Source organism: Mesorhizobium sp. M8A.F.Ca.ET.218.01.1.1 (assembly GCF_004791165.1).
Lineage (GTDB): Bacteria > Pseudomonadota > Alphaproteobacteria > Rhizobiales > Rhizobiaceae > Mesorhizobium.
In genome coordinates, this window is record NZ_SRUZ01000002.1 from 395,680 (window position 1) to 453,350 (window position 57,671).

The 57,671-nt window shown below is 58.4% G+C and carries 43 protein-coding genes and 9 pseudogenes (1 of these 52 running past the window's edge); 37 read left to right on the forward strand and 15 right to left on the reverse strand.

Going from position 1 to position 57,671, the window contains the following annotated elements:
• Positions 1 to 25: 25 nt before the first annotated feature.
• Together EN861_RS08345 and EN861_RS08350 are read right to left on the reverse strand one after the other, a co-directional pair.
• Complete coding sequence (locus EN861_RS08345) at positions 26 to 1,963, reverse strand: HrpF/NolX family T3SS translocon protein (protein WP_135928187.1); 1,938 nt, start codon at positions 1,961 to 1,963, stop codon at positions 26 to 28.
• Positions 1,964 to 2,264: 301 nt separating this feature from the next.
• Positions 2,265 to 2,963 (reverse strand): secretin N-terminal domain-containing protein, encoded by a 699-nt coding sequence (locus EN861_RS08350; protein ID WP_095486058.1) that lies wholly within the window; start codon positions 2,961 to 2,963, stop codon positions 2,265 to 2,267.
• A gap of 187 nt (positions 2,964 to 3,150) precedes the next feature.
• Between EN861_RS08350 and EN861_RS08355 the strand changes: the two genes are divergently transcribed.
• Complete coding sequence (locus EN861_RS08355; protein ID WP_095486057.1) at positions 3,151 to 3,660, forward strand: nodulation protein NolB; 510 nt, start codon at positions 3,151 to 3,153, stop codon at positions 3,658 to 3,660.
• 36 nt (positions 3,661 to 3,696) lie between these two features.
• Positions 3,697 to 4,533, forward strand: a complete 837-nt coding sequence (gene sctJ / locus EN861_RS08360; RefSeq protein ID WP_280953371.1) for a type III secretion inner membrane ring lipoprotein SctJ — start codon at positions 3,697 to 3,699, stop codon at positions 4,531 to 4,533.
• A gap of 244 nt (positions 4,534 to 4,777) precedes the next feature.
• Here sctJ and EN861_RS36620 read toward each other — a convergent pair whose 3' ends face one another.
• Positions 4,778 to 4,999 (reverse strand): hypothetical protein, encoded by a 222-nt coding sequence (locus tag EN861_RS36620; RefSeq protein ID WP_029354860.1) that lies wholly within the window; start codon positions 4,997 to 4,999, stop codon positions 4,778 to 4,780.
• Positions 5,000 to 5,169: 170 nt separating this feature from the next.
• On the opposite strand from EN861_RS36620, the gene sctL reads away from it, so the two are divergent.
• The 9 genes from sctL (at position 5,170) to EN861_RS08410 (ending at position 12,711) form a co-directional block, all read left to right on the forward strand.
• A complete protein-coding gene (sctL, locus tag EN861_RS08370) occupies positions 5,170 to 5,793 on the forward strand; it encodes a type III secretion system stator protein SctL (protein WP_091595841.1) in 624 nt (207 codons plus the stop codon).
• Positions 5,790 to 7,148, forward strand: coding sequence for a type III secretion system ATPase SctN (sctN, locus tag EN861_RS08375; protein ID WP_024505372.1), 1,359 nt, complete (start codon positions 5,790 to 5,792; stop codon positions 7,146 to 7,148). The genes sctL and sctN overlap by 4 nt, the downstream gene beginning before the upstream one ends.
• The gene (locus EN861_RS08380) at positions 7,124 to 7,636 is read left to right on the forward strand and encodes a hypothetical protein (protein WP_095486055.1); all 513 of its coding nucleotides are present in this window, start codon (positions 7,124 to 7,126) and stop codon (positions 7,634 to 7,636) included. The genes sctN and EN861_RS08380 overlap by 25 nt, the downstream gene beginning before the upstream one ends.
• Before the next feature lie 89 nt (positions 7,637 to 7,725).
• Positions 7,726 to 8,754, forward strand: a complete 1,029-nt coding sequence (sctQ, locus tag EN861_RS08385) for a type III secretion system cytoplasmic ring protein SctQ (RefSeq protein ID WP_126105039.1) — start codon at positions 7,726 to 7,728, stop codon at positions 8,752 to 8,754.
• Positions 8,747 to 9,412 (forward strand): type III secretion system export apparatus subunit SctR, encoded by a 666-nt coding sequence (gene sctR / locus EN861_RS08390; protein WP_095486053.1) that lies wholly within the window; start codon positions 8,747 to 8,749, stop codon positions 9,410 to 9,412. Before sctQ ends, sctR begins: the two co-directional genes overlap by 8 nt.
• Before the next feature lie 2 nt (positions 9,413 to 9,414).
• A complete protein-coding gene (locus EN861_RS08395) occupies positions 9,415 to 9,690 on the forward strand; it encodes an EscS/YscS/HrcS family type III secretion system export apparatus protein (protein ID WP_024505375.1) in 276 nt (91 codons plus the stop codon).
• An 8-nt stretch (positions 9,691 to 9,698) separates the two neighbouring features.
• On the forward strand, positions 9,699 to 10,517 hold the full coding sequence (gene sctT / locus EN861_RS08400; protein ID WP_126105038.1) for a type III secretion system export apparatus subunit SctT: 819 nt from the start codon (positions 9,699 to 9,701) through the stop codon (positions 10,515 to 10,517).
• On the forward strand, positions 10,514 to 11,551 hold the full coding sequence (locus EN861_RS08405) for an EscU/YscU/HrcU family type III secretion system export apparatus switch protein (protein WP_029354843.1): 1,038 nt from the start codon (positions 10,514 to 10,516) through the stop codon (positions 11,549 to 11,551). Before sctT ends, EN861_RS08405 begins: the two co-directional genes overlap by 4 nt.
• Positions 11,552 to 11,907: 356 nt before the next feature.
• The gene (locus tag EN861_RS08410) at positions 11,908 to 12,711 is read left to right on the forward strand and encodes a hypothetical protein (RefSeq protein WP_024505378.1); all 804 of its coding nucleotides are present in this window, start codon (positions 11,908 to 11,910) and stop codon (positions 12,709 to 12,711) included.
• Positions 12,712 to 13,253: 542 nt separating this feature from the next.
• Here the strand turns inward: EN861_RS08410 and EN861_RS08415 are convergent.
• Entirely contained in the window at positions 13,254 to 15,368 is a 2,115-nt protein-coding gene (locus tag EN861_RS08415) for a hypothetical protein (RefSeq protein ID WP_245512010.1), read from the reverse strand.
• A 1,351-nt stretch (positions 15,369 to 16,719) separates the two neighbouring features.
• On the opposite strand from EN861_RS08415, the gene EN861_RS35330 reads away from it, so the two are divergent.
• The 6 genes from EN861_RS35330 (at position 16,720) to EN861_RS08445 (ending at position 22,628) form a co-directional block, all read left to right on the forward strand.
• Positions 16,720 to 17,049 carry a hypothetical protein gene (locus EN861_RS35330; protein ID WP_091595908.1) on the forward strand — a complete coding sequence of 110 codons (330 nt, stop codon included), beginning with the start codon at positions 16,720 to 16,722 and terminating at the stop codon, positions 17,047 to 17,049.
• A 72-nt stretch (positions 17,050 to 17,121) separates the two neighbouring features.
• Complete coding sequence (locus EN861_RS36110) at positions 17,122 to 17,364, forward strand: nodulation protein NopA (protein WP_224570034.1); 243 nt, start codon at positions 17,122 to 17,124, stop codon at positions 17,362 to 17,364.
• 116 nt (positions 17,365 to 17,480) lie between these two features.
• Entirely contained in the window at positions 17,481 to 18,371 is an 891-nt protein-coding gene (locus tag EN861_RS08430) for a hypothetical protein (RefSeq protein WP_127249595.1), read from the forward strand.
• Between the two features lie 232 nt (positions 18,372 to 18,603).
• Positions 18,604 to 20,667: a type III secretion system export apparatus subunit SctV gene (gene sctV, locus EN861_RS08435; protein ID WP_063169272.1), complete on the forward strand. Its 2,064-nt coding sequence runs from the start codon at positions 18,604 to 18,606 to the stop codon at positions 20,665 to 20,667.
• 53 nt (positions 20,668 to 20,720) lie between these two features.
• On the forward strand, positions 20,721 to 21,263 hold the full coding sequence (locus tag EN861_RS08440; protein ID WP_245458616.1) for a tetratricopeptide repeat protein: 543 nt from the start codon (positions 20,721 to 20,723) through the stop codon (positions 21,261 to 21,263).
• Between the two features lie 894 nt (positions 21,264 to 22,157).
• Positions 22,158 to 22,628 (forward strand): MucR family transcriptional regulator, encoded by a 471-nt coding sequence (locus tag EN861_RS08445; RefSeq protein WP_127249594.1) that lies wholly within the window; start codon positions 22,158 to 22,160, stop codon positions 22,626 to 22,628.
• Between the two features lie 228 nt (positions 22,629 to 22,856).
• On the opposite strand, the gene EN861_RS08450 is transcribed toward EN861_RS08445, so the two are convergent.
• Together EN861_RS08450 and EN861_RS08455 are read right to left on the reverse strand one after the other, a co-directional pair.
• Positions 22,857 to 23,069 (reverse strand): cold-shock protein, encoded by a 213-nt coding sequence (locus EN861_RS08450; protein WP_127249593.1) that lies wholly within the window; start codon positions 23,067 to 23,069, stop codon positions 22,857 to 22,859.
• A gap of 1,542 nt (positions 23,070 to 24,611) precedes the next feature.
• Positions 24,612 to 25,733: a DUF418 domain-containing protein gene (locus EN861_RS08455; RefSeq protein ID WP_126097377.1), complete on the reverse strand. Its 1,122-nt coding sequence runs from the start codon at positions 25,731 to 25,733 to the stop codon at positions 24,612 to 24,614.
• A gap of 754 nt (positions 25,734 to 26,487) precedes the next feature.
• On the opposite strand from EN861_RS08455, the gene EN861_RS08460 reads away from it, so the two are divergent.
• From EN861_RS08460 to EN861_RS08490, 7 genes and pseudogenes are all read left to right on the forward strand, one after another.
• A complete protein-coding gene (locus tag EN861_RS08460; RefSeq protein WP_245458615.1) occupies positions 26,488 to 26,946 on the forward strand; it encodes a response regulator transcription factor in 459 nt (152 codons plus the stop codon).
• Positions 26,947 to 27,190: 244 nt separating this feature from the next.
• A pseudogene (locus EN861_RS08465) lies at positions 27,191 to 27,625 on the forward strand (helix-turn-helix domain-containing protein); the annotation flags it as partial.
• A 619-nt stretch (positions 27,626 to 28,244) separates the two neighbouring features.
• Positions 28,245 to 28,904 (forward strand): response regulator transcription factor, encoded by a 660-nt coding sequence (locus EN861_RS08470; RefSeq protein ID WP_126097376.1) that lies wholly within the window; start codon positions 28,245 to 28,247, stop codon positions 28,902 to 28,904.
• Positions 28,901 to 30,229 carry a HAMP domain-containing sensor histidine kinase gene (locus EN861_RS08475; protein ID WP_024505390.1) on the forward strand — a complete coding sequence of 443 codons (1,329 nt, stop codon included), beginning with the start codon at positions 28,901 to 28,903 and terminating at the stop codon, positions 30,227 to 30,229. Before EN861_RS08470 ends, EN861_RS08475 begins: the two co-directional genes overlap by 4 nt.
• A 1,950-nt stretch (positions 30,230 to 32,179) precedes the next feature.
• Positions 32,180 to 33,484: pseudogene (locus tag EN861_RS08480) on the forward strand (pitrilysin family protein); the annotation flags it as partial.
• 549 nt (positions 33,485 to 34,033) lie between these two features.
• Positions 34,034 to 34,759 (forward strand): annotated as a pseudogene (locus EN861_RS36730) (pitrilysin family protein); the annotation flags it as partial.
• Between the two features lie 405 nt (positions 34,760 to 35,164).
• Positions 35,165 to 36,640 (forward strand): NAD-dependent succinate-semialdehyde dehydrogenase, encoded by a 1,476-nt coding sequence (locus tag EN861_RS08490; RefSeq protein WP_135863523.1) that lies wholly within the window; start codon positions 35,165 to 35,167, stop codon positions 36,638 to 36,640.
• Between the two features lie 786 nt (positions 36,641 to 37,426).
• On the opposite strand, the gene EN861_RS08495 is transcribed toward EN861_RS08490, so the two are convergent.
• Positions 37,427 to 37,942: a DUF2285 domain-containing protein gene (locus EN861_RS08495; protein WP_224570032.1), complete on the reverse strand. Its 516-nt coding sequence runs from the start codon at positions 37,940 to 37,942 to the stop codon at positions 37,427 to 37,429.
• A 793-nt stretch (positions 37,943 to 38,735) separates the two neighbouring features.
• On the opposite strand from EN861_RS08495, the gene EN861_RS08500 reads away from it, so the two are divergent.
• Positions 38,736 to 39,191 carry a transposase gene (locus EN861_RS08500; RefSeq protein WP_256748481.1) on the forward strand — a complete coding sequence of 152 codons (456 nt, stop codon included), beginning with the start codon at positions 38,736 to 38,738 and terminating at the stop codon, positions 39,189 to 39,191.
• A gap of 974 nt (positions 39,192 to 40,165) precedes the next feature.
• On the opposite strand, the gene EN861_RS08510 is transcribed toward EN861_RS08500, so the two are convergent.
• The 5 genes and pseudogenes from EN861_RS08510 to EN861_RS08530 form a co-directional block, all read right to left on the reverse strand.
• Complete coding sequence (locus EN861_RS08510) at positions 40,166 to 40,795, reverse strand: hypothetical protein (protein WP_126080679.1); 630 nt, start codon at positions 40,793 to 40,795, stop codon at positions 40,166 to 40,168.
• A 192-nt stretch (positions 40,796 to 40,987) separates the two neighbouring features.
• Positions 40,988 to 41,301, reverse strand: a pseudogene (locus EN861_RS36115) (ATP-binding protein); the annotation flags it as partial.
• 10 nt (positions 41,302 to 41,311) lie between these two features.
• Positions 41,312 to 41,844 (reverse strand): annotated as a pseudogene (locus tag EN861_RS36120) (IS21 family transposase); the annotation flags it as partial.
• A gap of 1,442 nt (positions 41,845 to 43,286) precedes the next feature.
• The gene (locus tag EN861_RS08525; RefSeq protein WP_126063913.1) at positions 43,287 to 44,603 is read right to left on the reverse strand and encodes a HipA domain-containing protein; all 1,317 of its coding nucleotides are present in this window, start codon (positions 44,601 to 44,603) and stop codon (positions 43,287 to 43,289) included.
• Positions 44,593 to 44,931: a helix-turn-helix transcriptional regulator gene (locus tag EN861_RS08530; RefSeq protein ID WP_167498459.1), complete on the reverse strand. Its 339-nt coding sequence runs from the start codon at positions 44,929 to 44,931 to the stop codon at positions 44,593 to 44,595. Before EN861_RS08530 ends, EN861_RS08525 begins: the two co-directional genes overlap by 11 nt.
• A gap of 604 nt (positions 44,932 to 45,535) precedes the next feature.
• Between EN861_RS08530 and EN861_RS36735 the strand changes: the two are divergent.
• From EN861_RS36735 to EN861_RS08545, 4 genes and pseudogenes are all read left to right on the forward strand, one after another.
• Positions 45,536 to 45,592: pseudogene (locus tag EN861_RS36735) on the forward strand (hypothetical protein); the annotation flags it as partial.
• Positions 45,593 to 45,641: 49 nt separating this feature from the next.
• Positions 45,642 to 46,193 carry an insulinase family protein gene (locus tag EN861_RS36740; protein WP_335930839.1) on the forward strand — a complete coding sequence of 184 codons (552 nt, stop codon included), beginning with the start codon at positions 45,642 to 45,644 and terminating at the stop codon, positions 46,191 to 46,193.
• A gap of 269 nt (positions 46,194 to 46,462) precedes the next feature.
• Positions 46,463 to 47,088: pseudogene (locus EN861_RS08540) on the forward strand (type II toxin-antitoxin system HipA family toxin); the annotation flags it as partial.
• Positions 47,079 to 47,978 (forward strand): annotated as a pseudogene (locus EN861_RS08545) (aldehyde dehydrogenase family protein); the annotation flags it as partial. The pseudogenes EN861_RS08540 and EN861_RS08545, both read left to right, overlap by 10 nt.
• On the opposite strand, the pseudogene EN861_RS08550 reads toward EN861_RS08545, so the two are convergent.
• Positions 47,975 to 48,296, reverse strand: a pseudogene (locus tag EN861_RS08550) (hypothetical protein); the annotation flags it as partial. The pseudogenes EN861_RS08545 and EN861_RS08550 overlap by 4 nt on opposite strands.
• A 331-nt stretch (positions 48,297 to 48,627) precedes the next feature.
• Here EN861_RS08550 and EN861_RS08560 point away from each other — a divergent pair.
• Positions 48,628 to 48,903 (forward strand): hypothetical protein, encoded by a 276-nt coding sequence (locus EN861_RS08560; protein WP_126097371.1) that lies wholly within the window; start codon positions 48,628 to 48,630, stop codon positions 48,901 to 48,903.
• Between the two features lie 110 nt (positions 48,904 to 49,013).
• Positions 49,014 to 50,207 carry a TlpA disulfide reductase family protein gene (locus EN861_RS08565; protein ID WP_245458614.1) on the forward strand — a complete coding sequence of 398 codons (1,194 nt, stop codon included), beginning with the start codon at positions 49,014 to 49,016 and terminating at the stop codon, positions 50,205 to 50,207.
• Positions 50,208 to 50,926: 719 nt separating this feature from the next.
• Here the strand turns inward: EN861_RS08565 and EN861_RS36125 are convergent.
• A complete protein-coding gene (locus tag EN861_RS36125) occupies positions 50,927 to 51,244 on the reverse strand; it encodes a hypothetical protein (protein ID WP_245458613.1) in 318 nt (105 codons plus the stop codon).
• Between the two features lie 453 nt (positions 51,245 to 51,697).
• Positions 51,698 to 52,372, reverse strand: coding sequence for a hypothetical protein (locus tag EN861_RS08575; RefSeq protein ID WP_126097369.1), 675 nt, complete (start codon positions 52,370 to 52,372; stop codon positions 51,698 to 51,700).
• A 140-nt stretch (positions 52,373 to 52,512) separates the two neighbouring features.
• On the opposite strand from EN861_RS08575, the gene EN861_RS08580 reads away from it, so the two are divergent.
• From EN861_RS08580 to EN861_RS08605, 6 genes are all read left to right on the forward strand, one after another.
• Complete coding sequence (locus EN861_RS08580) at positions 52,513 to 53,622, forward strand: XRE family transcriptional regulator (protein WP_126097368.1); 1,110 nt, start codon at positions 52,513 to 52,515, stop codon at positions 53,620 to 53,622.
• A gap of 29 nt (positions 53,623 to 53,651) precedes the next feature.
• Complete coding sequence (locus EN861_RS08585; protein WP_126097367.1) at positions 53,652 to 53,969, forward strand: hypothetical protein; 318 nt, start codon at positions 53,652 to 53,654, stop codon at positions 53,967 to 53,969.
• A gap of 334 nt (positions 53,970 to 54,303) precedes the next feature.
• Entirely contained in the window at positions 54,304 to 54,726 is a 423-nt protein-coding gene (locus EN861_RS08590) for a hypothetical protein (protein WP_126097366.1), read from the forward strand.
• 108 nt (positions 54,727 to 54,834) lie between these two features.
• Positions 54,835 to 55,509 (forward strand): hypothetical protein, encoded by a 675-nt coding sequence (locus EN861_RS08595; RefSeq protein ID WP_127275150.1) that lies wholly within the window; start codon positions 54,835 to 54,837, stop codon positions 55,507 to 55,509.
• A gap of 365 nt (positions 55,510 to 55,874) precedes the next feature.
• Positions 55,875 to 56,789, forward strand: a complete 915-nt coding sequence (locus tag EN861_RS08600) for a hypothetical protein (RefSeq protein ID WP_126097364.1) — start codon at positions 55,875 to 55,877, stop codon at positions 56,787 to 56,789.
• A 213-nt stretch (positions 56,790 to 57,002) separates the two neighbouring features.
• On the forward strand, positions 57,003 to 57,671 hold the 5' end (the start) of the coding sequence (locus tag EN861_RS08605; RefSeq protein ID WP_126097363.1) for a prolyl oligopeptidase family serine peptidase. Its footprint extends 1,494 nt past the window's final position; the window shows 669 of its 2,163 coding nt (coding positions 1-669); the start codon lies at positions 57,003 to 57,005; its stop codon lies off the right edge, out of view.

Sequence of the window (57,671 nt, forward strand, 5' to 3'; positions counted from 1 at the left end):
CCAAAGCTTCCGCGCAAGGCGACGGCTAGGATAAGGCAATGCCGACGAAGGGCACATTGCTTGCCACACTCTGGAATGATGGCATGCTCGGAAGGCCTAGGCTTTGCTCAGGGCCGCCTGCAAGGCGCGCTTTGAGGTTATTCACATAGCCTTCTGCGTAGTCCTGCGCCGTCGAGACCGAAAGATCAATGCCTGCCGCCAAGGCCTCTTCCATCAGGTGCTTTACGAGCCCATTTCGAATGGCCAGCTTGACCTCGGGGCCTGCGATAAGGCCGATCGCCTGCGCGGCCATATTGAGGCCAGCTTCCTCCAGCGCTCGCTTCATATCGCCTCCGTTAATGGCCGTACGCAGGAGATTGGCTGCTTGCGACTCAGCCTCGAGAACCATCGAGGCAAGATCGGCTACTTGTCCGAGGCCCGGAATGAAGCTGAGCAGTCCCACCGCCGTTGCCGCCAAGTCGAGCACTTTCGTCTCGATTTTGAGCACGGAGTCGACGACGTGCATGACGGCCCCGCCGTTCTTTTTGGCTGACTTAATGTCAGGCTGGTCCATCAGGCCCATCTTCATGTCCGCGACGGCATTCTGCTCTTCTGCGGTTTGGGCGCCGTGGGTGATTGGCTGCTGAACGTTGCGGTTCGCAGACGACATGTTTGTGCAAAAATGGGCAAAGTCTTTTTTGCTGATATTGCCGGAATCAACCGTATGCCCGCCGCCAAAGTCGAAGAATTTATGATGGGTCTTATAGCCCGTGATCGAATTGTTCAGGAGGCCAAACAGAAGAGGATCTGAAAGGAGCTGAGAGGCTGCTTCCCGCACTTTCGGATCAAGGCTCTTGTCGTCTTTCATTTTCGCCAGTTTGTCGCGAGTCAGAACACCGCTTCCAAAGAACGTGTCCTGATGGTCCTTGATCATCTCGACCGTATTCAGCTTAGTTTGCGTGAGGCTCATCGACGATGAGGCGACTTGCAGGAAATCCTCTTTGTGCATCTTCCCTTTCGAGCCACCGCACAACTGGTTCCAAGCATCGGGGTGATCGAGGAAATATTGCGCCGCCGCAATGACCTGGGGCGGAAATTTGCCGTTTTTCGATTCGCCGCCGACCATTTTCTTGAACTCATCCAGACTCAGGTCCTTGGACAGATTTTCGGAGTACCGGTAAAACTCCCGCAAGGCATCGCTCAAGGTCATGACCGAAGGCTGCAAACCTCCGCTGCCGTCGGATGGTATGTAGTTCTGCTCGTAGCTTCGCGCTTGGGCTTCCTGAAATGCAGCAACTTGTGGGTGGTGGTTTGAAAATCCGGCCAAGTCCTTGGCGTTGATCTTGCCTCCACAGCGGCCGTCGCCCTGCGAGCCAATCGCATAAAAAAGTCCCGAATCCTGCTGCAGTCCCTGGATCGCCGCTTTCAGATCCGGTGGCGTAGAGGGATCATTGGCTTTGTCGGTCAACGACTTCCAAGTAAGCGGGCATTGGTCCTTGTGACGGTTGAGTACCGCAACAATCTGCAACTCAGCCGTGGTCAGCGACCCACCGTTCCACGTGATTCCGGGGCTCGGCCTGGGAGCCGGCTCGATCTTCGGGGTGACGCGGAGCAGATGTTGGGCTTCAGTCGCCTTGGAGCGTTGCGATTGGTCCTCCTTGAGAGCCGCCCTCATATTTGGCGGCAGCAGATCCAGTGGGTGTTGCTCCAAGCCCTTCAATGTCAATTCGACATCCGGTGCCAGATGGCCCAAAGGGTCCTGCCGCAAGTTATCCATTGTCGAATCAAGATTCGACGCTGGCAGATCCCCTTGCGCGAAAGAGCCGGGCTTGTCTGCCAGCACACAAGTGGACAGCATCGCTTCGAAGCACGATGCACTTTGCTGATGCTGGGTCGCAAAATGGGAAACTTTCAGGCCCGGCCAACCCCTTGCGGACTGTAGCGAATTTGAGCGGTAGAAAGTTGAAAGATTGCTGGCCGACATTATGCATCCTCAGACGTGACGTTGAAATCCCCACAAGAGACCCCGACAGAAGATCCCTTGCGTTTCACAAAATTCGACAATTCCAAGCGTCGGCAGGTCACGAATGCGCCTGCCCTGCCTTCAATTGCTGTGTTCCGGGCCGGCTCCAAGGTTCGGTCCAACACAATGGCCGGAGTCACCGCGAGAGCTGCCGGGACTCATCATGAGCGGATTAGCTTTCGAGAAACTGACGAGTTTGCGAAGAGTTCACAAAGGGGTAGCCGCAGTCATGTTCTTCAGAGCTGCGGGAAATCCTCAATGTTCATTTCTTGCCCAGCTCAGGCTTCCCGCCAACGCTATCCTGTTGTGGGATGTCAGAAGAATAAGAAGCATCCGGTCGTCCGTCGCGAACGACCGTAGTGGAGGAGCCACGAAACAAGATCAGCACTGATTCCTTTGGCGTGGCCGCTATGTGAGTCTGCGCCTGCGCCTCCGCCACCAAGCCGTTAAAGGTCTGCTCCACGAGTGCGACGAAGCGCGGTGGACCGGAAACGAAGACGAGGCCATTGCCTGGCACGGGTTTGACCACATAGCGCTCGTCGGAGATATCAAGCTTGTCGAGAGCCCCCTTGAACGCATCGAAGCGAATCGACGTCATCAAAAGCATTCGAGTTTGCGATTCTTGTGCAGCAGACACATAGAGTACAAGGCCGTCATAGTACCATTGGAGACCGTAAAGGTTCGTCAAGCGGTCGAGGAACGCGCGCGGTGGCAAATCAGGCATACGTCCGCGAATTCGCCCCTTCACCGCAGGACTGATGTTGACCCTGATATTCAGGTTGTTGCCGAATTCCTGCAACGCTGCAGCGAGTTCCTGATCCAGAACCGTGTATCTATAGGGTGTCGCCGGAAGGGACAGCGGGACTGCGTGCGCCGGTTGAATCCCGGTGGACAGAAAAAACCCGGCACAAAGAAGTCTCAAAACATGCAGGGTGACGGGTTGGATAAGCGTTCTCGGCATGTCGCACTGATAAACCAAACGCTGAAATCATCACAAGTGACTAAATTGCCGAAGAGATTTTAGATTGTCGAAATGACGCCGCCGTTAGTCAGCTTGTTGTCAGCTTGCCCCCCTAGGAGTGTTGCGCCGACACCGGGTGATGAATGGGCGGGGCTCGCCCGGTCAGAGAGAGCAACCGAGTCCTTACATGATGATGCCTGTCACGTCGATCTCTGCCACTCTAACGGCTGGCCTCCCCAGGGTCGGATCACCGTCGATTGTCGAGCAGGCCCAGTTTGAGCGCGCCTTAGGGCATGCAGCCGACTCGCTGAAAAACGATGCCGCCGCGGGGCCAGCGAGTGCGGCGCCAGTTGCTGCGGCGATGGATGTTCAGCGCGCGGCTGCGCCGACGAGCGGCATGGGCGATCGCGTGTTGCAGACGATTTCCTCCCTATATCCACACAATACTGTTTCCTTCCCCGCGCTCGACCATGACATAGCCCTTTCGAAGGGCGCTCTACCGGGACCGGCGCAGAAGCTTCCCGTCCCAGGTGAGGCGGGAACCGGAATCTCGGGCATTCCTCAACAAGGGCAAGACTTCGAAATGATGATGGCTGGTCTTCGGGATGTTTACAACGGCGTCACCCAGGTGGCGCTTATCTCCAAAGGCGTCAGCGGCGTCACATCATCCGTGAATAAACTTTTGAAGGAAGGCTGAACCGCGCGCATGATTGGCTTGGCCGAGGGCGAAATCATGCGTGGCCTGTCAGGGTGGCGGTCGGTTAGACTTGTCATGCTGCCAGTTCTCGTCGCCCTCACTGCTTGCAAAGCCGACCTCTACACGCAATTGCAAGAGCGTGAGGCAAATGAAATGCTCGCACTTCTTGAAGACAACGGGGTCGCCGCGATCCGGGTGGTCGCCAAGGATGGAACCAGCACGATCCAGGTTGACGAAAAGCTGCTCGCCTTCTCAATCAACCTTCTGAACGCCAAGGGGTTGCCGCGCCAATCCTTCAAGAACCTCGGTGAGATATTCCAAGGATCAGGCCTGATTGCCTCGCCGACCGAGGAGCGTGCCCGTTACGTGTATGCCCTGAGCGAAGAGTTGTCGCGGACGATCAGCGATATCGATGGCGTTTTTTCTGTACGTGTTCACGTCGTGCTGCCGCATAACGACCTTGTGCGAGCCGGCGCCACGCCATCCTCGGCCGCGGTGTTTATCAGGCACGACGCCAAAACAAATGTCGCGGCTCTGCTGCCAAAGATAAAGATGCTGGTAGCCGACAGCATCGAAGGCTTGTCCTACGATAAGGTGGAAGTGGTTTTGGTGCCGGTAGAACGGTCCGCACACGAGCAACGGCCCGATCCGACTGCTGTTTTGCCACAAGCATCAACACCTCTTCCTGCGCCAATTCTGGCGACCGTGACAGGTTTTGCCGCAGCCGTATTCGCAGTGGCCTGTTATCTCTTGGGCAGCGTTGCTACGCGTCGGCGCAAGCAATCAACCGGCGTTTCCAAGGTCGAGGGGCGCCGGGATGCTTCTGCTGTCGAGGCCATTCGCAAAAGAATGCCTGCAATTGGACGTGGGTGACATCTCATTGCCAATGCCTATACAGACCGCCCGACCTGATGGTCCGCACCAATTGCGTTTTCCGGGCGCGAGCGAGCTTGCGGCTTCGGCCCATCCGACCCGTCTAGCGGCGCGTCTTGATCCAGCGTTATCGGCAGAAACGTTAGTGAAGTTGCAGAAGTGTTCCAGACTGCATCCAAGGCTGGCAGAATTGCTGGGCAACGATGACGTGGATCTGAACCACATCGGCTGCAGGCCGGACCTTCTACGCGGGCACGATCCATATCGAGCTGCCCTTCTTGCTGGTAGTATCTGGCATGCCCGTTCGCTGGTCGCGTTTGTCTCTCAGCCTGAGCTTGCCATCCTTGTTAAACGCATCGGCGTGGATGCACACGCATTCGGAATCCGACACCTGCTGCATGCCGTTGAGAACAGACTGATCGCGGACCCAGAAAAACTCGCTCAGCAAATCGAATACGATGGACATGCATGTCTTGGGGCTTGGCTCCAGGACAGTTCAGCGACCGAGCGTAACCGCGTGCTTCTTCGGTTGCCCGAGGGGACTGCCGCGGAGACTCCAGCACCTGAGCATTGGACCGCCGCCGGCCAATTGCTTTCACTTGTACTAGCTCATTTTGAGACAGAGACCCCGGTGAAATGACAGCCGAACTTTCCGAGGGGCCAATAGCGCCGCAGATGCGTCCAATCGGACCACTGATACCCGCGAGCGAGCTCGAAACCTGGCACAGCGCCGCGCAAGCGCTTGCCGCGGCAGAACGGCATCGGCAGCGCGTTCGAAACTGGGCACGCGCCGTTTACCAGCGGGCGTGGGTGCGCGGCCACATGGAGGGCTCGAATGCAGGCACCGAGGAGATGGCAGGGCTGATTGCGGAGACAATCTCCGAAATCGCGCGACGAAAGGCGGCTCTGGAGCAGGAATTGCCGCAGCTCGTGATGGAAATATTGAGCGATCTTATCGGCGCTTTCGATCCGGGCGAGCTACTGGTGAGGGCTGTTCGTCACGCCATAGAGTGTCAATACAGCGGCGCCGAAGTTTGCCTTCATGTTTCTCCCATGCAAGTCGACATGCTTGCACGAGAGTTTGCTCGATGCGACGGCCAGGATGGTCGACCAAGGGTGCGGATCGAGCCCGACCCGACGTTGTCGCCGCAACGGTGCGTGCTGTGGAGCGAGTACGGCAATGTCGACCTGGGACTTGACGCCCAGATGCGCGCGCTGCGCCTTGGTTTCGGGACGCTATGTGAAAAAGGCGAGCTATGAGAAAGCCCGTCCCAGAACATAACGCTGACGCCGACACTCGAGCTCTCGTTCCAGCAATCTCGTCTTTGAGGGCTGCGGCCAAGCGAATTGACACGCGTGCGGTGCGCGGTCGGATCACGCGGGCTATCGGCACACTGGTTCATGCCGTCTTGCCAGATACTCGTATTGGGGAACTTTGCCTCCTAGAGGACCCGCGAACCGGGCTGTCGCTCGAGGCCGAGGTGATCGGCCTGTCGGGTGATGGTGTATTGCTGACACCGATCGGGGACTTGGTGGGCCTATCCAGCCGCGCAGAGGTCGTGGCCACTGGCCGAATGCGTGAGGTGCCCGTCGGCGGCGATTTGCTCGGTCGCGTGATCGACAGTCGTTGCCGCCCATTGGACGGCAAAGGCGAAATCAAGACCGTCGAAACTCGGCCCCTGCATGGCAGAGCCCCCAATCCGATGACGAGGCGCATGATTGAGCGGCCATTCCCGCTTGGGGTCCGTGTCCTCGATGGTCTGCTGACGTGCGGCGAGGGCCAGCGGATCGGGATTTATGGCGAGCCAGGTGGTGGCAAGTCGACGCTGTTGTCACAGATCGTAAAGGGTGCCGCCGCTGACGTCGTCATAGTGGCGCTCATAGGCGAACGTGGACGGGAAGTTCGTGAATTCATCGAAAGGAATCTTGGTGAAGAGGGCCTTCTCCGTACGGTCGTCGTGGTTGAAACCTCCGACCGCTCGGCGGTGGAGCGTGCGCAATGCGCTCCAATGGCGACTGCGCTCGCGGAATATTTTCGCGATCAGGGCCTACGCGTTGCTCTCATGCTGGATTCGCTGACGCGCTTCTGCCGCGCTATGCGCGAAATAGGCCTTGCTGCGGGTGAGCCGCCGACGCGACGGGGCTTTCCTCCTTCCGTTTTTGGCATGCTGCCAGGCCTGCTCGAGCGCGCCGGCATGGGTGAGCGGGGCTCAATCACGGCCTTCTATACGGTGCTTGTAGAGGGTGATGGCACGGGTGATCCAATCGCCGAGGAATCGCGTGGTATTCTCGATGGCCATGTCATCCTCTCACGCGCTATTGCGGCGCGATCGCATTTCCCCGCTATTGATGTGCTGCAGAGTCGCAGCCGCGTCATGGATGCAGTCGTTTCGGGGACACATCGCAAGGCAGCATCCATTTTCCGCGAGCTCCTATCGCGCTATGCCGAGACCGAGTTCTTGATCAATGTTGGCGAATACAAGCCAGGTGGAGATCCCCTGACTGACCGGGCCGTCGCGTCAATCGACGAACTGAGGGAGTTTCTGCGCCAGAGCGAAGATGACGCGTCAGATTTCGAGGAGACGGTCGCATGGATGTCGCGTCTGACCGCGTGAACTGGGTTCAGTCTTCGAGGTTACGGCTTCTGAAGGAAATGCAAGAGCGTCGTGCCCTTGGCGAGCTGTCCAAGAAGGAAGCCCAGCGCGATGTGGCCGCCTCAGCCGTACAAAATGCCTCTAGGGAGCTTGCAATGATACAGCAACATTGTTCAAGAAAAGAAGCAGCGCTCTATCAGCATCTGATGTCACTCGACAACTTGTCTAGCGCAGCGCTCGACCGTCACCGCCTTCACACTGAACAGCTTGCCGCTGAGATCAATTCCAGACGGCAGATGCTTGATGATACCCAAATCGCTCAAGAGGAGGCTGAGATGGCGGCGTCCAGGACGAGGGAGCTATGGGTCATATGTTCGGCGGCAAGGGACAAATGGCAACAAATCGAGGACGACGTGCGGCGCGCCGTCGAGACTCATTCGGAGGCCGCAGCCGAGATCGAGGCCGACGATGAGATACTGCTGAAATATGCGAGGGGGTCGCTTGCCTAAATGCCGCGCAACCGGATCCGACGGTCGCAAGAGGTCGTCCGAATGACACGACCGTGCAGTCTTTGATAGGCGCTGCGGTCACACCCGCCATGTTCGAACCAGTTCTGAAACTGTCCCGCACGGTTGTCTCGTGGCTCAATGATACAGGAGCGCCGCGCACGCCGTTTCAAAGCCGGATCAACGAGGTGCCGCTATCGGTGCGAACGGCAGGGCTTGTCTGGCAGCAGGAACCTGCTGCCATTCCGATGCTTGACTGCGTCTGGAGAGTGGGAGCCGAAACGGTCATCTTGTCACTGTCGCGCCCGCTCGTAGAGGAGTTCATCACGACAGTGCAGAACGGCTTGGCCTTCCCTTCCGAGCCAACTGCTTCGCTAATTCTCGAACTCGCTCTGGAGCCGCTTGTCACTCGACTGGAGGAGACGACGCGTCTGAACGTGCAACTCGTGCGGGTATGCGAAGCCACGATGCTGGCTCCTCATCTTGAACTCGACATCATTTTCGGCGCGGTCAAGGGCAAGGGCCGTCTATTCCTGTTCACGCCTCTTGACGGCTTAGTACCGCCTGCGTTTCGCGCGCTAGGCGAACTGCTTGCCCAGTTGCCGCGGCAGCTGGGCGGGCTGCCTCCAGAGCTCCCGCTCATTGTTGCAGGAGAGGTCGGCACGCTTCGCCTTCCTGCGGCGCTTCTTCGAAGCGCATGTGTCGGTGATGCATTGTTGCCCGATATTGCGCCGTTCGGCCGCGGCCAGATCACCCTAGCTGTCGGCCAGTTGTGCGCCGAGGCGGATCTTGACGGCGATGAATTAATCTTGCGGGGGCCTTTCCGCCCGCGACCGTGTCCTTTGGAGAGTGCGCATATGACACAACCCGGATCGCAACTGGAGCTTACTAAGGATCTCGACGATGTCGAGATCGTGCTTGTCTTTGAATGCGGCCGCTGGCCTATTTCTCTTGGGGAATTAAGAAGTGCCGGCGAAGGGCATATTTTTGAACTTGGATGGCCGATCGACGGCCCGGTCGACATAGTGGCCAATGGTCAGCGTATCGGGCGTGGCGACATTGTCCGCATCGGAGAAGAGCTGGGCATCAGGCTCCGTGGCGGGTTTGCATGCAATGAGTGAAGCTCAGCCGACAATCCTGGCGCTTCTTGCGGTTACCGCCGGACTCGGTCTGCTGGTTTTAGCAGTTGCCACGACAACGGCCTTTGTAAAGGTATCAATTGTTCTTTTCCTCGTCCGCAATGCGCTCGGGACCCAGACCATACCACCCAATGTGGTGCTGTACGCCGCGGCGATGATCCTCACTATGTTCGTTAGTGCGCCCGTTGCTGAGCAGACCTATGACCGCATGTCGGATCCCAAGCTCCACTATCAGACATTCGACGACTGGGTAAGCGCCGCTAAAGCCGGAAGTGAGCCCTTGCGCGAGCATCTCAAGAAATTCACAAATGAAGAGCAGCGGCGATTTTTCCTATCTTCGACAGAAAAGGTCTGGCCAGAGGAAATGCACGCTGCAGCCACGCCTGATGACTTTGCAATACTTGTACCATCTTTCTTGCTATCAGAATTGAAGCGCGGATTTGAGATGGGATTTCTACTTTATCTGCCTTTTATTGTTATAGATCTGATAGTGACAACTATCTTGATGGCAATGGGTATGTCGATGGTCTCACCAACTGTTATATCTGTCCCGTTCAAGATCTTTTTGTTTGTTGCCATTGATGGTTGGTCAAAATTGATGCATGGGCTTGTGCTGAGTTATACGTTACCGGGAGGCTGATCATCACTGAATCCAGCATCATTACTCTTATGAGCCAATCACTGGTGGTTTTCATGATCTGGATTCTACCGCCGCTCATTGCATCAGTGGTTGTCGGCCTCGTTATCGGCATCCTCCAGGCGGCGACGCAGATCCAGGATGAAAGCTTGCCGCTCACCGTGAAGCTTCTGGTCGTTGTCGCGGTGATTGGGCTGTTTGCTCCTGTGCTAAGCGCCCCGCTCATAGAGCTAGCCGATCAGATCTTCACCGAGTTTCCCGCAATGACACTTAGCTACTAGTCCTCCCCATGGACGCGCTATCGGCCGATATTCAAATTCTGATCCAGACGGCTCTCGAACTCGTCGTTGCGGCAGGTCTTGGGGCAGCCCGCGCGATGGGCATCATGCTGATCTTTCCCGTATTCACACGCTCGCAGATCAGTGGGCTGATCCGGGGCTGTTTGGCTGTTGGCTTCGCACTACCATGCCTGGCACACGTCAGCGGCGGATTGCCGGCGCTGGATTCTGATACACGCCTGATCCAGCTAACCCTGCTCGGATTCAAGGAAGTTTTTGTCGGTGTACTCCTTGGCACTTTTCTTGGCATTCCGCTTTGGGGCCTTCAGGCTGCCGGGGAGCTTATCGACAACCAACGCGGCATCAGCAGCCCGACCGCTTCGGCCGATCCCGCGACGAACAGTCAGGCTTCCGCGATGGGCGTTTTTCTGGGGATCACTGCGATTGCCATATTCGTCGGATCAGGAGGCCTGGAAACTTTGATCAGTGTCCTGTACCGCAGCTACTTGATTTGGCCGGTGTATCAGTTTCACCCGACACTGAGCGGGCCAGGAGCAATGGAGTTGTTGGGGCTTCTCGACAGCATAATGCGCACGGCATTATTGGTATCGGGGCCTGTCGTGTTCTTCCTGATACTGATTGATATATCGATGATGCTGCTGCGTCGCTTTGCCCCGCAATTTAAGGCGAGCCAACTGTCTCCGGCAATCAAGAACATTGTCTTTCCAGTTCTCATGGTCACCTACGCTGCCTATCTGGTGGAGAGCATGAAACTGGAGGTCACACGTGCCAACGGCGTGCTGGAGTGGTTCGACAAATTGCTGCCATGAGCGACACAAGTGAAGAGAAGACACACGCCGCCAGCCCGAAGAAGTTAAGTGAAGCGCGCAAAAAAGGACAGCTGCCACGTAGCTCCGATTTCGTCCGCGCGGTCGGGACTTGCGCTGGGCTCGGCTACCTTTGGCTAAGAGGCAGCGTGATCGAGGACAAATGCCGGGAAGCGCTCCTATTAGCCACCAAGTTGCAGAGCCTACCTTTCGATACCGCGGTGCCGCAGGCATTGGTTGTGCTCGTCCAACTCACCGTCGCGGCTGTTGGCCCGCTGCTTGGAACCCTCGTCGCCGCGGTGATTTTGGCCAGCCTGCTAGCCAATGGTGGATTTGTCTTCTCTCTGGAGCCGATGAAGCTCAGCTTTAAGAAAATTGACCCCTTTGAAGGGCTGAAGCGCTTGGGGTCTGCTCGTTCCATGGTCGAAGTCTGCAAGACCATGTTCAAGGTATTGGTTCTCAGCGCAACCTTTTCCATTGTCCTTCTCGGGATGTGGAAGACAATGGTCCCTCTGCCGATCTGCGGCATGGGCTGTGTTGGCCTCATCTTTATGGAGACAAAATTGCTGATGGGAATTGGCGCCGGCGCACTGCTGGTCGGCGGACTGATCGATCTCCTGCTCCAGCGCGCGTTGTATCTGCGCGAAATGCGCATGACCAATACCGAAGTGACGCGCGAGTCGAAGGATCAGCAAGGAGCGCCAGAGTTGAAAGGTGAACAGCGTCGCATCCGCGAGGAGGCGGCCGACGAGCCTGCGCTTGGCGTGCATCGCGCCACGCTGGTCTTAACAGGAAGGGCGGTCCTGATCGGTCTGCGTTACGTTCGCGGTGAAACCGGGGTGCCGTTCTTAGTTTGCCGTGCCGAAGGTGAGCGCGTTTCACATGTGTTGAGTGAGGCGCGGGCACTACGCCTGACGATCGTCCATGACCATGTCTTAGCGCGTCAGCTGATAAGCACTACAAAACTCGGCCACGCGGTTCCTATGCAATATTTCCAGCCTGTCGCGAAAGCATTCTTTGCCGCAGGCTTGGCCTAGTCATTGGAAGTCCACGACTGCCCAGTTCAAAACTGACCTGGCTCCATGCTAGTGGCAAATGTCGGCTGGCCATCCGTGCCCCAGTGTCTCTGCCAGGCCAACCGCGCAACCGCGGGCCTGGGGCAATCACTCCCCTCGGATCTGCCACCCAGCAACTACGGCAAGTCCTCCGGGCATGACCTTGCAGCCTCTGCTGGCCGGTGCGTGGCGCAGTCCGAGGTTTTGAGGCCGGCAGTGCGGATTTGATTGGTGCAGCCGTTGGAATGCCCTCGTCAGCTAGTCGTCAACTAAGCGCCCTATGTTGAACAGCCGTGCTAACTTGAGCTCGGTTGCGAAACATAGGAGTACGAATCGTCATGTATGGTCGAATTGGTGGCTCATCCGATAGTTACCGCGCGCATAATGCCGGCGAGCAATCGGATGCAGGAAGCGAAGGGTTCGCGGACACATTTGCCCGAATGCACTTATCCGGATCGGAAGGTAGCGGCGCCTCATCATCGGCGGCTCCCCAAGCATACTCCCTCAATTCCCGACCTCCTGTGGTGGAGATCAACAGGACTTCCTTCAGGAGACAGGTGAGGCAATTTCATGGTGATGAAATCACGCACATCGCCGACAATCCTCAAGAGTATTCGGAGTTCGTATCGTCACGAGCCAGGCGCACCGCGGACGTTGCTCAGCAATATGGCATCCGTCGAGATACGGAGCACGCGCGATATTTCAGTTACCAATTGGGAGACCGGAGTGCCGGACTGCTGAGAATGGAAGGCGGATTCAGCATGAACGAGTTCGAATCGGAAAGTTGGCGGGAACAATTTCCTGGTCGAACTGAGGTCACTTCCATAGTGGATCTTCAAGTCGCCCATCCGCTCGTCGAAAATGCGGGCGATATTCTGCTGGAGCATCAACTTCGGATAGACGGCGACCGACCGTTGCTGAATTGGCGTGCGGCTAATCCGGAAGCACAAGCGCGCGCGCAGACGATGGGGTTTGTTGAAGTGGATCATGGCGACCTGGTGCTTGACCCTACGCAGCATCCCGACAAATGGACGAAGAACAGTGCCGGTGAGTGGCAGCGTGCAGGCAAACCTCCACTCTATCTCCACAAAACCGAGGACAGCGACAGCAGCGATAGCGGGTCCGACGACGATTTCATGTGATTTGTCGACCCGCCGCCGAGCCTTGCAACTGGTGACGGTTGCAAGGCTGTTGGCAGTGAATGCTAATTGTCCGGCGACAGCCCCGCCTTAGCGCCAGCGCCGCCGAGCAATCCAGCCCATCTCCCAGACAATAAACTGCGGATGCGCATCGTGGGTGCTTGCGAGCGGATTGTATTCGGGCCGGAACTCCGCCTCTTGGATACGAGCTCTCCCGAATCCAATTTTCTCCACCACACCGTTGGGTCGTTGCGATGCGCCGATCCCGATCGGATCGGCTATGCCTGCTCCGCGCTCGCAGGAAGACCTTCCGCCTCGATCTTGGCGGCGCGATCTCGGCGATAAGTTGGATGGGAGGCAAGATACGCCGCCACGTCAACAGCAGGTAACGCGACATCGCAAATCGGCCCTGACGGTAGCCGATCGACTCCAATCGCCGGACCGCAACTCGCGCAGCGGCATTCGCGGTTTGGCCAGGAGAAATGCTCGCTGACTCACAGCGTGGCCGGCCGCATTCTGCCCTAGACCCCAAAGTACGTGCCCTGTCATGCAGCCTGCGCCGACGGGAGCTCGGCACGCGAATGGCGTGGTTGGCGGCCAAGCCCCGAGGTCAACAAGGACTTACAGAAAGCGGGGGTGAGTTTGCCGCGATGAATTATGACCTTCTCGCGACCGGACCTAGCATCGGCTTCCTCTCGCTCTCGATTGTAGCCGCGCTGTTCGTTGGATTTAACGTGGCAAGCGGTGAATTCGGAATCAGCCAGCCCTTCCAAGTTTCTGGCCATGACGGGGCGACTCGTGTGGATGTGCACCCACATCGGGCTCGGCATCGCACCATTGACCAGCATCTTGGGCTGCAGCTTCATCTCAAACAGCTTTCCTGGCTCGCCACGCAGCGCGACCGGTGCCTCCGGCGGCATCAATTCGTCGGCATTGCACAAATGTTCCAGGTATTTTTGCGCCGGAAATGCGTAGGTCTTCATGCAATCAGTCGTAATGCCGGCTTTTCCTTCATTCAATGCGTTGGCCTGTCCCAGCACCATGTTCAGCAACCCTTTGAGCTGGTCTGTGCGTTCGTGCACTTTGGGTAGCTGGGTGGAGGTGAGTAGCAGGCGTACATTACGCCCCTGCAACCCGGCGAGACAGGTTTGCATCTCAATGGCCTGGGCTCGCAGGTACTGGGCCACATCGTCCACGACCTTACCGGCCTCCTCAGGCTTCATCTGGCGCACTTGGGAGACGACGCTTTGCTGACCGGCCAGATCGAACTGCAAAAGTTCGTCCAATCGTTTGAGCCGCTCCGTCAATACCTCCATTGACAACGCGGCGCCCCCGATTGTCGAGCCTGCCCCCGACGAACTCGCAGCCACCTCTTGCGCTCTCACCTGTGTACTCGCAACTTGATCCGAGCGCGCGAGAACCTTGGCTGCTGGCACTGTGCCGGCGTTCGCAGCGACTGGTGTTGATGGCTGCCCGGCGGCAGAAGTCCCGGCGCGAGCTGCCGACTTATGCTTTGACTTCCCTTTCCTTCGCGCTGTAGTGCCTTCTGACACTGCAGCCGTACCAGCAGTGTCAGCCGGTATCGCAGCGCCTGCCCTGGCCGGCATCGCAGCGCCCGCCTGGGCCTGTGGCGCCATGATGGCTGACGGCGGAGACTGCAGGTTCAACAAGTGCATGGCATCGTGCGCAGTGATCCATGCATCGTCCACGATCCGTTCGAACAGTTTCAATGGGAGGCCGGCATCTGGGTAGGTATGGCTTAGCTTGGTATGCACCTCGTGCAACGCCAATCCAAAATCCGAAAGCCGCTCCATGATTTTTTCTACAACCGCGCAATCATGAGCGTTGAGTGCTTTGCCATCATCCATTATGCCCTTCGCCAAAGAGAGGGCGCGAAGAGCTTCTTGACCGGCGCTTGCCATCAGCTGCACCACTCCATTTCGACCGACGAGGAGTTCCTTCAAATCTGGCTCGAACCTGCTCGCCCGCAGTTCAATCTTGGCCCGCGCAAGACCGATCCGCTCACGGACCAGCCAGATCCTGACACTCAGTACCGAGCCGGCACGCAGCCGCAGTGCGCACCGCTCGGCTTCCCGCATCACGGGCGTTCCACTGGATAGGCTAGCGGTGGCAGCGCAGGCGGATCGCTGCCGTTCGGAGCGCCATACCTTTTTTTCCCACCACTTAATTGCCGCCGTATGGTGGTTCTCCACATTTAAAATCAACAGCTCCTGCCGGTCCGCCTGGGAGTAGGAGTAGAGTTTATCGACCATACCTGCCGCTTTCTTGGTCTTTTTGTCCAATTTCGTGATCGTCGACAGGCCAAGTTTGTCTACTTCATTCGCGGCGTCGCACACGATCTGGCAACATCTACGCACCTTGTCGTCTGGCATAATTGTCTGCGCCTCAGCCGCAGGCAGGCTAGCGCGGTACTCCAGAATTGCTGAGGCTGCATCGACGACCCGACTGATCAGCTCCACCGCCTCCTCGGGGACGTCGGTTTTCCTGGCCGCAGCCTCGCAATCAGTCAGTTGTTGAACAAGACTGTTCATTCTGAGCTGTGTCGGACTGATATCTTCATTTGACGATGAGCTGGTGCCTTCCACCTGCGCGGTTGATAGTTGGCTACCGACCGGCGCCATGGCTTCGCCCTCAGACATGGAGGGAGAACCGCGCCGCCTTGCGGCTGCGCCACGTGGCGCTACGGTTCCGCGTGGTGGCGCAGCGGCTCCACGTGGCGGTGCGTTCAGGATTTGATCTTCGCCAATCGAGGCGCCTGGCAGACTTTCGCGGGCATCGCCTGGACCGCGCGCAACTGGAAGGGAGGAGGGCCTCCTATCGGCGTCCCCAGAGCGCATCTGCTCCACAACGGAATCGAATGACTGTCCACCTTCTCCCGCAGCAAGACTTGATTGCGAAAGGGAACTGCTCGCCCGCCCCGCGCGGCTGGCTCCAGTTTCAGCCTGCGATTTCCGTGGTCGGCCAATGCCCTTCATATTGCGTCTCCGTAGTAGGCGAGAATGTGCTGCTATTGTGCTGGCGGCTGACGAGACCAGCGGCATCTTTCGGTTAACGTCACGGTCAGCCAGACCCGCGACGGCGTAATGTTCCCGCCAAAGTGCTTCTCAGTAGCAGGCCAAGATTGGCCCGAGCTCACAGGACTTTCGCAACGTTGCCATCGATGTCCTGAGATTATCAGCGCTTCAGTCCGCCGATTTCCAGGAACAGCGAATGAAATCAGACCAACTCGGCTAGCTCCCCTTCCTAGACACGTGCCTGACGATTTTATTGATGCGTCACTCCTCTCGTTCGCCACCGACAAAGTCACACATTTGCTTCAGAGAAGCGTGTGCGTTGCGTATCGCGCGGGAAACCATTTCGATCTATAGTTACAAAAAGTGTCGAGACGGGACCTTTGGATCCGAAGGTCAGGCACGGCCGGCCTAGATAGACCGCTTGGCTGACGATTAGCTGACGATGGGAGTTCTCACGAACAGGGCAAGAAAATCCGACCGCTTCAAGCTTTCGATATGGTGAGAAGAGGATCCGCACCGGCCTCCCAAAGCCGGCAGACCATCCCATGTTCGTACGGTCGCCGACCTTCTCGAAGCCAATGAGCTCACCGCGCCGGGCCGTGATGTGCAGGCGAGAGAATGGTGATGCAAAGACCGAGTTCCTGCTCGTTGCGTGCGCCCGTGGAGCCAGCAAGAATACGGTCATTGCGGTCATGCAGCACGTGGACCGTGTCTCCTGTTCGACACCACAGCATCGAGGATGCAAACGAGCTGCTGCGGCTGCCATTCGGTCGCGGCATGCGTGGACGGCGGGATTGGCCGAACAGCCGAGATCGTGGTCGACTGTTCGATGCGAGAGCAACATCCTGCAGAGCATACGTTTTTGCGCTGGCCGGTTTTTGTCAAAAGCCGTCAGGTTCTCGAAAGCTCCCGCCCTTAGCTTGATCGAGGTTAACCTTTAACACGTCGCCGCCAATGGCAAATGCCGGAGTACCTGATGATAGCAGCAATTGGGAGTGGAGTTGGCAACCTCGGGACTTCCTTGATCCGAAAGGGCCATGGGGATTCGAAATCCGAGCATTCTGGTGATGGCAAGCCGGCTGGTGGCAATGATGGCAAGCCAGCTGGTGGGAATGATGGCAAGCCAGCTGGCGGGAACGATCGGGCGGATAACCGGACCGTTTCAAATGATCAACTTCAAGACAACTCACAGTCTGCAGCACAAAGTGAAGCCTTCCAAAGTATCCTGCGATCGTTCGCGTTCCAATTCGCGAACGATGCGATGGCTGAGGCCGATGAAGCTTTGGATGACACAGAAGATGCCTGACGCGGGAAAATCCGGCGTGAGGTCATACAGGCCGTTATTGACGGCACAACTCCAACAGAAAAAGGAATGATCATGGCTGCAGTTGATAATAATAAAAAATCAGGCAATACCAATACCAGTAGCGCCGGCAATACCGATAAAACTAACAGTGGCACTCCCGGCAATACAAGCGGAGCTGATGCTACTGCTTTTCAGGCGCAAGTGCAGGAACTAACCAATGTTAGCTTGGAGGCGACGAAAAGGAGTGTCCAGTTGCGCACTCTAACGACCAATCTCCAGACCATCAAGAAGGCCGCCGACGAACGCGTTTCGTAATGTCGGAAGCGGGTTTTAGACTGCCCCTAGCGCGTCTCCTTATTGACGCGACGTAGTCCCGAAATGAGCCGCATGGCAATTGCCATGCGGCTTCTATCCTGTTTGAGAGATGCTCTGTGGATGACGCCGTTTCCCTCCGTTTCGAAGTGCGTTCGGGGCACTATTGCGGTCTGACCGGCAAGACGGATCTTCAAAAGTGTTTAATCGGCAGCGGCTTCGATGCCGATTTGGTCTTTGTCGAGCAGGGACTGGCACCGCAGCACCTTCGTGTAACTCTTCTTGGCAAGTCGATCGAACTGGAGGCGCTTGCACCCGGACTCAGTATCGAGGGCAACCGGAATATCGCCGCAGGCCAGTCCGTTGTTGTGCCCCTTCCTGTCGTCCTGCTCGTAGGCGAGATGTCCATTGCTTTGTCCGTGCAGGATGCAGAGCCGCCTGGTTCGACCGGCATACCGCGCCTACCGATCGGTGTGCTCGCCATGGTCATAATCAGCTCACTCGGGATCGGCGCGCTTTCAGGCACGATCTCCTATCTTGGCAATGCAAGTGGATCGAGCCCCAATTCACTTCGGGCTGAAGTCGCGTCCAGAACGATCAGTCACCGCGCTGACAATGAACTTACGGAGGCAGCGGCCCAAGAGCTGCAGGAGGAAGTCGATCGAGCGGGTCTTCTCGACGTCAAGATTGGGTCGGCAAAGGGTGTTGTGACCGCCGAAGGCACCGTCACGTCTGAATCGGTCATCAGCTGGCAGAAGCTTCAGCAATCGTTCGATCGTCGCACCAAGGGTACTCTAACACTGGTGAACGGAGTGCTCATCAAAGAGGAGAAGGCGCCATCCGCAATCGCGGTCGAAGCTGTGTGGCATGGGGTCCAACCATATATTGTCATCGACAGCGAGAAGTATTTTGTCGGCGCCATTTTGGCTGATGGATGGGTGGTCGATCGTATTGAGGACAGCCGTGTGCTGCTGAGCAGGAATGGCCGCATTGCTGCTCTCCAATATTGAAAGCTCGCAGGCCCCATCAAGCAGCACTCTATGGCCAGCCAAACATCCTGTCGCGCTCGGTGCTGACAAGCTGGCTGCGTTGGAAACATTTGCTGCCCAGCCATTTCGCGCCTGCTTGTGGCTCTCATGCAGGGTCACGCGCTGGCCAAGGCTGAGGCGCCTTCGGAGTTCGAAAGCCACGTTTCATGGCGTAACAGCAGAGTAAGTCTCAACCGATTGCAAAGGTGTCTCGATGGCCAACGTCCTGCGTGACTTCATCAAGCGTGCGCCGGCCAGCCCGGATTTAATGGTTGCGTTGATGCTGCTTCTGGCTGTCGCGATGATGGTCATGCCTATCCCGGTCGTGGTGGTCGACGCCCTGATAGGATTCAATATGGGGTTGGCCATACTGCTGATGATGGTTGCCCTGTATGTCAGTACTCCACTTGATTTTTCCTCTTTGCCCGGCGTTATTTTGATTTCCACTGTATTCCGTCTCGCGCTCACGGTCGCAACGACGCGACTGATCCTGGCCGAGGGGGAGGCCGGCAGCATTATTCATACTTTTGGCGATTTCGTCATCTCAGGCAATATCGTGGTGGGTTTCGTCATATTTCTGGTCGTCACCATGGTGCAATTCATGGTCCTCGCGAAGGGTGCCGAACGGGTGGCAGAAGTGGCGGCGCGTTTCACGCTGGATGCTCTGCCGGGCAAGCAAATGGCGGTCGACGCAGAGCTACGCAACGGCCACATCGATGCCAACGAATCCCGCCGGCGGCGCGCCGAATTGGAGAAGGAAAGCCAACTATATGGCGCGATGGACGGCGCGATGAAATTTGTGAAGGGCGATTCCATCGCCGGGCTGGTGGTTATCTGCATCAACATGCTGGGTGGAATTTCGATCGGCCTGCTCTCCAAGGGCATGTCCTTCGGCGAGGTACTGCATCACTACACTCTGCTGACGATAGGCGATGCATTGATATCGCAGATTCCGGCCCTTCTGCTCTCCATTACTGCGGCGACCATCGTCACCCGTGTGACTGGGACGGCGAGGATCAACCTCGGTACAGAAATGGTCAGTCAGCTCACGGCCAGCACTCGAGCCTTGCGACTGGCGGCCGGCGTCCTGGTTGTAATGGGGTTCGTTCCTGGGTTTCCCCTCCCCGTCTTTCTGATGCTGGCCGCAGTGTTCGCTGCGGTAAGCATTGTCAAGGCTGATGTGCTGGGCGCCGGCACTGCCGATGCGAAAGGTGGAACTGCAGCGGAGCCTAAGCAAGCCGCGCCTGCGAAGGAATTCCCGATCGCATTTTTTCTAGCGCCAGATCTTATGCAGGCGGTCGATCAAGCCGAATTGCAAAAACATATTGGGCGCGTTTCGCTCCTGGTCACAGCCGATCTGGGCATTATCGTTCCTCGCATCCCTGTCTTGGTTGACGAGCAGCTGCCTGAATCGCAATTCCGAATTGATGTCGAGGGCGTGCCAGTCGAACAGGACGCCTTAGATCCAAACCAGATGGCGCTCCGAGCCGATGTAGCGCACGTCGACTCGAGCGGTGTCCCCCTTAGACGTGAGCCGAAAACGGACAGACTCCCGGTTGAACATACCCCTGCAAAGGCCCTTACGGGCGCCGGCACGGAGCATAGGGCTCCCGGCGAACTCCTCGCCTTGCGCGTCCATGCAGCGTTGACCCGCTACGCACCGCGATTGGTGGGCATCCAAGAGACCCGACATTTCCTGGGCCGAATGGAGCAGGAATATTCTGAGCTTGTGAAAGAGGTGCTACGCACGACGCCGATTCCTCGGATTGCCGATGTTCTGCGCCGCCTCCTGGAGGAAGGTATCCCAATCCGCCACACCCGTCTCGTGTTGGAGGCATTGGCCGAATGGAGCGAGCGTGAGCAAAACGTTGCCCTGCTGACGGAATATGTCCGTTCTGGTTTGAAGCGACAGATCTGCCACCGCCATGCCAACACGGAGGGCATCGTGTCCGCCCTGGTCGTCGAGCGCGAGAGCGAGGATGTGATGCGTGGCGCGGTTCGAGATTCGGATGCAGGCCCCTATCTCGCACTGGAGGATCGGCAAAGCGAAGCGATGCTATCACAGATACGTCAGGTCCTTTCGAACGCAGAACCGGGTCAAACCCGCCCTATTCTGTTGACGTCGATGGATGTCCGACGTTTCGTCCGCGGCTTTCTGACGCGAAACGGGGTTGATCTCGCCGTGCTGTCGTATCAAGACCTCGCCTCCGACTTTACAATTCGCCCCGCAGGATCCGTCACACTCCCGCACGGATCGAACAGCGGATTGTTAGAGTAGTCCCACCTTTCCTAACTGAACGCCACGCGCCTCCCCGATAACTGAGAGATAACATGAATAGTAATACAGTTTCTCCATCGCCTATGTTTCTGCGCCGGAACTCACTTCTTTTTGCCGTACTCGCCATTCTGCCTTTGGGCGGTTGCGCCAGCTGGCAAAAGCCGGCTCTTTCCGTGCAGGAGACATCTTCCCCCGAGTTGCTCAGCGCCGATCAAATCGATCCGGCTATGCGCGAACGCATTTTGCGCGAAGTTGGTCAGGATGTTCAAGAGCGGGCTTTGCGGGATGAGGTGAAGCAGCACCCGGACAATGTTGATGCGGCGATACGACTTACAAATGCCTTGGTGGGCCAGAAGCGCCCGCACGAAGCGGTTGAGGTGCTCGACAGCGTCTTGGTTGCAGCCCCAGGAAACGTACGTGCATTGAATGCGAAGGGCGTGATTTTGGACATTGAGGGGCGGCATGACGCGGCACAGGCCCTGTATCGGCGAGCTCTCGAAAACGAGCCAGGCAATGAGATGGTGCAGCATAACTTCAATCTGTCGCTTGCCTTTAACGGCAAGTCCGAACAACCAAGGTTAGCACGATCGCAATAGGTGGGCACAGTGCATGCGCAGCCTGTTCCCCGGCTCGAACACGCGCTCGGCTCCCATCATAGATGGCCCCCTGAAGAGAGCCATATCTATGCAAAACAGTTGCTCCAGATCTGGCCGGCAGAGATCGGCAGGAGAGCCGGATGACATCACGCGGCCACCCGCAAGGCCACCCGCCTCGCTTCGTTGCCAGAGCGCCCTCTCCCTCGCCGGTCACCGTCTCGCAATGCGGCGACCTGGCTTAAGGCGGTCGACCGAGCGCCCGATGCAGTAGCCATGAATACGTAACGCAGCGATGGACCCGCCGGATCGTGTCGCGCTTGTGCTGGCCGTCCCGGCCATTACAGCACGGTGATTGTAGCTGGATCATATTCTAGAGGCATCGATGGTGTGGATGCCTTCGATCCAAACAATCGATTTGTTGAATTCGTCCGCCTGAGGAAATTAGCTGCGGCGATCCGACTTCCGACGCCTGCAGGCGCAAAACCAACAGCGTGAGCGCTGCGGGTCCGGAGGCAGGCTGCAAAGTGCAATCACCAGCGCTGATAAGCGGCAAGTGAAGAATGTATCGCTCGGGCGACTCCTGTGTTGTGCACGGTTGCCCCGCGAGGTGAACTGTAGCAGCTTGGCAGCTCAGCGTTCACGAAAGGAGAAAAGATTTGGGGCCAAGCAAAGACCGGCTTTTTTGATTGTCTTGCTGTATCGCTATGGTGGGGCGGGCGCGACCGCTCCCATAATTCAATACGCTGCCTTTAGCGATGGACGATGACGGGATGCGTCGCCGAGACTTCAATGGTGGAGGAGCAGCGCACCCGTCGATCCATTTGCTTTCAGCGGCAACCGCCACTATGAAGCGACACTTCGCCCAACTGTGTTTCAAGCTGCCCGGAGAAGTTTATGACAGAAGAACCCCACAAGACCGACATCCTCATCGAGCTCACTGCCGATGTTGTATCAGCCTACGTCTCCAACAACCCCGTCCCGGCGGGGGAGCTTCCTGCCCTGATCGCCCAAGTGCACGGGGCTCTAAACGGCACGGCTGGACTCATACCGGCAGAAGAGCCTGTGCCTTTAAAAAAACCTGCTGTCCCGATCAAAAAGTCGATCGAACCGGACTACATCATTAGCCTTGAAGACGGCAAGAAATTCAAATCGCTAAAGCGCCATCTGGCGACGCACTATGGTCTGACCCCAGACGAATATCGCGCCAAATGGGGTCTGCCGTCGGATTATCCCATGGTGGCGCCGAATTACGCCGCTGCGCGCTCCGCCTTGGCCAAGACCATGGGACTCGGCCGCAAACCGAAAGAGCCGGAAGCCCCAGCCACGGCGCCGGCGAAACGGACCCGCAAGAAGGTCGCAGCCTAAATCCGTATTAACAGTCGTTCGGACGCGCAGCAGCCGTTGGCCCAATCTGCGCGGAATCAAAGGGCGGGGATGAGCCCCGCCTTTCCCGTCCAAGAGCCTCATTTCCAGAGTAATTCATGATGGCTCCAGCAATCCCTGCCGCGGCATTAACTTGCATGCTCCGGCCCGGGTTTCGAGCCGTCAATGCGTTCCGGCGATGACGAACCTTGCCAAGGCTTTCCCGGACCGTTAGCCAACCTTGCTGAGGCTGCCTGCAGAGGACTTTCCCGTGCGGCGATCCTGTTCCACCTCGTAGTTGATCTTCTGGCCCTCATTAAGGGTCGACAGGCCCGCTCGTTCAACAGCGGAAATGTGGACAAAGACATCCTGACCGCCGTTGTCAGGCTGAATAAAACCAAAACCCTTCGTGCTGTTGAACCACTTCACCGTTCCAGTCGCCATATCCATTCCTTTGTAATAAGTCGCAACTTAGGCAGGCCATTCACGCCAGCCTGATTTGTACACGAGACTTTAGGCGCATCAAAATCGGAAAATTGCAAGGCCCACTCGATCGCCTGATCTCCAGCAGCAACTGCAACATATGCGAGGCGCGTGCCAGACGAGGCGTATGCCAGACGTTTCGTCGTGCCCTGTCGCTCGAACGTTGACAGAAACAATGACACACCTTGCAAACTCGGCACATCTTGTGGACGTGCTCGGGTCGCTTCTCGACTGCGATACCCGCTCCTGACCGGGTATCGTCGGCCAAAATGAGGGTTTTTGTCATGTGCCGCCAGACCGAAAGATCAGGCGCGCAGCGACCTGCACATTCAAACCGGAACCCGCGAACCTCGATTAGCTTCTGCCTGCTCCGAAGGGCGGTAGCCTGCTCTGAGGCGGGCCACTGTCGGGTTGAAAACCAACTGTCGGGTTCGGAACCCCAGATTGTCGGCAAGGTACGCGCCGCCCACTGGTTGGCCAAAGGGGCACTGGCTCCTGATCCTGCCGCCATGCTCGCCCGATCTCAACCCGATCAAGACAGGTCTGCTCAAAACTCAAGGCGCGGCTGCGGAAGAAGGCGGCCAAAACTTTCGACGCTCTCTGCGGAACTCTCGGCGATATCTGCCAGCTGTTGGAGCCAAATCAAAAACCATTAATTGCGACAGGTGATTTTATGACATTCATTGCGAAGAGGCCAGAATGAACAGCGGAAGAGAGTAGCAGCTCTCTGGCCGCGGCGAGGTGGATCGTCGACACGATCGGCACCTGGCCCGTGCGGGGATCGCACCGCAGCCAGCACCAGAGCCAGACCTTGACCGCTTGCCTTGCTCAGGCGCCACAACAACGAGTGGCTGGAAGCAGATCCACGTGAACTCAGCGATATCGATCAGACGATGCTTACCCTCATGAAAGCCGATCCCGACGCTGTCCAGCGCCGCGAAATCCTGACCAGCATATGGCGCATCGGATGCCACCGCCTGCACACTCACCATCGACATGCCGGAACTCGGAACCAAAGGCCGCAAGCCTCGCCGGCCTCGGCAAAATGGAGCGGCCGCGCCTTCATCCGGGGCGGCCGGGCCAATGTTCGCCAGGCCCTCTACATGCCCGGCCTTCGCCCTGCGCTTCAACCCCGACCTCAAGGCAAAATACCAGGCGCTAAAGGCGGCAGGCAAACCCGCAAAGGTCATCATCTTGTTGCGAAAGCTCCTCATCCTAGCAAACGCTCTCCTCAAGGCGCAGCGAAAATGGCCCCTAAAACCCTTGACCGAAACGGATACCTTAGCCTTTCAGGTGAGGCGGGCCGAGATAGACCAACCGCGGGTTTAACTTCGCGAGTTTAAGCTGATTATGCCGATGCAACTCTAGCGCCTGCGCGACCGTTTTAGCTTCCATCAACAAGGCGGCAGGGTGGGAGGAAGTACCCTCCCCTGCCGCGAACAAGCTTTGGACAAAGCCCCACCTTGTCCGTAATGTGATCGGGAGGCCGGGGCGCGGCGGTGCTCAGCGGATGTGACGCGCGAGATCTGCGACCCTACCCATCAGCACTTCCACCGGTCCTCGCTGGAAGACGCGCAGCCAAAGCACCGCAAAAGTGCTGATAACCACAACGAAGCCAAAGAGCGTGGACAGGCTCTCGTCTTTGAAAATGTTTATCTTCATAAGATAGGCTATTCCCGCAATGTGCAGCACATAGGCCGTCAAAGACATCGAGCCGACTGCGATTATTGGCCAGACCAGCTTTCGCAGACGCGGGAGCGCATCCACAGCGAGCATGCAAGCCGCCAAGATGATCATTGCGCAACCGGTGCTGCCCACGATCGAAAGCGTCGTTTCGCTATGAGGTGCGGCTATCCATGACGACTTGACTATAAATGACGACTTGGAAGGCTCAAAAGCGCCGTCAACGTCAGACCACCACAAGGAGGTTTCAGTCAAAGCGCGGGAACTCAGCGCGAGCAAGGATCCCCCATGGCCCAACACGGCCAGCGCGACCCCCGCCAGACCAAGGCGCCAATGCGCTGCTAGCGTATTAAGATTAAGGCGCGCGATGGCCATGCCAGCGATGAGGAAAGGAACCCAGGTCACCGCGGGATAGTAGCCGTTGACCATGAGGTTGAAGACCGGGTCGAGGAGGTTGGGGGCAACCGACAGAAGGGAGGAACGGACTTGCGGGAGAACTAATGCCGTAGCGGCAGCGATCAAGCCCAGCTGATATGCGCTGAGCCGATGGAGCGGCAATACCAACAAGAAGCAAATTCCGTAGTATTCTAGGATGACTTCGACCTGGGTACCGAGGCAGCCCAGGATTGAGCCAAGCGCGAGCAAAACAAGGGCACGAATTGCGACTCTGGCGATGGCCTGTCTACCGGCTATCCCCGACTTCGGCGCCTTGCGACCTGTAATCAGGAGGATTGAAAAACCGGCCAATACGGCAAACAGGGCCGACGGCCGCCCATGGGTTAGTTCCATCAGAAACCCGACTAGTCCTCCTTCGCCGGGGTCGGGACCGAGATGGGCGGCATACATCCCGAAGACAGCCAGGCCCCGAGCGAGGTCGATGCCGACCAGCCGATCTACTACCGACCCATTCCTAGCGTCGGCAACCGGTGCCTTCATTACCATGGTAGATTCCCTTGTTGGGTGTGTGGATCGCGGGAGCCGCGATAGGAGAGCCGGTCGGCTGCTGCCGTCGCCTCGTGAAAGGGTTCAAAACATCGCGCCATCTGGCGCATCGAGCCGGCGACAGAGCTGTTCAGCCATTAGCCTGGGGTAAGAACAACAGATCGGCTCACAAAGCCTGTGTCACGGACCTGAAAAGTGGTGTCGCGGAACCGTCGTTTTTTGCATGATGGCTAAGCCGAGAGATCCACTGCACCGACGAGAGACTCAGCGACGTTGGATATCCGATCAGTACGCCGCGGCTCCGCCGGTGACGATCACCCCGGGTGTCAAGGCCAGGGCGTAAACCTGCCATAATCTGTGGTGGTGCGCCCGCGACCAATCCGTTCGACAAAGCTCGGCGCATGGTCGAGCCAATCATATTCTTCCATGTGGCTGTTGCCTGAAAAACCGAAGACGCCGTTCGCTGGTCCAGCTGTTCCAGACCTCGGCCTGCGTCGGTCATTAGAACCGGCGCGCCTGTTTCCCAAATCAATTTGCTGATGCAGCCGCCGGGGGTCACATTGAGCAAAAGTGCCGAGGTCAGGACGGGTTTCATAGGGGCTCTTCGTTTGGCTTTGTTAACGACCCCTTTCTTGCAAGTTGTAGCTGACAGCAGCCTGAAAGCTCCCCAAATAATTCGCTGCCGCCGGTTCAGCCTATTGTCAGCTTCGACCAATAAGATGGGAGCCTTGCCCTCATACCGGAGCTCGGAAGCATGATGCGAATACTGCTCACTGAAGACGATAAGGACCTTGGAAGTGCTATGCACGATCATTTGGTGGCTGGTGGCCACGCGGTCGACTGGGCCAAGAACCTGTCCGAAGCGCGCGATTATGCAGCTGTGGTCGGCTACGACCTTATTTTGCTCGACGTTCACCTGCCGGACGGCAATGGGATCGACTATCTGCGGGAGCTGATCAAGGAACTTGAATCGGCACCGGTCATCATTCTGACAGCCTGCGATCGGATTTCGCATCGCATCGAGGGCTTCAACGCTGGAGCCGACGACTATTTGGTCAAGCCGTTCGATCTGGGGGAACTCTCAGCGCGTATCCATGCAGTGGCACGTCGCCATGGGCATTTTCCGGAGCCGCAATTTTCGGTTGGGACGCTTTCCATACAGGCAGCCGAGCGACGCCTCTTCCGCGAGGGGCAGGAGGTCTACCTGACTTGACGCGGATGGGCGGTGCTCGACTACCGTCTGCCCCAGCCCTGCACGGTCGTTTCAAAAGGGAAGATCGTGGACGCGCTTTTCGGCAGACGGCGCTGATTCATACTCTAAAAGAAAATTCGGCTTCCAGTTGCCTTGGCCATGACTGCCCTTCCCGAGAGATGGGTGACAGTTCATTCCGGATAGATGGGTTAAACTTTCGGCCCTTTGCAAGGAGAGCAAGGTGCCTTGGAAGGAGTGTAACGTCATGGAAGAGCGGCTGAAGTTCGTCGCCCGGCTGCTGGACGGCGAGAAGATGGCGGTGCTTTGCCGGGAGTTCGATATCTCGCGCAAGACCGGCTACAAGATCCTCACGCGCTACAACGACAGCGGCCTGGAGGGGCTGACGGACCGATCGCGGCGGCCCTATCGCCACGCCAATCAGCTTCCGTTTCAAATCGAGAAGCTGATTGTGCGCCTCAAGCAAGACAAGCCGACATGGGGTGCGCCGAAGATACGCGAGCGGCTGGCCCGGCTGTATCCGGATGTGCACCGGCCCGCGATCTCGACCGTGCATGCCGTGCTCGACCGCCACGGCATGGTCGAGCGCCGCAAGCGCAGGCGCAACAGGGCGACGGGGACACCACTTTCAAACGGCTGTCGCCCTAACGATCTTTGGTGTGCCGACTACAAGGGCGAGTTCGGCAGAGAACACGGCCGGGACAGGGGATCACAAACACTTGACCGTTCCAGACCCTGGCAGTGGCGCATCGATTGACCGTTGGCTCTGTTCGTGGGCACCGAAAATAGGGCCTTCTTGGTCCTCGGCAGAGAATATGGCCCGGACGGGGGATAACAAACACTTGACCGTTCCAGACTCTGGCAGTGGCGCATCGATTGACCGTCGACTCTGTTCGCGAGCGCCGAAAATACGGACGACCCCTATGGTCAAAGTGCACTTCTGACCTGCTAGGCACTGTTCGATAACTGGAGGCACCCGCTACGGTGCCCTCGTATTTAAGACACCTGTCAGTTTCAAGCCTGGACATTGACGCGTGGCGCGGCTGCCATTCGTTGACCGCCACGTCGAATTGCCCGCCAACCAGTGTACAGCCGCCGGTGGTCACATTGAGCAAAAGTGCCGAGATCAGGAGGGGTTTCATAGGGGCTCTTCGTTTGGCTTTGTTAACGACCCCTTTCTTGCAATTGTAGCTGACAGCAGCCTGAAAGCCCCCAGATATTCGCTGGCGCCGGTTCAGCCTACTGTCAGCTTCGATCAATAAGGCAGGAGCCTTGCCCTCATACCGGAGCTCGGCAGCCTGATGCGAATACTGCTCATTGAAGACGACGACGACCTTAGAAGTGCTGTGCACGATCATTTGGTGGCTGGTGGCCACGCGGTCGACTGGGCCGAGGGCCTGTCCGGAGCGCGCGGTCATGCAGCTGTGGCCGGCTACGACGTTATTTTGCTCGACGTTCACCTGCCGGACGGCAATGGCATCGACTATCTGCGGGAGCTGATCAAGGGGCTTGATACAACGCCGGTCATCATTCTGACAGCCCGCGATCGGATTTCGCATCGCATCGAGGGGCTCAACGCTGGCGCCGACGACTATTTGGTCAAGCCGTTCGATCTGGGGGAACTCTCGGCACGCATCCGTGCAGTGGCACGTCGCCAAGGGCATTTTCCGGAGCCGCAATTTTCGGTTGGGACGCTTTCCATACAGGCAGCCGAGCGACGCCTCTTCCGCGACGGGCAGGAGGTCCACCTGTCTGGACGCGAATGGGCGGTGCTCGACTGCCTTCTACGCCAGCCCGGTTCGGTCGTTTCAAAGGGGAGGATCGAGCACGCGCTTTATTCATTCAATTCGGAGTTCGAGAGCAACACAGTGGAGGTTTATGTCAGCCGGCTCCGCAAGAAGATCGGCGGGGATAGAATAGCAACCGTGCGTGGCTCCGGATACAGGCTCGTGGTCACATGACGAACTCGAACAGCATGACGAGAAAGCTGCTATCGTGGTTAGGCGGGGCAACGCTCCTGGTTTGGATCGCCGCCCCAACCATGGCTGCGTTCATTTTTTGCAATAATGTAAACGAAAGTTCGGATGACTTGCTCCAGGGGAGCGCAAAGTACAGACAACCAGAGCTGATCAAGGTCTTGAATGGAAAACACGTTGATCAATACAATAACAACTTTCCCACTTACGAAAAGTACTTTACCTATCGTGAGCAGGTTATTAATAAGTACGGGATAGTGCTTATTTCTGAACCGGAAGAGGGTCAGCAGCCCTTCCCTGATGCTCCCCTGAGTAACGGCTTTTGGGGAAACGCTGATTACCGCGTCTACACAGAGGAGATCCAAGACGGCGTGTATCATCAGTTGGCCGAACCGCTTCATGGCCGCCGTACCACAATCGCGAAGGGCGCACTTTTTGTCTTCCTTCCGACACTCGTGCTCCTGCCCTTTAGCTTAGCTGTTTGGTGGATCGTGATCCGGCGCTCGCTGCGGCCAATCGAGGTACTGCGACAGCAGATCGGATCGCGCGACGGCGGCAATCTGTCACCAATGGACTTGGGCGATTTCCCGGCAGAGTTGGCTCCAATCGCGGCATCCGTCAATCGGCTTCTCGATCGTCTGCGGGCGGCTCTCGAGGCCGAACGCGAGTTCGCCGCAAACAGTGCGCATGAACTGCGCACGCCGATCGCAGGTTCAATCGCTCAGATGCAGAGATTAGTGGCCGAGCTTCCCAATGGGTCGGCCAAAATGCGTGCGCGCGGCATCGAGCAAGCGCTGTCGAGCCTTGGCCGCCTTGTCGAAAAAGTGCTTCAGCTCGCTCAAGCCGAATCGGGGGTTGGCATGGCGGATCACGCGATCGATCTTGTCCGATCGGTTCGGCTGGAAATCGACGACCTGAGGAAAAAGCCGCAATATGCCGGACGCCTGCATCTTAACGTCGACGGCTGCCCCACTTTGATGCGCAAAGTGGATGTCGATGCGTTTGGGATCCTCCTTCGTAACCTGATCGAGAATGCGCTGATACATGGACTGCCCACTGTTCCGACAACAGTTTCCGTCCAAACTGATGGAACCATCGCTATTGCAAACGCCGGACCGGTGGTGCCCCTCCCCGACCTCGAAGGGCTTACAAAGCGATTTAGTCGTGGTGCTACTCCTGCTGCGGGCTCAGGCCTTGGTCTACATATCGCTAACATGGTTATCCAGCGGATCGGTGGCAGTCTAGAGCTTGCGTCGCCCGCCCGCGGTCGCAATGATGGTTTCGAGGCGATCATACGAATTCCTCAATGACACCGGTGAATTCGACGACATTTGGACACAGGGCGGATTGCTGGCAAGGCTGCTGACATGGCGAACTGTACGGCAGTATGTATACGGCGTAGAAATCGTACTTCACACAACGCATTTCGGCCGCGGCAATCAATGCCGCTATCATCGTCTGAGCAGTTCGATCGAAGCGACACGACATGATCGGCAAAATCGAAGGCTCCGCCTCACCGCTCGCTCGATTTCGCCCGGGGAGAAAAGAGGCCATCCGAGAAAGTGCAAGCCGCCGCGCAAAGGCGACGTGTCCAATTGTCTGGGTGCCCCTGTGCGCCGGCCCGATCGGGTTGGCGCAGGTCCAGTAAGGACCCGGACCAACCATTCCATTTAGACGACCGGCAGGTTTTAATCGGCGTCCGGATCGCCGGCCCAAAATGCCCCAAGTATACGGCTAGAAAGGCTGCCAACGATCGAGCTTTGGTCGGAGGCGTGCTTGTCAGCGTCTTGGGTGCTTGACCGGCCTTTGCAATGGCCATCGCCATCGCAAGTATCGTGCGTGGCCAGTGAGACCGCAATTTCATCAGCCTGGAGCCGACCGTATCGGTGCTTTTTTCTGATTTAGGGATTTTTCGTTTTCCTCTTGGATCATCACGGGTTTGGAGAGGATCTGGTGTTAAGTGCCATTCGGAGCGCCGGCGAACCGCCCGAAATTAATGTGGTCGAGTCATGAAGCCTCCCGAATGCGTTAAACGAGACCCTTTATGGCGGCCCTGGCTGACAACAGTCTGAAAGCTGCAAGCGGCATGCGAAAATGGGGCGATCCTGAATGACGACAGATGCTATCAACATGAAAGAGGCTCGCCCTGAAAGCTGAGCACGCTTTATGCTCAGGCTGCTGACAAGGCCAAAGCAGCGTAAGTGCGTAGTGAAATCCAAGGTCCACATGGGTCGTCGCGCGTCCCGTGCGCCTGGGAAGGCGCCGGCCCGGCCAAGCTTTCCCAGCTCGTCCGCATGATGCTTCGCTGAGCGTCAATGGACGTTGGCGCGAGACCAAGGCGTCGTGCGTTGCAATCCGGACGGTCCAGGGTATCAGGAGTTTCACGGCCTCGGCCCGCTTGGCTGGCCACAGTTGAAGCTCCAACGTACCGGCTGGCACCGGGAAATTGGGCTCTGCGCTGCCTCAACGCTGATGGCACGGTCAATGCTTGCCTACCGATGGGGCCGCCCATGCCGTGATGCTGTCGGTCGACGTTCGCAAACCAGACCCTCGCGAGACCCAGCGAAGGGGCTCGCCGGTACGACGAGGGACCTTACCTCTTTATGCGCGGCATCATTATCGAGGATGACATGTTGCCTTACACGTCGTCCCTCGCGCTCGGGTCTTTGTGGGGCGGATGAAGTCCTGATCGCGGTGGCACTGCTGCATGTTTGCGTAAGACCCATCCAGTCACGATCGCGCTGTCCTTCGATGTCGCGGTGCTGATAGGCGGGCAGATCGGTGTGCGCGGCGCCCGCCAAAGGATCGTCGTCACGCCGGAGGAGGCGAGCGTCATAGCCGGCGCGCCGGCGAAAGGCGCTTTCTGTCGGATGCCCGACAATGTCGGATATCGCAAGTATCAAGGTTGGATCAAACCTTGCGAATCGGGGCTTTCTTACTTGGCACGGGGCATGCTCAGGTATCCGCAAACACCCAATGGATAACGAGCAGACTTCCCATGGCCTCACCATGCCGAAAGTTTCCCGGACGCATCCAAAGATGAGGCTCGCGTCAGGCCCAGCAACACGCTGACGGCTCATGTGGCTCGGCGTCGCGTGCCGATCCACTTTCTCCCAATAGGCGTTCGGGAGACATAGATCCTTCAAAATGAGGAACAGATCACTTTGCCAGGAACGCAGCCCATAACCCCACTCTCCCTACCAGAACTACCAAGCAAGCCCCGCACTCATGGGCTTCGCAGGACGTCCGTTGCGTCCGAGTTGGTCGGCGCGGGGCCGGCTCCGATCCCCGTCGCATGGGAGGACGGCAAGGCGAGGGATTTCGTGCTCGACAACGGCATGGAGGTGGTCGTCATTCCCAACCACCGGGCGCCGATCGTCACCCACATGGTGTGGTACAAGATCGGCAGCGCCGACGAGCCGCCGGGCAAATCCGGCATCGCCCATTTCTTCGAGCATCTGATGTTCAAGGCGACGACCAACCATGCGGGCGGCGAATTCGACCGCGCAGTGTTCGAGATCGGCGGCTCCAACAACGCCTTCACCTCCTCCGACTACACCGCCTTCTATCAGACAGTGGCGCCGTCGGCGCTCGAGCTGATGATGAGCTTCGAGGCCGACCGAATGCGAAACCTCATCCTCACCGACGATGTCGTCAAGACCGAGCGCGACGTGGTCATCGAGGAGCGCCGCTCAAGCACCGACACCAACCCGCAGGACGTGCTCCATGAGGAGATCGACGCGACGCTGTGGCAGAACCAGCCCTATCGCATCCCGATCATCGGCTGGATGCAGGAGATCGAGCAGCTGAACCGCGTCGACGCCACCGCCTTCTATGAAAAATACTACTGGCCCAACAACTCCGTGCTGATCGTGGCCGGCGATGTCGAGCCGGAAACGGTGAAGGTGCTGGCCGAGAAGACCTATGGCAAGGTGGCGCGCGGGCCCGACCTGCCGCCGCGCATCCGGCCGGTTGAGCCCGAGCAGAACACCAGGCGCACCGTCACGCTCTCCGACGCCCGCGTCAGCGTGCCCAGTTTTTCGACGCAGTGGGTGGTGCCGTCTTACCATACCGCCAAGCCGGGCGAGGCCGAAGCGCTCGACCTGCTGTCCGAAATCCTCGGCGGCGGTAACCGCAGCCGGCTTTACCAGGCGCTCGCTGTCCAGCAAGGTATCGCTTCCAGCGCCTGCGCCTATTTCCAGGGCACCATGCTCGACGACACCAGGTTCGCCATCTATGGCGCGCCGCGCGGCGATGCCAAGCTGGCCGATCTCGAAGCGGCGGCCGCTGCCGAAGTCGCTCGCATTGCCAAGGATGGTGTCAGCAGCGAGGAACTGGGCAAGGCCAAGGAGCGCTTTGTGCGCGATATGATCTTTGCCGAAGACGACCAGGACGACCTCGCCTGCATCTACGGCTCGACGCTGGCCACCGGCGGCACCGTGAAAGATGTCGAGGAACGGCCGTCTCGCATCCGCAGGGTTACCGCCGCGCAAATCAAAGCAGTTGCCGCCCGCTATCTCGCGTTCGACCGTTCGACCACGGGCTATCTCTTGCCCAAGACGGAGAATCAAGAGATGACGCTCGGCGCTCAGCCCCATGCTGCGATGAACATCCAGGAGGTGAAGTCCGAAAAGGGCATCATCGCCTGGCTGGTGGAGGACCACACAGTGGAAATCGTCAACATCGGCTTTGCCTTCAACGGCGGCACCACGCAGGACCCGGTCGGGAAGGAGGGGATGGCCAAACTGATGGCCGGCCTGTTCATCGAAGGCGCTGGCCATTACGACAGCGATGCCTTCCAGGTGAAGCTCGACGATGCCGGCGCCGAAATGAGTTTGGACGCGCAAAGCGACGACATCTACGGATCGGTGTGCATGCTTTCCAAAAAGCAGGACGCCGCGTTCGGCCTGCTTCGGCTCGCGCTGAACGCGCCGCGCTTCGACCAGGGGCCGATCGATCGCGTCCGCGCCGAGATTGTCTCCGGCATCGTCGGCAGCGAGCGAGACCCTGGCGCAATCGCTCAGCGCAAATGGCTGCGCGCGATCTACGGCGCGCATCCTTGTTCAAGGCCGGGAGAAGGCACAAAAGAGAGCCTCGCCGGCATCACGCCGTCCGACCTCCTCGCCTTCCACCAGGCCATTTTCGCTCGCGACGGGCTCCATATTGCCGTGGTGGGTGACATTGACGCGAACACGTTGAGGGAAAGGCTTGACCAGCTGTTTGGTGATTTGCCTGAGCAACAAACCCTCGTCCCCGTCTACGATGTCGCGCCGAAACTCGGTCAACTGGTGGAGGAGAACTACGACCTGCCGCAGACTTCGCTAACGTTGGCCTGGCCTGGCGTGAAGCGTAGCGCGCCGAATTTCTACGCCGCCGTGCTGATGAACGACATCCTTGGCGGCTCATACTTGACTTCCCGCCTTTACGAGGAGGTACGCCAAAAACGCGGCCTTGCCTATCACGTCAGCTCTGAACTGACCCTTGACAAGCTTCTGGTTACGACAGAGACACGCTCGGATTGCGCCGCCCAAACGCTGAGCATCGTGCGAGAGGTGGTAAAGCAGATGGCGCAGCAAGGACCGACCGGGGCCGAGCTCAAGGCGGCGAAGAAGCACCTGATCGGCACCTATGCCATTGACCGTCTGGGCTCGACCAGCTCGATTGCAGACCGGCTCCTGGATTTGCAGATTCAAAATGCCGACGTCGACTACAACCAGCGTCGCGCCCGCAGCATCGGTCGGGTGACGCTCAAACAGGTCAAGGCGGCGGCCAAGAAGCTGCTTTCGGCCGAGCCCGCCATTTTGGTGGTCGGCCCGCCGCTGGGCGGCAAGGATGAGTAAAGAAACTCATCTCGCCTTCCTTCTTCCTTGGGGCTTCTCGTGGGAAGAGCGAATATGGAGGCCGGTGGGCCAAGCAGATCATGCAGACCCGCGGAGTCGTTTCGCGGGCCTTGCGCGGCATTGGCGGTCCAGGGGCCTCTCGCCGAAAAGGCGCTCCTCAGCATGCATGCCGCCTTTTGCAGAATACACTCGCACGCCACCAGCAGGCAGCGGGTGGATGAAGCAAACATCCGGCTGCTCAATCCATCAACTGATGAACCGCGGGCACTCAAACTAACGGAACTGTTGTCGTATGTTTGGTCTACCAACTGCTTTGCCGAGGCCCTAGGACGAACCCGCTGGTGCAGAATACACACCGACGGCCTGTCGACCTGGATGTTCGCTGCGTTGAGGAGGAATCCGGTATTGCCCCTGTGCCTGCCGATGATCCGCCGTCTGAAATCCCCGCACCTGTTTGGAGCCATCGACCGCCTGCCGGCACTCGGCAGACCGGTTGGCAATAAGACGTTCGAGGTCGTCAATCCGTCGACCGGCGAAGTTTTGGCAGAGCTTCCCGATATGGGCGTGGAGGAGACACGTGCTGCGGTAGACAAGGCCTATGTTGCGCAGTCGGGATGGGCCGCGTTGACTGCCCGAGAGCGTAGCGACGTTCTTTGGCGATGGCATCAGCTGATCATCGACCATGCAGGCGATCTCGCCGCGATTCTGACCGCGGAAATGGGCAAGCCGCTTGCCGAAGCCGTGTCAGAGGTATCGCATGCGGCGGCGTATCTGCAATGGTATGCCGAGGAGGCCAATCGCGTCTATGGCGAGACGATCTCGGCACCCTCGACAGACCGCCGAATGCTAGTGATCAAGCAGCCCATCGGCGTTGTTGGCACGATCACGCCATGGAATTTCCCGGCCTCCATGGTGGCGCGCAAGATCTCGCCGGCCTTGGCTGCGGGCTGCACGATCGTGCTCAAGCCCGCTGAACAGACGCCGCTCGTGGCTGGCGCAATGTTCGCCCTTGCCCATCAGGCCGGCTTTCCCGATGGCGTGGTCAACCTGATCTATGCGTCCGAAGGTGATCGCGTCGGCCGTGAACTCTGCACCAATTCCAAGATCCGCAAGATCAGCTTCACCGGTTCGACCGAGGTCGGGCGGCTGCTGATGCGTCAGTGCTCTGACCAGATCAAGAAGGTTAGCCTTGAGCTCGGCGGCAACGCACCTTTCATCATCTTCGATGATGCCGACATTGACGGTGCTGTTGACGGTGCGGTCCAGGCGAAGTTCCGCAATGCCGGCCAGACCTGCGTTTCCGCGAACCGCATTTACGTCCAATCGAGCGTTCACGATGAGTTCGTCAAGAAATTCGTGGAAAGAATCCGGCACTTGTCGGTTGGCGACGGATTCGATGCCGGAGTGGACATCGGACCGCTCATCGACAAGCATGCTCTGGCCAAGATCGAGTCTCACATCGCAGATGCCATTGCGAAAGGCGGCACAATACGATGCGGGGGCCAGCGTATCGGCAAGAATGGCACGTTTTTCGAACCCACGGTCCTCACCGAGATTTCCAGCGTCATGGCAGTCGCGCAAGAGGAGACATTCGGGCCGCTCGCGCCGATCATTCGCTTCAACGATGCGGATCAGGTCGTGCGCGAGGCCAATGACACGATCTACGGCCTCGCCGCATACTTCTATGCCTCAAACCTGAAGCGGGTCTGGCGTGTGGCAGAGGCTCTGGAATATGGCATGGTTGGCATCAACACGGGACGCATGTCCTCGGAGGCGGCACCGTTTGGCGGGATCAAACAATCCGGCATCGGGCGGGAGGGTTCCCGTCATGGCCTCGAGGACTATCTGGAAATGAAATATCTTTGCATGGGCGGGATTTGAAACCTGCTGCACTGTCTCTCCGCCCCACCGGGGGGCGGCCTGCGGTCAATGCCGCCACCTAATTGGAAGTTCCAAACGCCGTTGACCTGAAACACGGATGCCCGGCAGGAGACTGAGCTCGCTGCCGGGCCGGACATGCCTTGGGAGGGCATAAATCAGCGCTCCTAGGGCCGATGGGCCACTCAGTTCGTGCGCCTTTTGCCGATTGCGTTGCATGTGCCGTGCCAAGCCAAAAAGCATTGATAAACCGCCGATGGATCAGCTTTTGCCCTGTTGCGCATTCTACATTGTGGGATATGCGACAATGCCCAAGCGGTTGAATCGTCGTGTTGCAGAACCCCAGACGGGTCATGACTGCTATTCTTAGGACAGTGCGCAGCAAGCCGCTACTCGCTGCACTCCAGGCACACCATTTCCATAATCAAGCGGTGGGTGCTATGTCTGACCGAGCTGTCGACCAGGGAACGGTGTGAGGCCTCAAATCCCTCCATATTGTTGCACCCGCCGGTCCAACAGGACTGCAGGTCCGGACTCAAAGGATCTTGGCTGCTATGGCGACATTGCGGTGCACGCCGCTTTCCGACCAATGATGTGCGTCCAGGTCGAGGCCGGCCCTAATGAACCACCGCCTTGGCACCCTCGCCCATCTCATTTTCGGCATCGACAAGCTAGACCAGAGCGCACTTGCAAGGCGCCATGCAGTCCTGTCGGCGGGCGAACTGTTGGTGACGGGTACAGCTGCGAGCGAACGTTCATCCACCGACGCACAGCGCGGACTGTCGCTTTTCAAATTAGGAAATCTCTGTAGCCACCATTCATGAGCGCGCGGCCACGCGAGACGGCCCGACGGATGCGGTCGCGCAGATGATCGCGAGGATCCGCCCAGTCGGCATGGACGCGCCGTTGACCGATGAGAACTTCGGCGAGCTCGCGATGAGGTGCTCCGGCGAGCGAACCGTCGAGCGCACGAAGAACGAAGGACAAACGAACGCCGCGCTTTTCCGGCGCAAACAAGCGGGGGGGCAACTGTTGCCCTAGACTGAGAGCATTGAGGCACTCCAGTCCCCTCAGTCGATGCTTTAAAAGCACCGCGGGCCAGATGGCTTGCGTATGCAGGCAAACAGGGTGGAGGATATTCGCGCCCGAGACGGCGAGCTGCAGCGCGTGGTCCGCATTGCGAAGAAGAACATGCTGGCTCTTGTCGGGCGCCAGCAGGACGATTGCACGACAGGGCAATGCCGAGAGTTCGAACGGCGGTGTCGGCGACGAGGCAGGCAACCGTTCCGCAATGACCGGCAGCACATGGACGCACCAGAGCGGACACCAGAATACGACCGAAGCGCGGCCACAAGACTCCGCGAAACAGAACACCCCAGCGTGACAGGTCGCCGGCCGACGCGACCATATCGAGAAAGGATTGGAGAGACCAAGTCTTGCAATGCTGGCGCGCAGCGGTCAGATCGCGCTGGAACGCTGGATTGCGGCGTAAGAACTCCCAAGCCCACTCCCGCAGCGTCAGGCCAGCGGTGTAGTCGTATGATCTTTCATCCCGCCAATCGGCCTGATCCGCGCCAGTCAGGAGATTCATGACTGACATCCCCTGCCCGCGCCTGCGTGCGTCGAAACATTATGCCACTTCGCAAAGCATCGGCGTAGGCAGCAGACGTCGAAGACCCCGTTTCGTTGAAGCGTCAGCCATCGCCACTGTCGGCGACAGAAGATGTGCCCAAATTGCCACCAGACCGTCGAACTGGCACAGCGACGGCCAGCGCGACCTGGAATTGATCCCGTAACAGTCATCGGCTCCTGCGTCGCGATCCAGACGTCCCTTGAAGGCGCAGTAGCGCGGCAGTGGATCGCACGCTGCTTGTCGGCAAGTTGTCGTAGCGGCGGCGCCATAGGCACGGTCATCGGAGGGTCTCCTGCGGCAAGCTTTCGCCATTGGAGGCCAATCTCCCCGCTAGGGCAGCCTGTGCAGTTGCACAGGTGAAGCGGATCAATCAGGGGGAGCCATGGCGGAAACTGGATGATGGCGGCTTGAGGAGAGCGGCGTATCGAGGCGGGTGATGAAGCCTGCCAGTACCTCTCAAGGAGAGTGATACGCCATGAACGAGACTATCAACACATTGTTCGCCTTCGTCAGCCCGACGAAATCGATGATACCCTGACGGATGTACTTCGCAGCGGCGCGCGCAAATTGCTTGCGCATGCGATCGAGATGGAGGCCGAGGCGTATGCCAAGGCGGTCGACTGCCTGACGAAAGATCATATTGCGTCGCTGGCGCTCTACGATTTCCCCGCCCAACACTGGGATCATCTGCGAACGTCCAATCCCATCGAAAGCGTCTTTGCAACCGTTCGCTATCGCACGGTGCGTACCAAGGGCTCGCTATCCTCGAAAACCGCCCAGCTGATGGTCTTCAAGCTGTTGGCCGCGGCCAGGAAGTGGCGACGATTGAAAGGACAAAATCAGTTGCCGAAACTCATCGCAGGTGCCAGGTTCCTGGACGGAATCCAGGTCATCGAAACGAAGCCGCAGAGCGCCGCTTGATCAGCCTCGTCACCCAAATTCCAGCATAGCTCCATCGGAACTGCCAGCCTTCCTTGCCGATCAGGCGCATATCAGCGCTGACGATACCGAGGACGGCGATGGCGGTCACCTCCAGGCCGCCGAGTAACGACCCTCAAAACACCGCACTGGTCGAGGCCAGCCTGAACCGGTATCTTGTGCCTGCCCTCGGGAGTCGCTCTATCCACCATGTGATCGACACCGACATTGCTAACGTCACCAAGAAGATCGTCGCCGGGGGTCACCCGCAAGCGGCTAACACGGCCTTCTGGTGTATGCGGGCATTTTTCAACTGGTGTCGCAAACCGCCGCAACGGCTCATCCGCGGTTTCCCCGCGAGGGATTGGAAAATCCGGATCCGGCCCCGATCGTCAAGCGCAAGCGAGTGGTGAACGATGCCGAACTGGCGGCTATATGAACGGGCTGTGAGCCCGAACCGGGCGATATCGGCTATTCGTTCGGCTCCATCGTCAAGCTGCTCATTCTGACCGGACAGAGGCGTACGGAAGTTGCCGCGATGCGTTGGTCCTCAACCTTGAAGCCGGAACATGGAACTATCGGGTGACCGCACGAAGAACGAAGAGCCTACGCTTATTCCGCTGCCCACACTGGCGGTGTCGGTCCCCCAGACGGTACCGAAGACCAATGACACGTTTTTTTCCCTGCGAGGGGCAACGAAAGAAGCCACTTCTCAGGCTACGCGAAGGGCAAGAAGGCTCTAGACGGCAAGGTCAATACTGACGGGGTGGCTTTGGAGAACTGGACCCTTCACGATCTGCGCAGGACGCTCGCGACAAATCTCGGCAGGCGGCAGGTATTGCCACACGTCATCGAGCACATACTGAATCACAAGGCGGCGTCCTTGACAGACATTGGCGAAATCTACAATCTCTATAGCAAAGTCAAGGAGAAGCGCGAGGTGTTGCAGATGTGGTCAAATCACATCGAATGGCTGATCAAGCAGGCTGCGGATGACGCTCTGGCGGCGTAGCTGCTGGCATGGGCGGAAGATGCGGCGCAACAATCGTCAGAGCCTCATCGAATTGGAGATCATGCTTGACCAGCAAATGCGCGGCCAATGCTTCGATGGCCGACCAGTGATCGAGTACTAGCCGGGCCGTGCAATCTTCGATCCGCCCCCAATCGGGGCGGCGCGGCATCAGGAACCGCAACTCACCATAGATTCGCTTGGCATCCGCGTAGTCGCAGCTCCCCTCATTCCCATCGGACGCATTCATCGCCATATCGCGCGGGTCCAGATAGCCTTCGAATGCGGAGTCTGCAAAAGGACCTGCCAGACACGCAACTATCTCCCGGATCGCATCATCGCGTTCCAAACATCGATCCATATCGTCCTCGAAAATCGGCTTTCGCTTCGAGGTGAATCCTTGCGCTGAATAAAAACCCGCGCCTTCGACAACACCACCGCACTCTCCGTCACCGGCGTCGGGGTAAATACTAACACTTGAGAAAGCAGGGAGTTCACGGTCGTCGTCGAACGTCTGACGGTGCAAAACGATGGCGGCCACCGCGTGCCCGGCTTCGTGATGCGCCACAAGCGGCAGATATTGGGAGGCTACATTCATGCGGTGCGGCTCTCAGGTCTAGTTTGCTTTTGCGCATAGGACCGCAATTGTCGTGCCAACTGGGAAAATCGTTTCGGGCAATGCGATCGCTCCGATAGCGTTGCGTCTCCTGTCTGACATTGTTGGGAAGTCGACACGCGCCCGTCGCAATGCGGTCGACCTTCCGCGCGAGTTGGGTGACCCGTGAAGGCGGCCGACCAGGACGATGTTGCGCTGATCGGCGACGAAGGCGCGGCCGGGCGAGATCGCGCATCAGGGGGTGACCGGCGTGTCGGCGAAGTCGAAGTCGTCGATGTCCTTGGCCAGCGGCAACTTGGCGACAGCGAACTGGTATTTGATGGAGCGGGCCTGCTTCTCCGATATCTCGGCCTGCAAGAGATCACCGACAATCCTGGGCGGCTCGTGCCGTCGCTTGATGGCGACGCGCCCATGATCTCGTCATAGGCTCTGCGCATTCCGTAGAGCTTCAGCGCTCCCATCAGTTCCAGTACCTCGGTGCGTTCCATGGCTGTTTGTCCTCCTGAGACTGTCATAGCGGGTGCAGTCGGCGACACTCGTGAGCTAGCTTCAGCGCTTGGGGAATGGAAAGGATCGTGCCCGGCGCCGGATCGCGGCTGCGGGCCAGGATGTTGAGGATCACCGGCGCCGACGATGCACCGTGCTCGATGGCTTCCTGACAGGCGGCCTCGACCGCGCTCAATCCGTCGGTCAGCACCCAGGTGAGGATCAACACCATCTGCCGGTCGACGTCATCAACCGCCTTGAGCTGCGCCGCACCTTCTCCATTGCCGACCGCACGACCCAGCTAAGGAACGGCGCGCGCCGTGTGCCAGGGATCGTAGACGACCTCGTTGCGGCCAAAGGAGCGAACGTGTTCTCCCACGACCACGCCATCCTCTGGCGGATGCGATCCGATCGACATAAGCATGGATCTCGACGGGCCGACCGACGGCACTCGACAGCACCGAGTATTTGTTGTTGTCGAAGCGCACCGTGCAGGTCTTCGACACCGACGGGGGAATGCAGTGGAAGCCGTCGAAGCGACCGGCAGCCGCTCCCGCTGCGGCTTGGCCGCATTCGCCGACAGCAGCCGGTCCCGCGTCTCACGCCGAGCTCCCATGCGGGGATAGGGCTGGTGCTTGCGCTCGTAGCGGAACTCCGTCTGCTCAGAACGCAGGACCTTGCGCACCACCTTGCGCGAGATCTTCAGCTCACGGCAGATCGCCTTGATCGACTTCCCCTGGACCAGCGACAGCCGACGTATCTTTGCAATCGTCTCTAAAACCAACATCCAAAACACAAATGCCTCCGATCAAGCCGGAGGCATCTTGATGACCCCATCGTTAAAGGGTCCCGTTTGGACGAAAATCACCCTTTAAACAGGGTCCCCATTCCACGAAAAATCAATGCACTACCTTCCAAAGCTGCGAGAGATCGCCACCGACCGCTTTGAAGGGGCTTTCGGCGGTCTCGTCAGCGAGGTTGTGGCATGAAGAAACATCAATCCACAGCATTGGGCCGAAGCATGCCACGGGCTCATGCCGCGGGAGAGCGGGAAGATATTCTTGAAAGAAGCGGTCTCCGACATCAATACCGACAGGATGGGCAGCTTTCTCACATCACTTGAGGTCGAGCGTGGCAGTTGCGACCCGCAATGCAAGGCTGGCGGCGATGGATGCCTTTGCGCGGTTCCTGATTTCGGAGCACCCCGAATATTAGGATACGCTGCAACTGGTGGTGACACTTCCCTTCAAGAGAGCGCGTGGGTGGCACCTGTCGAATATCTCGATGAGCCCGGAAATCAAGAGCGTCCTGGCGCGTATCGACCGCCGCACGCCTTCTGGACAGCGGGATTACGCTCTGTTTTCGCTGATGTTCAATACGGATGCACGAGTTCAGGGATCCTGACTCTTCGATTGTGACCTTCGTCTGGTATCGCCCTGTCCCGCCGAGCAAAGCAACGACCGCCCCACACTGCTCACCCGGTTCGGTGTTCGATACTTGCTGCGCACACATGGCTGCGGGCGAAGGAACCACCCTGGCGGAAAAAAGCATCCATCATCGCCCTTTGCGGGACACGACGGCCATCCACCTCGTCAAGGCGGGTGTTGACATCGCCACCATCAGTCGATGGCCAGGCCACTCGGGCTGAACTAACGATGCGCTACGCCCAGGCCGGTATCGATATGAAGCGGCAAGCGCTCGAACAAGTCTTCCCCGACGTGATGTCATCGGCAAAAGATCAGACGATCATCGCTTTGATGGCTGGATGTTTGGCTGGCTGCACCGCTTGTAGACGCTCAGTTATGTGGAGTTGTATCGCGGGAAGTCGCGCGTCTTGGGCTTTTGCGATGTCAGCTCCACATCTCTCCGCAGTGCACGTTGTCACTGTTGAAGAGCCGTTTGTTCAATCTTCGTCCTGGCACGGCAAGGGTTGTCCATATTGTGGGCGTCTTACGCTTGCCGAGCTTGTCCGAAATCCAGCGCCGGATCAGGCGTGAACACTGTTGCGTAGTTCGTCAGCCAGAGCGCGGAGAACGTCGGCGCTTCCTTCCAGCGCCGTAAAAGCGTAGGGATTGAGGAACTGTCGGCCCCAGAACAGATTGCGATCTGTGCCGGATAGCGTAGCTTCCTCGCTAACACGCGGCCAATTCTCCGCAATGCATCGGAGCTGGCCTTCAACAATCGCAAGAGCTTCCGGCGCGCTGAGCAGGAAGTGATGCGCGGCTTCAAGGCAGGACGCTATCCGGCTCATGCGGTTATTGCCGCTGATGAGCATGGCCTGGCTGGCCTCCTGGCCACTGCGGGCCTGCGGACAAATATCGTACGCAGGCGTGAGGGTGAGCTTAGCCCCATCCCAGAATGCCGCATGGTTGCGGGCATGATCGTCGGTGTTGCCGCAAAGTATGTTGAAGACAATGCGGCTGAATAACTCGCGCAGAGTTTCCGACGGCGCGGTGAATCGGTGGCGAATGATCTCCGCCAAATCCTGGTAGCTGGCGTAACGCGCCATCATCTCATCGAGCGCGAGCATCGTCAGCGCTGAGACCATGGATTTGCGTTGCCAGCCGCCCGTGACCTTGATCCGGTCGAATCGCTCGACGAGCAACACGTCGTTGCCTGCGGCGCGAACGAGCGAGACGGATGCCGCTCTGATGCCGCACAAGGCGGCAAGCCGCATGGCTATGAATTCTCCTTTGACGACGCTGTAAAGGTCGGCAGACGAGGAAAATTTCGCGACATGCTTGACGGCGTCATCCTCGATCAGCGCCTTTGGCCTTGCGCCGCCGATCGAGCTGCCGTGATGCAGCGCCTGATCTAATTCGGGGGTGAGCGGAATACCTTTCTCTACCCGCTCCGCCGATTGGACAAGCTCTTCGAGAGTGGCATTGGCCAGTGCGCGCGGCTCGTAATTCGTGGGCGAAAACTGAAAATCGAGCGCGCCGATGCGGTCCGAGCCTGATTCCAGCAGGAACGTCAGTTCTGAAATATCGAGCCGCGCGATTTCATCGCCCTTCACACCGAATTTGCGGTTTAGGATAACCCGTCGTCCCCAGGCATCGGGGGCAGCATCGCGGATGCATCCCGGCATGGTTAGGCCAGGAAGCAAAGGCAATTCGCCTGCCTTCAGGGGCAGTTCCGGGAGATAAAGCGGGATCGCGCTGCCCAGTTCACGAAAGCTCCTGCCATAGTTGAAGCTGACGAGTCCGTCATGGGCATATAGCCGCCCGGCGACAACCGGCGCGGTCTCGCCCGGCAGCCAGACCCAGACATAGGCTTCGTCGTACTTGGGGACCTTAGAACTCATCGACGATCTGCTTGCCGGCCTTGTAGACGTGCTTCGGCAGCAGCGCGATGCGATCGTCAATGCGGCCTGTGAGGGCTGTGATGCCATTGCCGTCGGCATCGAACAGCTTCACACCGACAATGGCAGCAGCTTCGAACATCAGTCCGATTTCGACTTTGGGATCGCCCTTCTCGATGCGCTGCAGGGTGCTGCGTGAAACACCGATTCTCTCGGCTAACTCCTGTGCGGTTAATCGGTGCTGCATCCGGCCCAGCCGGATGGTCTTACCGAAAAGGCCAAGCGCTTCCATCGCGTAGCGCGAATAGGTGCGTTTATGCGCTGCCGTCATTCGGGTCTCCGTGACCTATGCATGATCCATATCACCATCTTTCGACCTTTATATAGGTAATGTCGCAGAGCGACTGCCAAAGTCAAGACTCCGTATCGTATGACTCAATCCCCCTGATTCGACTTTATATGCAGCAAGAGTTCGCATCACGGCTACGTTCGGAAAGCCAGGTAGAATGCGACGGGAGACGCAAGCGTTACACGTCCGAACAAGGAAGGCGAATATTGCCTACGGCTCCTGCACAACCGGCCAGCTCTGCGCGCCTCGGGCGAGGCGGAGATCTGGCGCTGGATCGCGGACAGCCTTGAGACGCCTCGCATGAGTCATTCGATGGGCGGTCCCTGGTGCGAGGCCGAGGCGCTCGACTACTGGCCGACATCCTCGGCGGCGGGACTCGCAGCCGGCTATACCAGCACTTTTCGACCGCATACGCGCCCAGCTTCTCTCCGAAATCATTGCCAATGAGCGCGAACCTCACGCGATCGCCGAGCTGGCCTGGCGGCGCGGAATCTACGGCGTATTCGAGACCGCCCAAGGGAGCCTGACCAGCGTAACGCCCTCCGATCTAAGCGCCTTCCACAAAGCCGCTTTCGCCCGCGACGGGCTGCATGTGGCGGTCGTAGGCGACATAGATGCCAAAGCCCTGAGAGCAAGGCTCGACCAGCTGTTCGGCGATTTGCCTCAGAAACAGGCGCTCGCCCCCGTACCTGATGTCACCCCGAAGCGCCGAGCGGACGCAGGTCGCATACGCCCTCCACCAGACTTCGCTCCAGCTGGCCTTTCCCGCCATTGGACGCAACGACCCGGAATTCTACGCGGGACAGCTGATGAACGATATAGTCGGAGGCTCACGATTTACCTCACGTCTGTTCCAGGAAGTGCGCGAAAAGCGCGGCCTTGCCTACGGTGTCTCGTCCAGCTTGGAAGGCTACCAGCATTCCAACATGCTTGTCGTGACGACGTCGACGCGCGCCGACAGGGCGGCCGAGACGCTCGACCTGATAACACAACCAATCAACGAGCTGGTGGACACAGGCCCAACAGCGGCCGAACTCGAAGCGAGCAAGAAGTATCTGATCGGCGCCTATGCTATCGACAATCTGGGTTCCTCCAGGTCGATTTCCGCCACGCTTGTCGGGTTGCAGCTCGACAAACTCGGCATGGACTACATCCAGCGCCGCCCGGCCCTCATCGAGCAGGTGATCCTCGACCAGGCAGGGCGGCGGCGAAGAAGCTGCTTTCGGCCGGGCGTTGGCCCGTGACAGCGAATAATCCCACGCTCTACAATAGCTGAAGGACTCGCCGAACTACGTGTGGCTGATCCGATTATGGTGTGGCAGAATGAACGCCTTGAGACTGCCTGCGCGCCCTCGCAGACCAGGTTCTCTCCCGTGATTCGATTTCCCGCCCCGAAGAATGCCGTCGTTCCGAGAAAGTATTCTAACTTTTGCGTATACCAAATACGGGAAAGTTAGAAACTCTTGAATATGATGATTATGCTAGCTTTCCCGTATCTCAGGGAACTTTAGAAATGGCCCTTCACCTCGTTGTGAAAACATCGATAAAACCCGCAGCCACTATCAGGCTGAAACGGGCAAGCTCGTCCAGTTAATGCGCGGCATCTATCTCGATGCCGGGGAGGATATCGAGGCCATGATACTCAAGCACGCCATCGCCAAATACCTGTATCCCAACGCTTACCTCTCGGCGGCGAGCGCTGTGCTTCTCGGCCCGACCCGGGATGGCCGCCTGTTCCTGAGCGGGCGACGAATACAGCGCACGCGCTTGCGCTTGCTGGAAATCATTCAGAACGCAGCTCCCGACCACCCATCAGTCGCTCAAGCGGTTGTCGATGATGGAATGGGAGAATTCCGGATCGACGTCTCCTCGATGCGCCAGCGCTTCCTCGAAGCTTTCCGCCTGCGCAGCGAACACGCGGCATCCATCGGCGAGACGATGCGCGAGGCAATCGCGAACCGCCTCATAGAACAATACGGCAGCGCCCAGGGCGCTGCCGACGCGACATGGGCGCTTGCCGGCGCGAACCAGCGGTATCGCGAGGGCGAGCACGCCGAGCGCTTTTTCCTCCGCCCTCCACTGACCACAGAACCCGCACGCAACGAAGCCGCGCTCGATCTGATCGTGGCGTGGCACGGCTAGGTGCAATGTTTGCCCTCGCGCAGCAAGCCGGCTTTTCCTGACGTCGTCGTCAACCTGGGTCTATGCGACCGAAGGTGGTCGCGTGGGGCCGCGAACTCTGCTCCAATGCCAAGGTCCGAAAGATCAGCTTTACAGGCTCCACCGCGGTTGGCCGACTGCTCATGCGCCAGCGCTCGGACCAGATCAAGAAGGTCAGCCTCGAGCTCGGCGGCAATGCGCCCTTCATCGTCTTCGATGACGCGGATATTGACGCTGCGGTTGACGGCGCGATCCAGGCGAAGTTCCGCAATGCCGGCCAGACTTGCGCGTTTCATCGAACCGGCTTTACGTCCAATCGAGCGTTCACGATGAGTTCGTCGAGAAGTTCGTGGAGAAAGTCCGGCACTTATCGGTTGGCGACGGCTTCGCTCCGGGAGTGGACGTCGGACCACTCATCGACATGCATGCTTTGGCCAAGATCGAGTCCCACATCGCAGATGCCGTTGCCAAAGGTGGGATAATTCGATGCGCGGCCGAACATATCGGCAAGGATGGCACCTTTTTCAAACCCACAGTCTTCACCGAGATCTCCAGCATCATGGCGGTTGCGCAAGAGGAGACTTTCGGGCCGTTGGCGCCGATCATCCGCTTCCACGATGCGGATCAGGTCATCTGTGAGGCAAACGACACGATTACGGGCTCGCCGCCTATTTCCATGCCTCGAACCTGAGGCGTGTCTGGCGCGTGGCCGAGGCATTGGATGGCATGATTGGCATCAATACGGGCGTATGTCTTCGGAAGCGGCGCCCTTTGGCGGCTTGAAGCAGTCCGGCATCGGGCGGGAGGGTTCCCGCCACGGGCTCGAAGACTACCTCGGAATGAAGTACCTCTGCATGGGTGGAATCTAAATGACGTCGCCCCGAGTTTCTCCAGTTTTGGGTTCGTTTCCGGCGTGGGTTGTGCGCTGCTGGGCGGGTGAAGCGACGGGCGCTGGCGCGGAACCTTTCGCATAGCGCAGCGCGAGCGACCGTCGCGGGTTGAAGGTGGTGGCGAACTCGGCCGATGTCTGCCAGGCGATTTGGGAGTGCGGCCGCGCGGTGTTGCAGTCGGCGCGCCACAGGCGATAGCGATGCTTGCCATGCGCATGGAATGCCATTCGACCGGTTCTGATCCGCGCAGGAGAGGATGGCGTTCGAGATGAACTCGCTGGCATTGTCACTGACCAGTGATGAGCCGGTTCAATTCCCGGGCAACCAAGTGCCCTCGACCGTGCTGAATAGCGCGCCTTTGCCATACCGGCGGATTAGCGCGGCCGACCTTACTTCGGCATGATGCGAGCAATTTCTGCACCAGGCGCGCGACGTATGCCACTCCCTCAGATCGCCCAGCGATACGTCTGGGCCTGCATGTTTGCTGCCTTCTGCGATGGCTTGCCGACACTTTCGGCTCGCCGGGTGTGATGATCTTCTTCTGCGTCTTTCCCTCTCGGCGATATTGCCGTTCGGCCGTCCCGACCAAGGCCAAACCTCGGGCCGTTTTCCCGTTCCCGGGTAGAGCTTGAACGTCTCGTCGATGATGTCTCTGGCGTGCTGCGAGCTCAACGCCGAGGCGCTTGGCATCGATGCATGGCGCGACATGATTGCGGCGGTGTCGCACGGGTTCGACGGTTTGGGCTTCAGGATCGTGCGGATGGGCCACGCTTTTCTGGCGGCGCGAAACACGGGCAATGCGCGTTCAAAACCTGACAAAGGCAGAAATTTGTCAGGTTCAATCCAACCGCCATCCGGGCACTACGGAGGTTTTTCAAAGCATATTCATGCACTTGCGCGCTGAGCCCGCTGGCATGGACCTTGCAACGCTTGCAGCAGGACGGTATGCAATGGAGCAGACGAGGATGTTCTCTCCCCTGAACCGTGTGCCGTCTCTGAGAGGGAAATAAGCTCGTGCAGAAAATCTCACAACCTTTGACAACGGCTTTGGAGAACAACGTGGTGTTGCAGATCGAGTCCCCGGCTCCTTCGATTCAAGCGGAAACCTGGCTGCGTGGCGAGCCCCTCACCAGCTTCGAGCCTGGCAAAGTGTACATCGTCGAATTTTGGGCAACTTGGTGCGGTTCGTGTGTGGACGGGATGCCCCATCTGATGCAGCTGCAGGAGAAATACAGGGAAAGCGGCGTTGAGATCGTAGGAGTCGCGGCTAGTGAACGCGCTCCAACGGCCGATGAGGCCCGAAGCACGTTGGACGCTTGGTTGACGGAAAAGTTCCCGAATCTGAACTATCGGATCGCATTCGACTCGACAGGCGAAATGGACAAGCTTTGGATGGAGCCCAGCTTTTCTTTCTGGATTCCCACCAGTTTCGTGGTCGACCGAGACGGCTGCATCGCCTTTATTGGTGCACCGACGGAACTCGATGAGGTCTTGCCGAAGGTGCTTAACGGCAGCTGGCGCACCAGCGATAAAGCAAAATCCGCCGATGCGGAGCGGATCGCGGAAGGCGAACCCATAGCGCGCGAACAAGCGCTGAAGAAGCCGATCAATGACAGATATCGGGCGGCGGTGGAGAAAAAGAATTGGAGGACGGCGCTCTCGGCGATCGAAGAAGGCATCGCCTTGATGCCGGACAACCTCGGTTTCCGCCGTTCTCATGTGAATCTGTTGCTTCACAAAATGAAGGACATGCAGGTCGGCTTGCCCGTCATGCGCCAATTCGTTCGCGACGCGATCAACAGAAACTCCGAGAATTGGATGGTTGCGGCGTTAGACGAGCTCTTCTTTCCGAACTATGACCATTCGCACTTTCCGTCTGCTGAGCGCTTGGCGATGGGAAAACAGCTGTCCGAACACATCCTGGCACTGAATCCCCCGGAAAGCGACAAACGTAAGCTCCTGCCCTATCGTTTGGCAGCCCTCTACTATCACGAGAGCGGCAACAAAGATCGGGCGATCGAGTTGATCGAACTGGCACTGAAGTCGCAGGGCGGTCCGGAGCTTATCCGGGACGAAGATGAACAGCGCGAAATATCCCATTTGCTGCAGTTCCTGGCCTACTTCAAGGGTGAGAAGGTTTGTTACGGCGCTCTGTGTGCGGTTCCAAACAATGGCCGATTCGACAGCTGGTATACCGTTTGCGGCTGACCGCCAGCTTATGTGAGGGACAGAACTGGCCGGGCGGACAGCTCTTGATGCGAACGGCGCAAACCCCGCCCGGCTTGCGAAATCACCTGGGCCGCTCTTTTGGACCTAAGTCCGAAGGACTGCGGCCTTGTACGATGCCCGCCTTTGTTTAGGCGGGCTATGAGCTGAGCTACGGGTTTTGCCCGCTACTAACCGTTCGCCAGCCTGGCGCAGGTGCCTCTCAACACCTCCACCACACCAAGGTTTCATGCCGGTAGCGAATTCGATCTTGGCGGCATGGCCATTAAGCACATGGGAGGGCCTCGCTGGCGGCATGCCTGTGATCTGGTACTGCAGCCCACGCTTGCCTCCGCCAGCGGTTCGATGAGGCAGCCTGTCGCACAATTGATATCAGGACTTCAATGCCGGAACACCGGACCCACCCTCAATTCAATAAATGAGGTGTCGCGTACCACGGTTGGCTGCTTGATCCAGGCAATTCAGGCCGCCGTCATCCTCAATGAGGTGACCTCGACCAGAGCCTCGGCCTTGAATGGCATGATGCAGGTGCATGGGATGGCGGCCACCGTCATTTTCGTCGATCCGAACGGAATTTCTTGCAACCGGTTTGCGGCTTTATCCAACACGCAAGGGCCGCGCTGTCGACAGTCTCCCAACGCACCAAAAAGGCAACTGTGCAGAGCAAGCCTTCTATCCATCAATCTCCCTTTTGAAAATCATCATATCTGTGACCAACACTGCGATATTTTTCGCGGCGGAAGGAGCCAGGCACAGTCATTTCCATGCGCAACAGCATTTCTAAGTTTCTCAGCTCGCCGGAACACGTCGGCGGCCGATGTCGCGCTCCGGGGGAGCTCTATTCCTTTTCGAACAACATCAGATTTGTCGCAGAACTGAGTGAATAGGATCTCGTCCACAAATCCATCATCACTCTTCGCATCGGCGATCACTTGAGAAATCTTCTTTCTTCTTTCGGCGCTAAGCTTCTCCAGCCAGCGGCCCGGCGTTTCGAAGCGTCTCCTTATCGCATCCGCCATGGACGCTGCTCGCACTGGCAATTTCTGCATGTCTGAAATGCTGACGAGACCTTCGGTCTGGCGTCAGGAAACAACTAGCCGACACGGCCTTTGGTCGGCGTCTCGGATGAAGTCTAGAATGCTTGCGTCGGCTCCAACCAACGTCTCTTCTGGAGCGGAAACACGCTCAGAGATTTTTCCACTCGGCGGTGTCGCGTCGAAGAAGCGTTCTGCAAAAGAATAGTCCCCCGAAACCGCCGTCATGAACCACAGGGACATAGCTGTGACGAATTGATATTTCGCGTAGTTACATCGGAAACCGACTCGCAAGTCATAAGATGAGCTCTAGTGTCATTATCATTCCAACCGTAAGGCCTCCCTGTAGCGTGCCAATTTCCGGACTTACGTCGGCGAGTTCTTGATAATCGTTTTTTCCGCACGAAACTTAAGGTCCCATAGGAGAAGGCGAGGAAATCAATGCACGGTAGCAACGACGAGCCTGTCTCTCGAGAAATTGTAGAAGCGAGAATCAATTCTGAGTTCCACGTTTGAAGGCCGATTCCCAGTGCAGCGTCTGGACCCGGAGGCGTCTAGGAATCCAACAGCGGCATTCAACCAGAACCGAAATTCACCCACGTCGAAATGCGCAATGTTCGAGCGTATGGTCTCAGCGGCATGCTTTTCATGGACCCGCGCCAGCTTGCAGATTGTCATTGCCAGCATGATTGGCTGGCTGTTAGCCCGCTCCCACAGGAAGTCGTCGTCTAGAAATGCTGCTTCGTCAGCATCCGAAAACTCGAATCCACTACTGTCCCGTACCTCGGCAAGATTTTCATAGGGATGACTGTGGAAATCACCGATGAGCGTCAAGTGTGGTGCCCATCGATCCATCAGTTCGCTCTTCAGGCGGACAGCCTGATTGTTGGGCTTCACGCTGTTCCGTGATCGCTCGGCTGAAATGCTGAGACTCATAAGATCGACATGGAAATGGGTCGTTCCTTTCGAGTCCTCGCGACTGAAGCCCCAAAGATACCCCAGCGTTTCCAGCTTTGTTCGGCGCGGACGACCATCTCCGAGAACATAGGCTTCCAGTGTGGCAAGCGTAATAGTGTGACGAGCTGCATCAGAAAGGGAAATGGTGAAATTCATCGTGCGTTACCTGAAGGTGCCTCCGATTCGTTTCCGATCAACGGCCAGCCACGATCCTCACGGGGGCTTTGCTGGTCCAAATCGCGACATATCCTTGCATTTCAAAATTCGCAAGATTATAGCGATTGCGGAGGTGCGACATGTCGACTCCCACCATCAGCATCCGTTTGAAAGCGCTGCGCAGACAGCGCAACCTCTCGCAGGAGGAGGCCGCGCGTCTGTTCGGCTTCAAGGACCGCCAGACCATTTCCGCCATCGAGACGGGCGAGCGGCGACTTTCGGCCGAGGAACTCGTTCGCGCCGTCGAAATCTTTCGCGTTCCGCTGGACTTTTTCACCGATCCGTTTCTGCTCGTCGGCGAAGGTAAGTTCTCCTGGCGTCAGAACGGCGTCATCGGTCGTGCCCTACTGGGTTACGAAGAAGACGCGGGCCGCGTGATCGCGGCATTCCGTACGCTCGCGCCACAAGTGGGCAGGGAAGCTCCGCTGCTGAGGTGCTCGCTCGGTCTTTCAAAAGAATCCAGCTACGAGGATGCATCGGCTGCGGGCGACCGGTTCGCCGGCGAATATAAGCTAGGAAACGTGCCTGCCGCTCGCCTCGCCGAGGTCATGGAGCGGGATCTCGGAATGCTGGTCCTGATGGTTGATCCGATCGAAGGCGTGTCGGGCGCCGCCTGCCGCCTGCCGGAACTGGATGTCGTGTTGATCAATCGCCGCGAGGTTGCGGGTCGCCGCCATTTCGACCTCGCTCACGAGCTTTTCCACATCCTCACCTGGGACGCGATGCCGCCGGATCATGTCGAAGATGTCGTGCCCAAGAAACGTAGCCGGGTCGAGCAACTCGCCGACAATTTCGCCTCGGCTCTCCTCATGCCTTCAACTGTGCTTGGCAAGGTTGGCGATTGGTCCGAATTGGCAGGCGACGAACTCATCGTACGGCTGAACGCGGTCGCAGATGAATTGAGGGTCACGGCTTCCGCATTGCGCTGGCGGCTGGTCGGCCTTGACTGGATCGACAAGGATATTGGCAGGGGTATCGCCGAAGATCGCCTTCGCAACAACGGCCGTAGCAAGCCCGCCGAAGAGCCGCTGCTTCCGCTGTTCTCCCCGACGTTCGTCGAGGTGATCGGCAAGGCTGTCAATGAGGGTCGTGTGGCGATGAGGCGCGTATTGCACCTGCTCGGCATCTCGATCGACGATCTTGCGGACCTCTTTGCAGTTCACAGCGTGGAAGCGCCATACGAGTTGTAGGCGGGTGAATGCCGCGGCACCGAAGTTCGTTGCTGGTCGATACCAACGTCATCATCGAGTGCTGGCGTGTGTCGGCATGGAAGGCGCTGACGAGCGGGTACCCGGTGGAGACGGTCGAGATGTGTGAGATCGAAACCCAGACAGGGCTCCAGAGGCGGCGGCCCGAACAGCAGATCGAAGCTAATGTTCTGAGAGAGACACTTAAAGCCGTACATCCGGTCAGCGACATTGAACGCGCGAGCGCGCTATTGCGTGACGACCATATGCGCTTTCTGGACGCCGGAGAGCAGATGCTCTGGACACACCATCACGCGCAGCGACGCTTGGCTCCTTTGCGGTCCGGATAAGGCGAGTCTTCGCGTTGGGCTGCGCCTCGGCTTGCGCGACAGACTGGTCTCGTTGGAGCGGCTCCTCGCCGATATCGGCCATCGTCCGAAGGTCCTGTTAAAGATGCCTATACCCAAAAATGGCTCGACCAGACGCTGCGCAGCTTTACCTTGAGAGACCGACACCATGACGAATTCGCTCGAGGTACGAAACAAGCTGATCGACATCCTCCGCCGCGACCTAGTCGGCCCGAATCCTGACCTTGATCAGAATCTCGCACGCGAAGTTTGACCGAGAAGCAATCGCTGGGACGCCGGGGGCTTTATCGTTCCCGCCTACGACGGTGTTGCGCCTGTGATACCTGACGGCGAGGAAACCATCGAAGAAACCGCCGACGACCTTCTCGCCAGTGAGATGCTGGACTCCGCTGTCGAGGGGGAGGTCGAGGAGAAGGATTCGACTGACCAACCACCGCGGGACAGGTTTCTTCCGTCGTCGATAGGGTTGACGGTGGTTCTTCCGCAAACGGTGAGTCAAGTCACGCTGCGCGCAACATGGGGGAACTATAAGACGGAGCCCCCATTGCCCGATGCGCTCCTCATTCCCGAACTGTCGGGAAAGGGCAAGCCAAAGCCAGAAAAGCCCGAGAACCTCCGTTGGGTTCGGGTTCCCGGCGAAGCCGCGATCGTCCTCGACGTCACTCGGAACCAGTCCGGAATCCTGCTGCCGGAAAGCGCTGACTCAGAGGCCGGGCGGCGGCATCGAAGTCGCCGTTGACACCGTGTGCTCCGTCAAAAGACTCCGGAGGGGGCTGAAGAGCGTCTGCGCGTCATCACCGTCTTCTTGGTAAACCGTCGACGGAGCACAAAGGCTCCGTACAAGGACGTGGCCTACGCGTTCCAGACCCGGATCGAGCTCGAATGTGCGGATGGATTTTATCCGCGCAGCGACCTGTCCACCTACCAGTCCGATGATTTCGACCTTAGGCTGGGCGATCTCCATTATCGCGATGTCCGCGAATATGCCGTTGGTCGCAACACATCTGCAGGCTGGCAAGAACGGCTTGACGCGACGAACGATCCGCTCCCCGTGACGCGTGTTTGGACCGATTTCCTTCCGCAGCAGGAGGTGGAACGTGTCGTCCCGGCAAGGAGCGATGGCGTCGAGTTCGGCATGGAGGCTCTCGCTCGGGCTGCCGTTTCCGGAGCCGAAGCGGTCAGTGCAGCCTTGGATTCACTGCCTGAACTTTACGCCGAGTGGCGGCGGAGTCAGGAAGGACTGATGACAGGGCTTGCGCCGAGACGGCTAAAGACGGGCCAGGCGCTTCTGGAAAATGTTGACACCGCCGGCAGCAGGATTCGCGATGGGATAGATCTCCTTAAGCGTGATACGATGGCGCGTGAAGCATTCGGCCTGATGAATACGGCGATGGCGATGGCCAACCGCCGGCGCGAGGCAGAAGAAGCTGCCGGGCGATGTAGACCCGCCAACATGGCGGCCGTTCCAGCTAGCCTTCGTCCTCCTCAATCTCGTTGGCGTGACCGACCGAAACAGTGGTGAGCGCGAGATCGTCGACCTGCTTTTTTTCCGACCGGCGGCGGCAAGACGGAAGCATATCTTGGACTTGCCGCCTATGCGATTGTGCCGAGGCGGCTCCGCGGATCTGGCGTGCTGGGTGCGGGCATCAGCGTCATCATGCGCTACACGTTACGCCTGCTCACGCCGCTGGTCTCGTCTGCGCGCTCGAACTCCTGCGGACCCATGATGACAATGGCCGGAAGACGCTTGGCGAATGGCCGATCGAGATTGGACTCTGGGTGGGCGGCGCAGCCTCACCGAACAATCCAGCCGCGAAATTCTTCCGGCAAGGACGCCGCGACGACCTGGCTGAAGCGGTACCAGAGCAGACCTAAGACGAAACCCCGGTGCCACTGAAGGCATGTCCCTGGTGTGGTGAGCCCTTCAAGCCAGAGAGCTTCCACTTCACGCCCAACAGGACAGCTCCGCAGAATCTAGTGCTCAAATGCGAGAACGCCGAATGCGACTTCACGCGGGATCGACACCTGCCGGTGCTCGTGGTGGACGAGCCAATTTACCGCCGTCTTCCCGCATTTCTCATCGCCACGGTGGACAAATTTGCCTCCCTTCCATGGATTGGCAAGAGCGGCGCATTCTTTGGACACGTAGATCGGCATGATCCGGACAAGGGGTTCTTCGGCGCGTCTGAGCCAGGCGAAGGTCGCCCCTTCGGAAACGGGCATCGGCTCGATCCGCCGGATCTTGTCATCCAGGACGAACTGCACCTGATCTCTGGCCCGCTTGGAACGGCGGCCGCACTCTACGAAACAGCGATCGACCTGCTGTCGTCGCGGCCGGGTCTTCATGGACTCATTCGTCCAAAAATCGTCGCCTCGACCGCGACCGTCCGAAGGGCGGAGAAACAGATCGCAGCCTTGTTCGATCGTTCGGAGACGGCCGTATTTCCGCCACCCGGCATCCACCGTACCGACAGCTTCTTCGCCAGCACTGTGCCATCGGCACGAGAGCCAGCCCGCCTCTACGTCGGTGTGGCGAGTCAGGGTCGCGGGCTTAAACTCCTCTTTCTTCGGAGCATGCAGACCCTGCTGGCAGGCGCGCAGGCATTGACTTCCAGCCCGACGCAAGAAGGGGAAGATGCCGCCGATCCGTATCTGACAGTGCTCACGTATTTCAATGCGCTTCGCGAGCTTGGGGGCGCTCGTCTGCTCGAATTCTGCACGGTGTCACCGACTGGCGCCGGAGTTGACCCGGGATTAGGAGGAGCACTCGTTGTCGGATTCTCGACGATGTCGGACATGTGACACAACGCTTCCAGAGCGATCGCATTGTTCCGAAACGATTTTCCCAGTTGGCACGTCGGTTGCGGTCCTATGCGCAAAAGCACTGCGATGCCGCACCGACTGGAAGAACTCATCAATGATCACGCTTTTCGAACATGTGGGCGCCGCTACCAACACTGAGCGTTCCCGATCAAACGGAAGCCATTCCACTTTCATTCCTCAGGTCGTTCGGACATGAACGCATTTGATGTCCGTCCAACGCTGGATGCTCCCGACGACGATCCCTATCTCTGGCTTGAAAATGTAGAGGGCGAGCGGGCACTTGCCTGGGCCGCCGGCCAGTCGGCAAAGACCCTAAAGCACTTCGGTGGAACGCAGTTCGAGCGCGACCGCGCGGCTCTGACAGCCATTTTCGACAATCGCGACAACCTTCCCCTGATCGCGCGCCATGGTCAGTACCTCCACAATTACTGGCGAGATGCCGGAAATCCACGCGGACTGTGGCGCCGGACCACCCTTGCCGCCTACATGAAGGCGGATCCCCAATGGGAGCTACTGCTCGATCTGGATGCTCTCGCGGCTAGCGACGGAGAGGATTGGATCTGGGACGGCGCGTCCATCGAGCCGGAGAGACGGGAAAGAGCCGTTCTGCGCCTGTCGCGCGGCGGCAGCGACGCGGTCGTGCATCGCGAATTCGACCTGATCTCTCTGAGCTTTGTCGCCGACGGTTTCAATCTCCCCGAGGCCAAAGGCTACGTTAGTTGGCTGGACCCTGACACGCTTCTGCTTTCCAGTGCGCTTGGTAATGGCATGGCCACCCGCTCCGGCTATGCGCGCACCGTGCGACTGTGGAAGCGTGACGCGGATCCCCTCACCACACCGGTAATCTTCGAGGCCGGGTTC

Bases quoted from the DNA above. Each gene is read 5' to 3' on its own strand.
- EN861_RS08380 (WP_095486055.1), top strand. From the start codon at position 7,124: ATGGATGTCGCGTCTGACCGCGTGAACTGGGTTCAGTCTTCGAGGTTA.
- EN861_RS36110 (WP_224570034.1), top strand. From the start codon at position 17,122: ATGGCTGCAGTTGATAATAATAAAAAATCAGGCAATACCAATACCAGT.
- sctR (WP_095486053.1), top strand. From the start codon at position 8,747: ATGAGTGAAGCTCAGCCGACAATCCTGGCGCTTCTTGCGGTTACCGCC.
- EN861_RS08455 (WP_126097377.1), bottom strand. From the start codon at position 25,733: ATGGTAATGAAGGCACCGGTTGCCGACGCTAGGAATGGGTCGGTAGTA.
- EN861_RS08450 (WP_127249593.1), bottom strand. From the start codon at position 23,069: ATGGCGACTGGAACGGTGAAGTGGTTCAACAGCACGAAGGGTTTTGGT.
- sctQ (WP_126105039.1), top strand. From the start codon at position 7,726: ATGTTCGAACCAGTTCTGAAACTGTCCCGCACGGTTGTCTCGTGGCTC.
- EN861_RS08350 (WP_095486058.1), bottom strand. From the start codon at position 2,963: ATGCCGAGAACGCTTATCCAACCCGTCACCCTGCATGTTTTGAGACTT.
- EN861_RS08460 (WP_245458615.1), top strand. From the start codon at position 26,488: ATGATGCGAATACTGCTCACTGAAGACGATAAGGACCTTGGAAGTGCT.
- sctL (WP_091595841.1), top strand. From the start codon at position 5,170: ATGACAGCCGAACTTTCCGAGGGGCCAATAGCGCCGCAGATGCGTCCA.
- EN861_RS08440 (WP_245458616.1), top strand. From the start codon at position 20,721: ATGAATAGTAATACAGTTTCTCCATCGCCTATGTTTCTGCGCCGGAAC.
- sctN (WP_024505372.1), top strand. From the start codon at position 5,790: ATGAGAAAGCCCGTCCCAGAACATAACGCTGACGCCGACACTCGAGCT.
- EN861_RS08355 (WP_095486057.1), top strand. From the start codon at position 3,151: ATGATGATGCCTGTCACGTCGATCTCTGCCACTCTAACGGCTGGCCTC.
- EN861_RS08575 (WP_126097369.1), bottom strand. From the start codon at position 52,372: ATGAATTTCACCATTTCCCTTTCTGATGCAGCTCGTCACACTATTACG.
- EN861_RS36125 (WP_245458613.1), bottom strand. From the start codon at position 51,244: ATGGCGGATGCGATAAGGAGACGCTTCGAAACGCCGGGCCGCTGGCTG.
- EN861_RS08345 (WP_135928187.1), bottom strand. From the start codon at position 1,963: ATGTCGGCCAGCAATCTTTCAACTTTCTACCGCTCAAATTCGCTACAG.
- sctT (WP_126105038.1), top strand. From the start codon at position 9,699: ATGGACGCGCTATCGGCCGATATTCAAATTCTGATCCAGACGGCTCTC.
- EN861_RS08415 (WP_245512010.1), bottom strand. From the start codon at position 15,368: ATGTCTGAGGGCGAAGCCATGGCGCCGGTCGGTAGCCAACTATCAACC.
- EN861_RS08475 (WP_024505390.1), top strand. From the start codon at position 28,901: ATGACGAACTCGAACAGCATGACGAGAAAGCTGCTATCGTGGTTAGGC.
- EN861_RS08470 (WP_126097376.1), top strand. From the start codon at position 28,245: ATGCGAATACTGCTCATTGAAGACGACGACGACCTTAGAAGTGCTGTG.
- EN861_RS08530 (WP_167498459.1), bottom strand. From the start codon at position 44,931: ATGACGGCAGCGCATAAACGCACCTATTCGCGCTACGCGATGGAAGCG.
- EN861_RS08510 (WP_126080679.1), bottom strand. From the start codon at position 40,795: ATGAATGTAGCCTCCCAATATCTGCCGCTTGTGGCGCATCACGAAGCC.
- sctJ (WP_280953371.1), top strand. From the start codon at position 3,697: ATGCGTGGCCTGTCAGGGTGGCGGTCGGTTAGACTTGTCATGCTGCCA.
- EN861_RS08445 (WP_127249594.1), top strand. From the start codon at position 22,158: ATGACAGAAGAACCCCACAAGACCGACATCCTCATCGAGCTCACTGCC.
- EN861_RS36620 (WP_029354860.1), bottom strand. From the start codon at position 4,999: ATGTCCATCGTATTCGATTTGCTGAGCGAGTTTTTCTGGGTCCGCGAT.
- EN861_RS08580 (WP_126097368.1), top strand. From the start codon at position 52,513: ATGTCGACTCCCACCATCAGCATCCGTTTGAAAGCGCTGCGCAGACAG.
- EN861_RS36740 (WP_335930839.1), top strand. From the start codon at position 45,642: ATGTCACCCCGAAGCGCCGAGCGGACGCAGGTCGCATACGCCCTCCAC.
- EN861_RS08410 (WP_024505378.1), top strand. From the start codon at position 11,908: ATGTATGGTCGAATTGGTGGCTCATCCGATAGTTACCGCGCGCATAAT.
- EN861_RS08405 (WP_029354843.1), top strand. From the start codon at position 10,514: ATGAGCGACACAAGTGAAGAGAAGACACACGCCGCCAGCCCGAAGAAG.
- sctV (WP_063169272.1), top strand. From the start codon at position 18,604: ATGGCCAACGTCCTGCGTGACTTCATCAAGCGTGCGCCGGCCAGCCCG.
- EN861_RS08525 (WP_126063913.1), bottom strand. From the start codon at position 44,603: ATGAGTTCTAAGGTCCCCAAGTACGACGAAGCCTATGTCTGGGTCTGG.
- EN861_RS35330 (WP_091595908.1), top strand. From the start codon at position 16,720: ATGATAGCAGCAATTGGGAGTGGAGTTGGCAACCTCGGGACTTCCTTG.